We start from the raw sequence: 46,796 nt of genomic DNA, 5'->3' as shown, positions 1-46,796 counted from the left end.
ATTTGGTGAGGTGTCCGAGTGGCTGAAGGAGCACGCCTGGAAAGTGTGTATACGGCAACGTATCGAGGGTTCGAATCCCTCCCTCACCGCCAAATTGAAAAACCGACCTCAGGGTCGGTTTTTTTGCATCTGGTGACACAGCAAAAACTGATGCCCATGGAGGGAGGGTGAGAACCCTCGCCGGGTTCGAGCAGAGCAGCTTGCTGCGATGAACGGCCAACGGCCGCCCCGAAGGGGTGAGCCACGCGGTGGCGAATCATCCCTCCCCACCGCCAAATTATAAAAAACCGACCTCAGGGTCGGTTTTTTGCGTTTGAACTCCTGCGCCCCCAGAACCGAGGGGGGAAGACCGATCTCCACCACTCCTCGCCCATCACTCTCTTTTTATCACCGACCTGTCCGCACAATCTCTCTCCACTTTACCAAGGCGCCACGATACCCGGTTGCCCCTTGCTGCCATGCTGGCGCCCGCCAGCCCTCATGATCCCGCGACTCGGGCCGACACAGGAGGGGGGCCCGTGTCGGTTAGCTCCCGGATATTGCTCACCGATTGTATTTCGTTTTGAAAAACTGATAGTTAAATGGCTACACTAGCCACACACAACGCATAGGGATATGGACAAATGAGTCTTATTGGTTTGCTGCTGGCCCTGGCTGCCATCCTGGGTGGCAACATCATCGAGGGGGGGCACCCCAGCGCCCTGCTCGATCTCCCCGCCTTTCTCATCGTGATCGGGGGCACAGTGGGTGCCGCCCTGACCCAGTTCCCCTTCTCCGTGGTCGGCAAGACCTTCAAGCGTTTCAAGTGGCTCATCTCTCCCCTGCGCCTCGACATGCTGGAGCAGGCCCAGTTGCTGGAGACCCTGGCAGGCAACGCCCGGCGCAGCGGCATGCTGGCGCTGGAGGGGATGATCGATGACATCAAGGATCCCTTCCTGAAAAAAGGGGTGCAGATGATGGTGGATGGCTACGAGAAGACCAAGATCCACGAGGTGCTGGAAAACGAGATCGAATTCGAGCAGGAAGATCTCGAGCAGACCGTCAAATTCTACGAAGCCATGGGGGGCTACTGCCCGACCATGGGGATAGTCGGTGCCGTGTTTGGCCTGATCCATGCCATGGGACTGCTGGATGCGCCGGACAAACTCGGTGGCGCCATCGCGGTGGCCTTCATCGCCACCATCTACGGGGTCGGCGCCGCCAACCTGATCTTCCTGCCCTTTGGCAACCGCTACAAGGGCTTCGCCCACCAGATCCGCCACTACAAGGAGATGACCCTGACCGGCATCCTCTGCATAGTGGACGGCGAGTCACAACAGCGGCTGCAAGTGACCCTTGAACCCTACCTCGGAGGCCATGGTGGCGAAAAAGAAAAAGGCTGAAGCTCCGGAGAACCATGAGCGCTGGCTGGTCTCCTATGCCGACTTCATGACCCTGCTGTTTGCCCTTTTCGTGGTGCTCTACTCCTTCGCCATGGCCAAGCAGTCGGAGACCCGGGTACTGATCCAGGGCTTTATCGAGTCTCTTGGCAAGATAGGCCTCATCTCTCTGCCCGCCGGTTCTCCCGTGATGCAGGGGGGGACGGGCATACTGGAGCCGGAATCCAAGACCACGCCGGGTACCTCCCAGAAGGAGGAGCTGCTGGACACCCAGAGCCCGGCCGCCGCGGCCGACCCCTTCAACGAGACCATAGGCGCCTCGGAGAAGCCCAGCGCCACCGAGTCATGGCCCCACAAGACCAAGGAGCAGGATTGGGCCACCGTCACCAAGCAAAAACTGCAGCAGCAGCTCAAGAGCCAGATTGAATCCCAGGAGATCGAGGTGGAGCAGCTCGGCAGCCAGCTGGTGATCCGCATCGGCGAGAAGACCCTGTTCCCTGCCGACTCAGCCTTCCTGCAGCCCCAGTTCATCCCCCTGGTCAACAAGGTCTCCGATGTGCTGGCCGATATTCCGGGCATGGTGGTAGTCACCGGCCACACCGACAACTCCCAGGCGCCGGTGGAGCTCTATCGCAACAACTGGGAGCTGTCGGTGCTGCGGGCGGCCACCATAGTCCATACCCTGCTCACCAACCCCAAGCTGGATTCGCGGCGTGTCATCGCCCAGGGCGTGGCTGACACCCAGCCCCGCTTTGCCAACGACACCCCGGCCCATCGCCAGGCCAACCGCCGGGTGGAGATAGTGCTCTCCCAAGGCAAGGCGGCGGAGCAAGCCCTCCCCCTCCTCGCCCCCTGATGAAAAGACCCCGCCATGCGGGGTCTTTCGTTTTGTCGATTAGTTTATTTTTCAAGCGAACCAGCTGTTTTCCCCACCGCGTAAAAGCAATTGAAAATGATTCTCAAATGAGAAAATTGACCCCGCTAGCAAAACGCGATTTTCCTCCCGTTGATTAATAATTAATCCTTTGAAATGACATGTAAATCAGTATGGAACTGGCATAATACGTAGCATCCTTGTTAAGTCACATGATTAATTCGGTTAGGGAAAACTCCTATGTTTGCTGATATTGCTGTCCAGCATTGGGCCTTTGCTGTCTATGTCATTGGGGCCATCTGCATCTGCCTGACCATGATAGGCGTCGCGGCCTTGCTGGGGGGACGAGCCTATGGCCGTGCCAAAAACAGGCCCTTCGAATCCGGCATAGATTCCGTCGGCAATGCCCGTCTGCGTTTCTCCGCCAAGTTCTATCTGGTCGCCATGTTCTTCGTCATCTTCGACGTCGAGGCGCTCTATCTCTTCGCCTGGTCCGTCTCCGTTCGGGAAAGCGGCTGGGTCGGCTTTATCGAAGCCACCATCTTCATCACCCTGCTGCTGGTAGGCCTCATCTACCTGTGGCGCATCGGTGCCCTCGACTGGGCCCCGAAGAAACGCGTCCTGACTGACAAGAAGCCAGACTGATTTACCGATTATCCCTTTGAGGTTGCACCATGAAGTACACCCTGACCCGGATTGACCCGGATGCGCCCGTTGAGCGCTACCCCCAGGAACAGCGCCAGACCGTCGATGACCCACTGGCGCAGCAGGCGACCCGCGGCATCATGATCGGGCGCCTCGAAGAGGTGCTGCAAGACACCGTCAACTGGGGCCGCAAGAACTCCCTCTGGCCCTACAACTTCGGCATCTCCTGCTGCTATGTGGAGATGTGTACCGCCTTCACCTCCCCCCATGACGTGGCCCGCTTCGGCGCCGAAGTCATCCGGGCCTCGCCCCGTCAGGCGGATTTCATGGTGATCGCCGGCACTCCCTTCATCAAGATGGCGCCTGTCATCCAGCGCCTCTATGAGCAGTTGCTCGAACCCAAGTGGGTCATCTCCATGGGTGCCTGTGCCAACTCGGGCGGCATGTATGACATCTATTCAGTGGTGCAGGGGGTGGACAAGTTCCTGCCGGTAGACGTCTACATTCCAGGATGCCCGCCCCGCCCCGAGGCCTTCCTGCAGGCCCTGATGCTGCTGCAGGACTCCATCGGCAAGGAGCGCCGCCCCCTCTCCTGGGTGGTGGGTGATCAGGGGATCTACCGTCCCCAGATGCAGGCCGAGAAGGATCGCAAGCGGGAAGAGCGCATCCAAGTCACCAACCTGCGCACGCCGGATGAGATCTGACCATGAAACTGACTCGAGAATTCCCAAGCAACTACACCATGGCCCAGGGGCAGACGGCGGATCACGCCGATGCCCAGGTGGTCGGCGAACTCTTCGCCCACTTCGGTGCCGAGCGCTTCACGGTGCAGAGCACCCGTACCGGGGTGCCGGTGATCTGGCTCTCCCGTGATCTGCTGCTGGACGTGATGGGCTTCCTGCAAAAGCTCCCCTCCCCCTTCGTGATGCTGTTTGATCTCAGCGCCACCGACGAGCGGATGCGCAGCCATCGCCACGGCCTGCCGGGCAGCGACTTCACCGTCTTCTATCACCTCATCTCCATCGACCGTAACGCCGATGTGATGCTGAAGGTGCCGCTGATGGAGAGCGATCTGCACCTGCCCACCGTCAGCCGTCACTTCCCCAACGCCAACTGGTACGAGCGGGAAGTCTGGGATCTGATGGGCATCACCTTCGACGGTCACCCCCATCTCACCCGCATCATGATGCCAAAGAGCTGGCAGGGACACCCGCTGCGCAAGGACTACCCGGCCCGCGCCACCGAGTTCGATCCCTTCATGCTCGATGCGGTCAAGCAGGATCAGGAGCAGGACAACCTGCTGTTCAAGCCCGAAGAGTGGGGCATGGCCCGGGGCAACGAGAACGAGGACTACATGTTCCTGAACCTCGGTCCCAACCACCCCTCGGCCCACGGCGCCTTCCGCCTGGTGCTGCAGCTCGACGGGGAAGAGATCCGCGACTGCGTGCCTGACATCGGCTATCACCACCGCGGTGCCGAGAAGATGGGCGAGCGCCAGTCCTGGCACAGCTACATCCCCTACACAGACCGGGTCGAGTACTTAGGGGGGGTGATGAACAACCTGCCCTATGTGCTGGCGGTCGAGAAGCTGGCGGGGATCAAGGTACCCAACCGGGTCGATATGATCCGGGTGATGATGGCGGAGCTGTTCCGCATCCAGAGCCACTTGCTGTTCCTTGGCACCTACATCCAGGACGTGGGGGCCATGACCCCTGTCTTCTTCACCTTCACCGATCGGCAGAAGATCTACACCATCATCGAGGCCATCACGGGCGCCCGCATGCACCCGGCCTGGTTCCGCATCGGCGGTGTGGCCCACGACCTGCCCATCGGCTGGGCCCGTCTCATCCAGGACAACCTGCTGAGCTGGCTGCCCAAGCGCCTGATGGAGTATGAGAAGGCCGCCATGCGCAACAGCATACTGCGCGGTCGCACCATAGGCGTCGCCGCCTACAACACGGCGCAGGCGCTCGCCTGGGGCACCACGGGCGGCGGTCTGCGGGCCACCGGTCTCAACTTCGACGTGCGCAAATGGCGCCCTTATTCCGGCTACGATCAGTTCGAGTTCGAGGTGCCGGTGGGCAGCAATGGGGATGCTTATGACAGAGCCACGGTGCGCATCGAAGAGATCCGCCAGAGCATGCGCATCATAGAGCAGTGCATGAAGAACATGCCGGAGGGCCCCTTCAAGGCGGATCACCCGCTCACCACGCCGCCGCCCAAAGAGCGCACCCTGCAGGACATCGAGACCCTGATCACCCACTTCCTGCAAGTGTCATGGGGCCCGGTGATGCCGGCCGCCGAGTCCTTCCAGATGATAGAGGCGACCAAGGGGATCAACAGTTACTACCTGACCAGCGACGGCTCCACCATGAGCTACCGGACCCGGATCCGGACCCCGAGCTTCGCCCACCTGCAGCAGATCCCCTCGGTGATCCGTGGCCAGATGGTGTCGGATCTCATCGTCTACCTGGGCAGTATCGATTTCGTCATGTCGGATGTGGATCGTTAAGTCCCCGCCGCGCCCACACCAGGGCGCAACGGGACAAGAAGAATAAACGACAAAAGGTTAAGTTCATGAGCCAGCAATGTCAGTGCAAGAATACATCGTCCAACGCGGGACAGAGCGCATGCCAGAGCAAGGGGGACGACTTCGTCCTGAGCCAGGCCGAGCGCGATGCCATAGAGCATGAGACGCACCACTACGAAGATCCCCGCGCCGCCAGCATAGAAGCGCTCAAGATAGTGCAGCAGGCCCGCGGCTGGGTACCGGACGGTGCCATCCATGCCATCGCCGCCGTGCTCGGCATCCCTGCCAGCGATGTGGAAGGGGTCGCCACCTTCTACAGCCAGATCTTCCGCCAGCCGGTAGGCCGCCACATCATCCGTGTCTGTGACAGCATGGTCTGTTACATCAACGGCCATGAGCAACTGCTGGCCGGCCTGAAAGAGGTCATGGATCTGGCCCCCGGCCAGACCTCCCCTGACGGCCGCTTCACCCTGCTGCCGGTCTGCTGCCTCGGCAACTGCGACAAGGGGCCGGCGCTGATGATAGACGACGATACCTACGGCGGGCTCGATGCCGTCAGCCTGCTCAAGACCCTGGAGGCCTACCCATGAGCCTCTCCCGCAGATCAGATACAAGCGGCCAGTTCAAGACCCTGGAGGGCAATCTATGTCCATGAGCCTGCAACCAAACAAGACACTCGCCTCCCTCGGCACCGCCAACCGCATCGCCCGTTCAGCCGAGACCCATCCCCTCACCTGGCGGTTGCGGGATGACGGCCAGCCGGTCTGGCTGGACGAATACCAGAGCAAACAGGGGTACGAAGCGGCCCGCAAGGCACTGAGTCAGATGAGCCCTGACGAGATAGTCGGCACCGTCAAGGACGCCGGCCTCAAGGGGCGCGGCGGCGCCGGCTTCTCCACCGGGGTGAAGTGGGGCCTGATGCCCAAAGACGAGAGCATGAACATCCGTTACCTGCTCTGCAACGCCGACGAGATGGAGCCGAACACCTACAAAGACCGGCTGCTGATGGAGCAACTGCCCCACCTGCTGATCGAGGGGATGATCATCAGTGCCCGGGCCCTCAAGGCCTATCGCGGCTATATCTTCCTGCGCGGCGAGTACGTGGACGCCGCCATCCACCTGCGCCGCGCGGTGGAAGAGGCCAAGGCCGCCGGCCTGCTCGGCAAGAACATACTGGGGTCGGGCTTTGACTTCGAGCTGTTCGTCCACACCGGCGCAGGGCGTTACATCTGCGGCGAAGAGACGGCGCTCATCAACTCCCTGGAAGGACGCCGCGCCAACCCGCGGGCCAAACCCCCCTTCCCCGCCGTCTCCGGCGTCTGGGGCAAGCCCACCTGCGTCAACAACGTCGAGACCCTGTGCAACGTGCCCGCCATCATAGGCAACGGCGTCGAGTGGTATCAGGGGCTGGCCCTGCCAGGCTCGGAAGATCACGGCACCAAGCTGATGGGCTTCTCCGGCAAGGTCAACAACCCGGGCCTGTGGGAGCTGCCCTTTGGCATCACCGCCCGCGAACTGTTCGAGAACTATGCCGGCGGCATGAAACCCGGCTATCGCCTCAAGGCCTGGCAACCGGGCGGTGCCGGCACCGGCTTCCTGCTGCCCGAGCACCTGGATGCCCAGATGTATGCCGGAGGCATCGGCAAGGTCGGCACCCGCATGGGGACGGGCCTCGCCATGGCGGTGGATGACAGCATCAACATGGTCGGACTCTTGCGCAACATGGAGGAGTTCTTCGCCCGTGAATCCTGTGGCTGGTGCACCCCCTGCCGCGACGGCCTGCCCTGGAGCGTCAAGATCCTGCGGGCCCTGGAGCGAGGCGAAGGCCAACCCGAGGATCTCGCCACCCTGGAGCAGCTGGTCAGCTTCCTGGGGCCGGGCAAGACCTTCTGCGCCCATGCCCCTGGCGCCGTCGAGCCCCTTGGCAGTGCCATGAAGTACTTCCGGTCCGAGTTCGAGGCCGGGGTCAAGGCCCCCCATGACAATCACAAGCTGTTCAAGGGTATCCAGCCCAATCTGCTGGGCGAGCGCTGGTAATACGCCAGAACGCATCGGGCAATAGCCGATTTCACAAAACAGGTTTCAGGGAAGTTGTATGGCAACCATTCATGTAGACGGTAAAGAGTTCGAGGTAGACGGGGCAGATAACCTGCTGCAAGCCTGTCTGTCGCTGGGTCTGGACGTCCCCTATTTTTGCTGGCACCCGGCGCTCGGTAGCGTCGGCGCCTGCCGCCAGTGTGCGGTCAAACAGTATCAGAATGCCGACGACAAGCGCGGCCGCCTGGTCATGTCCTGCATGACCCCCTCCACCGATGGCACCTATATCTCCATCGAGGACGAAGAGGCGAAGGAGTTTCGCAAGACTGTGGTGGAGTGGCAGATGACCAACCACCCCCACGACTGCCCTGTGTGTGAAGAGGGTGGCGCCTGCCACCTGCAAGACATGACGGTGATGACGGGCCACAACAGCCGTCGCTATCGCTTCACCAAGCGCACCCACCAGAATCAGGATCTCGGCCCCTTCATCAACCACGAGATGAACCGCTGCATCGCCTGCTATCGCTGCGTGCGCTACTACAAGGATTACGCCGGCGGCGAGGATCTGGGTGTCTACGGCGCCCACGACAACGTCTACTTCGGCCGGGTCGAGGATGGCACCCTGGAGAGCGAGTTCTCCGGCAACCTGGTGGAGGTCTGCCCCACCGGCGTCTTCACCGACAAGACCCATTCCGAGCGCTACAACCGCAAGTGGGACATGCAGTTTGCCCCCAGCATCTGCCAGCAGTGCTCGGTCGGCTGCAACATCAGCCCGGGGGAGCGCTACGGCGAGCTGCGCCGCATCGAGAACCGCTTCCACGGCGCCCTGAACCACTACTTCCTCTGTGATCGTGGCCGCTTCGGTTACGGCTATGTCAACCAGGCCGATCGCCCGCGCCAACCCCTGCTTCAGGATGGCAATGACAAGCTGGCCATCACTGTCGATGGCGCCCTCAACCGCGCCGCCGATGCCCTGCGCACCGCAAGCGGCATCATCGGCATCGGCTCGCCACGAGCGTCGCTCGAGAGCAACTTCGCCCTGCGCGAGCTGGTGGGCGCCGCCAACTTCTACGCAGGGGTCGAGCAGAGCGAATGGGCCTGCCTGCAGAAGATGCTGCATGTCCTGCACCAGGGCGGGGTACGAACCCCCAGCCTGCGTGACATGGAAGAGGCCGACGCCGTACTGGTGCTGGGTGAAGATGTCACCCAGACGGCCGCCCGGATCAGCCTGGCACTGCGTCAGGCAGTCAAGGGCAAGGGACGTGAAATCGCCCGCAAGCTGAAGGTGGACCTGTGGCAGGTCGCCGCGGTGCAGACGCTCGCTCAGAATGAGCGTTATCCGCTGCTCATCACCAGCCTGGATCAGACCCGTCTGGACGACGTGGCCGCCGATACCCTGCATGCCCCTCACGCCGATCAGGCCCGCCTCGGCTTTGCCATCGCCCACCTGCTCGACGGTTCCGCCCCTGCCCCGCAGGATCTGGGCGCCGATCAGCTGGCTCAAGCGACCCGCTGGGCCGAGCTGCTTGGCAACGCCAAGAAACCGCTCATCATCGCGGGCTCCGGTGCCCGCAGCCAGGCGCTGATCGAGGCGGCCAGCAACATAGCCCACGCCCTCAAGGGTCGTGGTCAGACCGTCGAACTGGCACTGGTGGCCCAGGAGGCCAACAGCCTGGGGCTGGCCATGCTGGCCGGCAACGCCGCTCCCCTGGAAGCCGCCCTCGAGCGCATCGAAGGGAGCGAGTCCCTTGCGCTGATCACCCTGGAGAACGATCTCTATCGCCGTGCTCCCCGCAACCGGGTCGATGCCGCCATCAAGCGCCTGCAGCATCTGCTGGTGGTGGATCATCAGGACACCCGCACCGCCCAGCAGGCCCACCTGGTGCTGCCTGCCGCCAGCTTTGCGGAGGCCGATGGCACTGTGGTGAACATGGAAGGCCGTGCCCAGCGCTTCTTCCAGGTCTATGCCCCCGCCTTCTACGACGCCGACATCCAGGTGCGCGAAGGCTGGCGCTGGCTGGCCGCGCTGCAAGGCACGCTGGACGGCAAGCCCCCGCGCTGGAGCAGCTTCGACGAGGTGAGTGCGGCCTGCGCCGCCTCTGCCCCGCTGCTGGCCAGCATGGGCGAAGCCGCCCCCAATGCCGGGCTGCGTATCCGCGGCATGAAGCTCGCGCGCGAGCCACACCGCTACAGCGGCCGCACCTCCATGCTGGCGGATCAGAACGTGAGCGAGCCCCGGGTGGCGCAAGACCCCGACTCCCCCTTCAACTTCTCCATGGAAGGCTATGCCGGTGCCCGCCAACCCCTGCAACAGGTGCCGTTCGCCTGGGCACCGGGCTGGAACTCCCCCTCCGCCTGGAACAAGTTCCAGGACGAGGTGGGTGGCAACCTGCGAGCCGGGGATCCCGGTCGTCGCCTGCTGGAGCCGGGCAGCGAGTCCCTCGGCTGGTTCGACACCATTCCCGCCCCCTTCACCGCCCAGCACACGCTGCAAGTGGTGAGCTATGACCAGCTGTTCGGTGGCGACGAGCTCTCCGCGCGCAGCCCCGTCATCCAGGCCCGCATGGGGGACCCCGAGCTGGTGCTGAACCCGGTCGATGCCGCCCGTTTGGCCCTTCATGCCGGCAATCTGGTGGCCTTCTCCTGGGGTGGTCACCACTGGCGGCTGACCCTGCGGATCAGCGAACGGCTGGCACCGGGTCTGCTCGGCCTGCCCCTGGGCGCCCATGGTCTGCCGACCGCGCTGCACCAGGCCTATGTGACTGACTTGCAGGAGGCCATCGCATGAGCAATGAGCTGATCGATCTGTTGCTGGAGGTAGGCAAAGCCTTGATCGTGCTGGTGGGGATTGTGGGGGCTGGCGCCTTCATGAGCTTCATCGAGCGCCGTCTGCTGGCGCTCTGGCAAGACAGGTACGGCCCCAACCGGGTGGGCCCCTTCGGCCTGCTGCAACTGGCGGCCGACATGGTCAAGATGTTCTTCAAGGAGGACTGGATCCCGCCGTTCGCGGATCGCCGGATCTTCGTGCTGGCCCCCATCATCGCCTTTACCGCCTTCATCCTGGCGTTTGCTGTGGTGCCCATCACCCCCACCTGGGGCGTGGCGGATCTCAACGTGGGGCTGCTCTACATCCTGGCCATAGCAGGGCTGGCGGTCTACGCCGTGCTCTTTGCCGGCTGGTCGAGCAACAACAAGTACTCCCTGCTCGGCAGCCTGCGCGCCTCGGCCCAGACCCTCTCCTACGAGGTGTTCCTCGGCCTCTCCCTGATGGGGATCGTCATCCAGACCGGCAGCTTCAACCTGCGGGAGATCGTGGAGGCGCAAGCCGGATTGTGGAACGTGATCCCCCAGTTCCTGGGCTTCATCACCTTCCTGTTTGCCGGGGTTGCCGTCACCCACCGTCACCCGTTTGACCAGCCGGAGGCCGAGCAGGAGCTCGCCGACGGCTATCACATCGAATACGCGGGCATGAAGTGGGGTCTGTTCTTCGTGGGCGAGTACATCGGCATAGTGCTGATCTCCTCCCTCATCGTGACCCTCTTCTTCGGTGGCTGGCACGGCCCCTGGTTGCCGCCCTTCATCTGGTTTGCCCTGAAGACCGCCTGTTTCATGGTGTTCTTCATCCTGCTGCGGGCCTCCCTGCCCCGCCCGCGCTTTGACCAGGTGATGTCCTTTGGCTGGAAAGTCTGCTTACCGCTTACCTTGCTCAACATGCTGGTAACCGGCGCCGTCGTGCTTATGAACGTGCAGTGAGGCACCAATGAAAATTACGAGCATTATCAAGGGTGTTGGCACCCAACTGCGCAGTCTGGGGATGGTCTTCTCCCATGCCTGGCGCCCCCGCGAAACCCTGAGCTACCCGGAGCAGCAGGTCTATGCCGCGCCCCGTTTCCGTGGTCGCATCGTGCTGACCCGGGATCCGGACGGTGACGAGCGCTGCGTGGCGTGCAACCTGTGCGCCGTGGCCTGCCCGGTCGGCTGCATCTCGCTGCAAAAAGCGGAGCGGGACGACGGTCGCTGGTACCCGGAGTTCTTCCGCATCAACTTCTCCCGCTGCATCTTCTGCGGTCTGTGTGAAGAGGCCTGCCCCACCACCGCCATCCAGCTGACGCCGGATTTCGAGATGGGCGAGTATCGCCGCCAGGATCTGGTGTACGAGAAGGAAGATCTGCTGATCAGCGGCCCCGGCAAATACCCGGACTACAACTTCTACCGCATGAGCGGTATGGCCATCGACGGCAAGCCCAAAGGGGATGCCGAGAACGAAGCCAAGCCCATCGATGTCAAGAGCCTGCTGCCCTAGGAGTCAATCATGGAACTGGCATTTTATGCCGCGGCCCTGGTCGCCGTTTACAGCACGCTGCGGGTCATCAGCACCAGCAACCCCATGCATGCGTTGCTCAATCTCATCATCTCGCTCATCGCCGTGGCCATGATCTTCTTCTGCCTGGGAGCCTCCTTCGCAGGCGCCCTGCAGGTGATCGTCTACGCCGGCGCCATCATGGTGCTGTTCGTGTTCGTGGTGATGATGCTGAACCTGGGTTCATCCCAGGATCAGGAGCGCAACTGGCTCACCCCCATGACCTGGGGTGGGCCTGCCCTGCTCTCCCTCATCCTGCTCGGCTTCCTGGCCTACGGCATTCTCGGGGTCACCGGCGGTGAGCTCGGGCAGACCGACGTCAGTGCGAAAGAAGTCGGCATCGCCCTGTTCGGCCCCTATGTACTGGCGGTGGAGCTCGCCTCCATACTGCTGCTGGCGGGTCTGGTCACCGCCTATCACCTTGGCCGTGAAGACAAGAGCGGGGAAGTGCTTTCCGTCCCCAAACCCACCGCTCGCCCATCCCAGGAAGGAGGTCAGCAATGAGTGGTATCCCCATGGAGCACGGCTTGCTGCTCGCGGCAATTCTGTTCTGCATCGGTTTGTGCGGTCTGCTGATCCGCCGCAACCTGCTGTTTATCCTCATGAGTATCGAGATCATGATGAATGCGTCCGCGCTGGCGTTCGTGGTGGCGGGTAGCCGCTGGGCCCAGGCCGACGGCCAGATCATGTACATACTGGTGATTTCTCTGGCGGCAGCGGAGGCCAGTATCGGCCTAGCCCTGTTACTGCTGCTCTATCGTCGTTACCACACCCTGAACGTGGACACTGTGAGCGAGATGCGCGGATGAGCCTCCTATACCTGACTTTCCTGTTCCCCCTGCTGGGATGGCTGCTGCTGGCCTTCTCCATCGGCCGTCTCGGCGAGCGCAGCGCGGCACTCATCGGTGTCGGCAGCATAGGCCTTTCGGCCCTGACCACAATCTGGGTCGGGTTCGACTTCCTCAATCACACCCCCGAGGGCGGCGTCTATACCCAGATCCTGTGGCAGTGGATGTCGGTGGGTGAATTCCAGCCCACCTTCCGTCTGGCGCTGGATGGGCTGTCGCTGACCATGCTGGGGGTGGTGACCGGGGTGGGCTTCTTCATCCACCTGTTCGCCTCCTGGTACATGCGCGGAGAAGAGGGGTATTCCCGCTTCTTCACCTACACCAACCTCTTCATCGCCAGCATGGTGTTCCTGGTGCTGGCCGATGATCTGCTGTTCGTCTACCTGGGTTGGGAAGGGGTGGGGCTGTGCAGCTACCTGCTGATCGGCTTCTACTACCGCAACCCGGCCAATGGCGCCGCCGCCCTCAAGGCATTTGTGGTGACCCGGGTCGGTGACGTCTTCCTCGCCATCGGGCTCTTCGTGCTCTACCGCGAGCTCGGCACCCTCAACATCCACGAGCTGCTGGTGCGCGCCCCAGTGGTCTTTGCCGAGGGCTCCCCTGCCCTGTCGTTCGCCTGCCTGATGCTGCTCGGCGGCGCGGTCGGCAAATCCGCCCAGCTGCCCCTGCAGACCTGGCTGGCAGACGCCATGGCGGGCCCGACCCCGGTCTCGGCACTGATCCACGCGGCCACCATGGTGACCGCCGGTGTCTACCTCATCGCCCGCACCCACGGCCTCTTCCTGCTGGCCCCGGAGATCCTCCATCTGGTGGCCCTGGTCGGTGCCATCACACTAGTGCTGGCGGGCTTTGCCGCCCTGGTACAGACCGACATCAAGCGGATCCTGGCCTACTCCACCATGAGCCAGATAGGCTACATGTTCCTGGCCCTGGGGGTCGGCGCCTGGGAAGGGGCCATCTTCCACCTGATGACCCACGCCTTCTTCAAGGCGCTCTTGTTCCTCTCCGCCGGGGCCGTCATAGTCGCGACCCACCACGAGCAGAACATCTTCAAGATGGGGGGCCTGCGCAAGAGTCTGCCCCTGGTCTATGCCTGCTTCCTGGTGGGGGGCTCGGCCCTGGCCGCGCTGCCGCTGGTCACCGCCGGCTTCTACAGCAAGGACGCCATCCTCTGGCAGGTGCAGGCCAGTGGCCAGAGCGCCCTGCTGTGGGCCGGTCTGGGTGGGGCCTTCCTGACCTCCCTCTACACCTTCCGCCTCATCTTCATCGCCTTCCACGGCAAGGCGCAGACGCAGGCGCACAAAGGCCACGGTCTTGCCCACCAGCTGCCGCTGCTGGTGCTGCTGGTGCTCTCCACCGGTGTGGGTGCCCTGATAGTACCGCCGCTCGCCGGAGTGCTGCCGGCAGGCCCGGGGGATCATATCGAAGAGGGACGCCACAGCCTCGAGATCCTCTCCGGCGTCATCGCCGTGGCAGGCATTGCGCTTGCCGCCTTCCTCTTCCTCGGCGAACGTCGCCTGGCGAAGGGGATCGCCGAGAGTGCCGCCGGCCGCGCGCTCAGCACCCTCTGGTTCAATGCCTGGGGCTTTGACTGGCTCTATGACTGGATCTGGGTCAAGCCCTACCTGCTGGTGACCCGCTTGCTCGGCAAGGACCCGCTGGATCGGATGATGAACCTGCCCGCCGTGCTGGCCCAGGGTGGCCACCAGCTGCTGGCCTGGACTGTGTCCGGCAAGCTGCGCTGGTACGCCGCCTCCATGGGGATGGGCGCCGCCCTGATCCTGGCCCTGCTGCTGCTCGGCTGATCCATGAGCCCAATATGTGTGGCAGGCCCGGGGCCTGCCCGACTAGAACCTAGACGAGAGCTGATATCGTGACCTTACTCTGGATCTTGTTAATTCCTTTTATCGGCGGCTTGCTCTGCTGGCAGATGGAGCGGCTCGGCGGACAATTCGTTCGCTGGGTAGCCCTGCTCTCCATGAGCGCCTGCCTGGTGCTCTCCGGTGCCATCTGGCTGGGGGGTGACTTCTCCCTCGCCAGCCCCGGCCTCCCCGTCTGGGCGGCCGAGTGGCAGCAACCCTGGATCCCCCGCTTCGGCATCTCATTGCACCTGGCGGTAGACGGCTTGTCCCTCCTGATGGTGATGCTCACCAGCTTCATCGGTGTGCTGGCCATCCTCTGCTCCTGGAAGGAAATCGTGCAGCGCATCGGCTTCTTCCACCTGAATCTGCTGTGGATCCTGGGGGGCGTGCTCGGCGTCTTCATGGCGGTGGACCTGTTCCTCTTCTTCTTCTTCTGGGAGATGATGCTGGTTCCCATGTACTTCCTGATCGCACTCTGGGGCCACTCGGTCACCGACGGTAAATCCCGGATCAACGCGGCCACCAAGTTCTTCATCTACACCCAGGCGAGCGGCCTCATCATGCTGGTGGCCATCCTCGGGCTGGTGCTGACCCACCACGCCAGCACCGGGGTCTTCACCTTCAACTACCTCGACCTGCTCAACACCCCGATGAGCAAGGGCGTGCAGTGGCTGCTGATGCTGGGCTTCTTCATCGCCTTCGCGGTCAAGATGCCCCTGGTGCCGCTCCATGGCTGGTTGCCGGACGCCCATAGCCAGGCGCCGACCGCGGGTTCTGTGGACTTGGCGGGCATCCTGCTCAAAACCGCCGCCTACGGCCTGCTGCGCTTCACCCTGCCGCTGTTCCCGGAGGCCTCCGCCGAGTTCGCCCCCTACGCCATGGTGCTGGGGCTGATCGGCATCGTCTACGGTGCCCTGCTGGCCTTCGCCCAGACCGACATCAAGCGCCTGGTGGCCTACACCAGCATCTCCCACATGGGCTTCGTGATGATCGCCATCTACTCGGGCAGCGAGCTCGCGCTGCAAGGCGCCGTGGTGCAGATGATCGCCCACGGCCTCTCCGCCGCCGGCCTCTTCATCCTGTGCGGCCAACTCTACGAGCGTCTGCACACCCGGGATCTGCGCCTGATGGGCGGCCTCTGGGGTCGTCTGCGCTACCTGCCCGGGGTGATGCTGTTCTTCTCGGTCGCCTCCCTGGGGATGCCGGGCACCGGCAACTTCATCGGCGAGTTCCTGATCCTCATCGGCAGCTTCCAGGTGGCCCCAGTGCTCACCGTCATCGCCACCTTCGGCCTGGTGCTGGCCTCGGTCTACTCCCTCATCATGCTGCAACGGGCCTGCTTCGGTGCACCCAAGGATGAGAAGGTCCTCAACGGTCTGGACAAGCGGGAACTGGCCATGATGCTGACCATCGCCGGCCTGCTGGTGCTGCTCGGTCTCTACCCCCAGCCGGTGCTGGACACCGCCAGCAGCAGCCTGCTGAACGTGCTGCACTGGTATGCACTGCCGAGCACAGGAGCCCTGCAATGATCGCCCCTCGCTCTCACTCTCTCCTGGCCTTGCTGCCTTCCTTGTCCACGACAGGAGCACTGTCATGACGTTTACTGCCGCCCAACTACTGGCCCTGCTGCCGCTGTTGCTGACCACGGGGGCCATGGTGGCCCTGATGCTGGCCATCGCCTGGAAGCGCTGCGCCGACACCGCCTTCGTGGTAACCATCACCGGCCTGAACCTGGCCCTCTTCTCCCTGCCCATCGTCATGGCCCAGGGTGACCAGGGGGTCACTCCCCTGCTGCAGGTAGACGGCTACGCCGTCTTCTACATGGGGCTGGTGCTTATCGGCGCCTTGGCCACCTGTACCTTCGGCCGCTCCTGGCTCAAGGGCTACCCGGACAACCGGGAAGAGTTCTACCTGCTGCTGCTGATCGCCACCGCCGGTGGCCTGGTGCTGGCCGGCTCTCGCCACCTCGCCTCCCTGTTCATCGGGATCGAGATGCTGACCCTGCCGATGTTCGGCCTGGTGGGTTATGCCTACCGCGAGCGTCACTCCCTGGAAGCCAGCATCAAGTACATGGTGCTCTCCGCCGCCGCCACCGCCTTCCTGTTGTTCGGCATGGCGCTGCTCTACGCCCAGGCCGGCAGCCTGAGCTTCAGCGATCTGGGGCTGACCCTGGCCCAGAGCCCGGCCCACCATCCACTGCTGATGGGTGGTCTGGGTCTGATGCTGGTTGGCTTCGCCTTCAAGTTGTCGCTGGCCCCCTTCCACCTCTGGACCCCGGACGTGTACGAGGGTGCCCCGGCACCGGTGGCGACCTTCCTCGCCACCGTCAGCAAGATCGCGGTGTTCTGCGTGCTGCTGCGCTTCTACCTGGCGGTGCCGGCCACCGGTGATCCCATGTTCCATTGGCTGCTGGCGGCCATTGCCGTCGTCTCCATCGTCATCGGCAACCTGCTGGCGCTGATCCAGACCAACATCAAGCGGATGATGGGTTACTCCTCCATCTCCCACTTCGGCTACCTGCTGGCGGTGGTGGTGGCGAGCCGCCTCGGCCAGATGCCGGTGGAAGCGGCCGGCGTCTACCTGCTGATGTACCTGTTCACCAGCCTCGGGGCCTTCGGCGTCATCAGCATGATGTCCAGCCCCTATCGCGGCAAGGATGCGGACTCCCTGCACAGCTACCGCGGCCTGTTCTGGCACCGTCCTTACCTGACGGCCGTCATGACGGTGATGATGTTGTCCCTCGCGGGCATCCCCATGACGCTCGGCTTCATCGGCAAGTTCTACCTCATCGGCGTCACCGTCGATGCCAAGCTGTGGTGGCTCTCCGGCGCCATCGTGCTGGGCAGCGCCCTGGGTCTCTACTACTACCTGCGGGTCATGGTCACCCTCTACCTGCGCGAACCGGGCATGCAGCTGCGCGATGCCAAGGCCGACTGGGCCTTCTCCTCCGGGGGCCTGGTGGTGCTGCTCTCCGCCATCCTGGTGGTGGTGCTGGGGATCTACCCCCAGCCGGTCATCAGCCTGGTACAGGGCTTCCAGAACGTGGTGCTGCGCTAAGCATCCCCCGTCAACGCACGGAAAACCGGCCCCAGTGGCCGGTTTTTTTATGCTCCATCCGAGACGATATCGTTTCTGCATCCAGCTCCAGCCGGTAACGCGCGCCCCTCCCCTTTCCTCCCTCACCATCCCCTCCTGAACCAGGGTCAACGCGCCGGGGCTGCGACATGCTGAGTCCTGAATCCTGAACCCTGAACCCTGAACCCTGAATCCTGAGTCCTGAGCCCTGAGCCCTGAGCCCTGAGTCCTGAGTCCTGAGCCAGGATAATTCACGCAACGCTTGTGCCGCGCCCATAAAAAAACCGGCCTGCTGGCCGGTTTTCCATGGTTGCTGTGTACGCGGAGGGATTACCCCAGACGCACGCGAGCGTTGCGGAACATCCGCATCCAGGCGCCATCCTCGCCCCAGTTGTCCGGGTGCCAGGAGTTCGCCACGGTGCGGAACACCCGCTCCGGGTGCGGCATCATGATGGTGGCGCGACCGTCGGTGGTGGTCACGGCCGTGATGCCGTCCGGCGCGCCGTTCGGGTTGGCCGGGTAGCGCTCGGTCACCTGACCGCGGTTGTCCACGAAGCGCAGCCCCACGAGACCACTTTGCTGCAAGGCGTCGAGGTGGGCGGCGTCGCGCACCTCCACCCGCCCTTCCCCGTGGGAGACGGCGATGGGCATGACGGATCCGCTCATGCCGGCGAAGAAGGCGGACGGAGAGTCCTGCACCTGCACCAGGCTGAAGCGCGCCTCGAAGCGCTCGGAGCGGTTGCGCACGAAGCGCGGCCACAGCTCGGCACCCGGGATGAGGTCGCGCAGGTTGGACATCATCTGACAGCCGTTGCAGACGCCCAAGGAGAGGGTGTCTGCGCGCTCGAAGAAGCGCTGGAACTGCTCGCGGGCCCCGTCGTTGAACAGGATGGACTTGGCCCAGCCCTCCCCCGCTCCCAGCACGTCGCCGTAGGAGAAGCCGCCACAGGCCACCAGGGTCTGGAACTGCTCCAGCTTGATGCGGCCGGACAGGATGTCGCTCATATGCACGTCCACCGCGGTGAAGCCGGCGCGGTCGAACGCTGCCGCCATCTCCACGTGGGAGTTGACCCCCTGCTCGCGCAGCACCGCCAGACGGGGGGAGACCCCGCGGGCGATGTAGGGGGCGGCCACGTCTTCGCTCGGGTTGAAGCTCAGGGTGGCGTGCAGACCCGGGTCCATGGCGTCCTGACGGGCGGCATGCTCCTCGTCGGCACAGGCCGGGTTGTCACGCAGGCGCTGCATCTGCCAGCTGGTCTCGCCCCAGAGGGTGCGCAAGGCGGTACGGCTGGCGCGGTAGACCTCCTGGCCCTCCCGCTCGAAGGAGATCAGGTCGCCCTCGACCACGGTGCCGAGCACATGGGTGCAGGCCGCCAGGCCGTGGCCGGCCAGCAGGGTCAGCACGGCTTCCTTGTCGTCGCGGCGCACCTGGATGACGGCCCCCAGCTCCTCGTTGAACAGGGCAGGCAGCAGCTCGCCACCGATGCGATCGAGCTGGATGTCGAGGCCGCAGTGACCGGCGAAGGCCATCTCCACCAGGGTGACGAACAGGCCGCCGTCGGATCTGTCGTGGTAGGCGATGAGTTTTCTGTCCGCCACCAGCGCCTGGATGGCGTTGAAGAAGCCCTTGAGCTGCACCGGGTTGTCGAGATCCGGCGCGCTGTCACCGAGCTGGCGGTAGACCTGGGCCAGGGCCGAGGCGCCGAGGCGCTGCTTGCCGTTGCCAAGGTCGATGAGGATCAGGTCGGTCTCACCGAGATCGGTGCGCAGCTGCGGGGTGACGGTGTTGCGCACGTCCTCCACCCGGGCGAAGGCACTGATCAGCAGGGAGAGCGGCGAGGTGACGCTGCGCTCCTCCCCGTCCTGCTGCCAGCGGGTCTTCATGGACATGGAGTCCTTGCCGACCGGAATGGTGATGCCGAGGGCCGGGCAGAGCTCCTCCCCCACCGCCTTGACCGCCTGATACAGGCCGGCGTCCTCGCCCGGGTGACCGGCGGCGGCCATCCAGTTCGCGGAGAGCTTGACCCGCTTGAGGGAACCGATGTGAGCCGGCGCCAGGTTGGTCAGGGCCTCGGCCACCGCCATACGGGCCGATGCGGCATGAGAGAGCAGCGCCACCGGGGTGCGCTCGCCCATGGACATGGCCTCGCCGTGGTAGCTGTCGTAGGTGGCGGCGGTGACGGCGCAATCGGCCACCGGGATCTGCCAGGGGCCGACCATCTGGTCGCGGTTGACCAGACCGGTCACGCTGCGATCGCCGATGGTGATGAGGAAGGACTTCTCCGCCACTGTCGGCAGGCGCAGTACCCGCTCGGCCGCGTCACTCAGGGTGATGCCATCGAGCTGCAGGGCCTTGCCCTGGGCGGGCAGGCTCTGCACGTCGCGGTGCATCTTGGGCGCCTTGCCGAGCAGCACGTCCAGGGGCAGATCGATGGGCTGGTTGTCAAAGTGTGCATCCGAGAGAGTGAGGTGCTTCTCTTCGGTGGCGGTGCCGATGACCGCATAGGGGGCGCGCTCACGCTCGCACAGGGCCTTGAACAGGGGCAGCTTGTCCTGGGCGACCGCCAGCACGTAGCGCTCCTGGGATTCGTTGCACCAGATCTCCAGCGGGCTCATGCCCGGCTCGTCGCTGGCGATGGCACGCAGGTCGAAGCGACCGCCCCGATCGCCGTCGTTCACCAGCTCCGGCATGGCGTTGGAGAGGCCACCGGCGCCCACGTCGTGGATGAAGACGATGGGGTTGTCATCGCCGAGCTGCCAGCAGCGATCGATCACCTCCTGGCAACGGCGCTCCATCTCGGGGTTGTCCCGCTGCACAGAGGCGAAATCGAGGTCTTCGGCAGACTGGCCGGAGGCCATGCTCGATGCCGCGCCACCACCCAGACCTATGTTCATGGCCGGGCCGCCCAGCACGATCAGGGCTGCCCCCACCGGGATCTCCCCTTTCTGGACGTGTTCGCTGCGGATGTTGCCTATGCCGCCCGCCAGCATGATGGGCTTGTGGTAACCGCGCACTTCGACGCCGTTGTGGCTCGGCACCTGCTCTTCGAAGGTACGGAAGTAGCCGAGGATGGCCGGACGACCGAATTCGTTGTTGAAGGCGGCGCCGCCAAGGGGCCCCTCCTGCATGATGTCAAAAGCGCTGACGATGCGGCTCGGCTTGCCGAAATCCTGCTCCCAGGGCTGCTCGAAACCGGGGATGCGCAGGTTGGAGACGGAGAAGCCCACCAGGCCCGCCTTGGGCTTGGCGCCACGGCCTGTCGCCCCCTCGTCGCGAATTTCGCCGCCGGAGCCGGTGGCCGCCCCCGGGAAGGGAGAGATGGCGGTCGGGTGGTTGTGAGTCTCCACCTTCATCAGGATGTCGACGCGCTCCTGGTGATACTGGTACTCGCCACTGGCGGGGCTCGGGAAGAAGCGGCCACCCTGGCTGCCTTCCATCACGGCGGCGTTGTCTTTATAGGCAGACAGGACATGATCCGGCGTCTGCTCGAAGGTGTTCTTGATCATCTTGAACAGCGACTTGGGCTGCTGCTCACCGTCTATGGTCCAGTCGGCGTTGAAGATCTTGTGACGGCAGTGCTCGGAGTTCGCCTGGGCGAACATGTAGAGCTCGATGTCGTTGGGATTGCGACCAAGGCGGGTGAAGTTCTCCACCAGGTAGTCGATTTCGTCATCGGCGAGGGCCAGGCCCAGCTCGATGTTGGCCGAGGCCAGGGCGCTGCGGCCACCGCCCAGCACATCCACCTGGGTGAAGGGGCGCGGCTCGTGATGGGCAAACAGGGCGGCTGCCTGGCTCGGCTCATCGAACACCACCTCCATCATGCGATCGTGCAGCAAGGCTGCGACCTCGCCACGCTGGGCTGCGGTCAGCTCACCCTTGGCCTGCACGTAATAGGCAATGCCGCGCTCCAGCCGCTTGACCTGGTTCAGGCCGCAGTTGTGGGCGATGTCGGTTGCTTTGGAAGACCAGGGGGAGATAGTGCCGGGGCGGGGGGTAACGAGAAACAGCTGACCGCTGGGGGTGTGTTCCGGGATGGTCGGGCCGTAGCGCAGAAGCTGGCCCAAGGTCGCTCGCTCCGGGGGCGAGAGCGGGCTCGAAAGCTCGGCAAAGTGCACGTATTCGGCATAGACGTCTGCTATCTCTACTCCTCTCTGTGCGCAGCTCTGCAGCAGCTTGTGGACACGAAACTCAGACAGTGCTGGGGCACCACGCAAGATTTCCATATACCTTTCTCACCAAGTTTTAGAGTGTGGGGGGATTTGAGACGCGCGTATTATAGGGATCAGGCTCACCGCGAACAAACGTTTTTCTCATCTCCCACGATGTGACTCCCTCCACACTCTCTGGTATAAAGGTGCCTCTCTTTTGACAAATGCCGATTTTTTCAACAAGGGTACTCACCTACTTGCGCTGCATTTTTCGACTGTTTATCGGGATGTTGCTGACACTGGCCCTGGCCGGCTGTGACTTCTATTCCCCCTCCAGCCAGCTGGAGCAGATCCGCCAACGGGGCGAGATCCGTGTTGGCACCCTCTATGGTCCCACTTCCTATTACCAGCGTGACGACACCGCCCAGGGGTTCGATTACGAGCTGGCGCAGCACTATGCCGACTGGCTGGGGGTCAAGCTGACCATAGTCCCGGCCTACTCCACCGCCGAGCTGGTCGAACAGCTGCAGAAGGGGAGCCTGGATCTCGCCGCCGCCGCCATCGTGGTGACCCCGGAGCGACGCAAGCTGTTTCGCTTCGGCCCCGGCTTCTACCAGGTCTCCCCCAAGCTGGTCTATCGCAACGGCTCCCCCAGGCCCAAGGATCTCGGCGACATCAAGGGCACCATAGTGGTGCCTGCGGGCTCCACCGGTGAGGATCTGATGAAGGAGCTGGCCAGCCAGTACCCCAATCTGAGCTGGCGCATCAACCGGGACGCCGACGTGGAGGAGCTGCTCAAGCAGGTCGCCGACGGCGAGGTGGACTACACGGTGGTGCAGGACACTGTGCTGGCCCGCACCCAACGCTACTACCCCGAGCTCACCGAGGGGCTGACCCTGGCCAGCAAGCAGACAGTGGCCTGGGCCATGACCAAGCTGCCCGATGACAGCCTCTACGCCAGCATCATCGACTTCTTCGGCCAGCGCTTCATGGATGGCTCCATCGCCAAGCTCGACGAGAAGTACTTCGGCCACGTGCAGAACTTCGATTTCGTCGACACCCGCACCTTCCTCAAGCGGGCCAAGAGCCTGCTGCCCAAGTACCAGGCGCTGTTCCAGACCCACGCCAAGGACATAGACTGGCGGCTGCTGGCCGCCATCAGCTATCAGGAGTCCCACTGGGACCCCCAGGCCCGCTCCTATACCGGGGTGCGCGGCATGATGATGCTGACCGAGCCCACCGCCAAGGCGATGGGGGTGAACGATCGAACCCACCCGGAAGAGAGCATCAAGGGGGGCGCCCGCTACCTGCAGGAGATGATGGAGAAGGTGCCGGACTCGGTGCCGGCGGACGAGAAGGTGTGGTTTGCCCTCACCGCCTACAACATCGGCTATGGCCACATGATGGATGCCCGCCGCCTGACCAAGCAGCTCGGCAAGAATCCCGATGCCTGGAGCGACGTGAAAGAGGTGTTGCCCCTGCTGCAGCAGTCACGCTGGCATCGCAAGGTGCGCTATGGCTATGCCCGGGGTGGCGAGGCGCGCAACTACGTCAACAACGTGCGCCAGTACTACCAGAGCCTGCTCTGGCTCGACAACGAGCAGCAGAAGGCCCATCGCCGCGAAACCCTGGACGAAGACGACGGCAGCGAGCCGGCAGCCCCGGCACAGCGCCCCGCCATCATCGCCGAGGTAGTCAGCCAGATCATCACCCCCTGAGCCCTGCGGGGTGTGTCGCCTTGGGGAATTCTCTGTTACCATTGCCCCAGGCCAGAGCCTGTCAGAGAGAGGCTTATTGCAATATATTCATCAACTTGCGATACCGATGGCAGCCCATCTCAGGGGCTGTCAACGTCGCCGGGATGACCAGGGAGGAAAACCAGATGCGAACACGCAGAAGAGCCACGTTGACCAGAAAGACCAGATGCGCCTGGAGCCCCAGACGCAAGCTGAAACTGGCCGACATGAAACGCAAGATATGGCACCGAAACCGCTCCTATACCTTGCTGATTGCGGAGCACACAACAGCATAAACCCGGCCAAGGCCGGGTTTTTTTATTCCATCAGCTCGCCTCGGCCGGGATCGCCTCGAACCGCACGGCACGCTTGGAGACCAGGCTGTTGCAGTGGTTGCAGAAGTAATCCACGGCGCCGCAGGCCCGAAGCCGCTCCAGGCTCTGCTGACAGGTCGGGCACAGGGCCCGGATCCGATAGCGGGCATGGCACTGGTCGCAGCTCACCTCGGGGCTGCGGCTGTCCAGCTCGGCCTGGCAGGCCGGGCATGTCAAGAGACTCATGGTCATCTCCTCTCAAGGGCAGAGCACTGGGCTCATCCCTCGTTCGACAGATAGAAAAACGGCTGCCACCAGGGCAGCCGTCAGGGCTTATTTCTTGCTCTTGTTCTTCGCCTTGAGCAGGCGATCCCGTTGCCGCTCCTGGCTCAGGGTCAGGGTATTCTTCTTGCCCTCGAAGGGGTTGACCGACTCCTGGAACTCGACCCGGATCGGGGTACCCATGATCTTCAAGGATTTGCGGAAGTAGTTGATGAGATACCGCTTGTAGGAGTCAGGCAGATCGTTCAACTGGTTGCCGTGGATCACGATACGCGGCGGGTTGTAGCCACCGGCGTGGGCATACTTGAGCTTGACGCGGCGACCGTTGACCATGGGCGGCTGGTGATCTTCCTGCGCCATCTGCATGATGCGGGTCAGCATGGCGGTGCTGGTACGACGGGTGGCGGACTGGTAAGCCTCGTTGATGGACTCGAACAGATGGCCGACGCCGCTGCCGTGCAGGGCGGAGATGAAGTGGACGCGGGCGAAGTCGATGAAGCCCAGGCGTCTGTCCAGCTCGTTCTTGATGTCTTCCTTCACCTTCTGATCCAGACCGTCCCACTTGTTCACCACCAGCACCACGGAGCGGCCGCTGCTCAGCACGAAGCCGAGGATGCTCAAGTCCTGATCCGTGATGGTCTCGCGAGCGTCTATCACCAGCAGGCAGACGTTGGCATCCTCAATGGCTTTCAAGGTCTTGATGACGGAGAACTTCTCCACCGTTTCGTGCACCTTGCCGCGGCGACGCACGCCGGCGGTGTCGATGACCACGTACTTCTGCTCGTCACGCTCCATGGGGATGTAGACGGAGTCGCGGGTGGTGCCCGGCATGTCATAGACGATGACGCGGTCTTCACCCAGCATGCGGTTGGTCAGGGTGGACTTGCCGACGTTGGGGCGACCGACGATGGCGAACTTGATGGGCAAGTCGGCGAACGGGGTCTCCTTGGTGTCTTCCCGGGTGTCGAGATCACCGGCGGCCACCATGCGCAGCAGGGCTTCTTCGTCGAAGTCCTCCTCTTCCTGCGCCTCTTCTTCGGCGGCGGCCTCGACCAGGGTCTCAAGGTGGGGGGCCAGCGCCAGCTCCAGCAGGCTCAGCACGCCACGACCGTGGGCGGCGGCGATCTGGTAGACCTCCCCCAGCGCCAGGCCGTAGAACTCGGAGACCGCGGAGTCACCGTCGATGCCGTCGGTCTTGTTGGCGACCAGGAACACCTTCTTGTGGGTCTTGCGCAGGTGCTCGGCGATGGCCTGATCCGCGGCGGTCAAACCGGCACGGGCATCCACCATGAACAGCACCACATCCGCTTCCTCGATGGCCAGCAGGGACTGCTCGGCCATCTTCAGCTCGATCCCCTCCTCGGTACCATCGATACCGCCGGTATCGACCACGATAAATTCCAGCTCGCCCAACTTCGCCTGGCCGTATTTACGGTCCCGGGTCAGGCCGGGGAAATCGGCAACCAGGGCATCCCGGGTACGGGTCAGGCGGTTAAACAGGGTGGATTTCCCCACGTTGGGGCGGCCCACCAGGGCTACTACAGGAGTCATAAAAGCCTCATTCTCAAGACGACAAAGGCTCCGGGTCCGAAGACCAGGAGCCGGATATTCAGATTGACGGGCGATCAGGGACGCTTGATAGCGTACAACTTGCCGCCACGGCTCTGCACATACAGGGTGTCACCGTCCACCAGGGGCGCGGCATAGAGACCACTGCTGTCGAGCTGCTGCATGGCCTTGATGGACCCATCGGTCCGATCCAGCCAATACAGGTAACCTTCCACATCGCCGACCACCACGTAGTCACCCAGGACGACGGGAGCGGTCACGGTGCGGTTTTCCAGCTGGGTGTTGGACCACAGCTCAAGACCATTGCGACGGTCGACCGCAAACAGATGACTGCGGCTGTCGGTCAGCACTATGGCATTGCCGGTGACCGCCATGTCGCGGTAGCCGGAATACTTGCGCTTCCACACCTCGTCACCGGTCATCAGCTTGCGGGCCATCAGCTGGCCATTGTAAGCGATGGCATAGAGCTCATCACCGGCAATCAGCGGACGGGCGTCCACATCGACCATGCGATCCAGCTCGGTGGCACCGCGCGGGTCGGCCACCTTGGACTGGCGCACCGGCTGGCCGTTGCTCAGCAGGGCTATGCCCACCTTGCCATCGGCACGGCCATAGAGTACGGCGCCGTTGGTGATGACAGGGGTGCTGGCGCTGCGCAGGGTCAGGGGCGGCTGCTCTTCGGACAGGGTCCACTGCAGCTTGCCCTCATCGGTATCGAGCGCCATCAGACGGCCCGAGGTGGTCAGCACCACCACGCGACCATCCTCGACGGCGGGGCTCGCCACCACTTCACCGGGCACAGTGGTCTGCCACAGCACTTCCCCGTTCGCTTCGTTCAGGGCGTAGACCACCCCGTTCTCGGAGCCGAGGAACAGCTTGCCGTAGCGGGAGACCAGACCGCCGGAGAGGCGGGCGCTGCGCTTGTCGGCGTTGATGGGCAGGTCTGCCAGATCCACGCTCCACAGGGTCTCGCCACTGTTGCGATCGAAGGCGGTCACATCCCCGTCACGGGCGGCGGCATAGATGTGATCCTCTTCCACCACGGGTTGCAGCTGGGAGTAGAAATCACCTATGCCATCCCCGACGGAGGAGGACCACTGGGTATCGGCACTGAAGGCGGACTCCACCACGGGCAGAGGCGCCATCGGGGTCAGGTCTTCCTCTGAGCTGAACAGGGAGCAACCCTGCAGGGCCAGGGAGACTGCCACCCCCAGCGCCATTTTCTTGTACAGATTACGCATCCGGAGCCTCACCCGCAGTGACCGCTGGCAGTGCCAGATCGTCCATCTTCAGCTTGAGTTCGGCGCTGCTCTGCAGGCCGCCGGCATCGGCCGCCACCTGATAGGCATCGCGCGCCTCTTCGGGCTTGCCCTGCCCCAGCAGCACGTCACCACGCACTTCCGCTACCTGGGCCTTGAAGGCGTCGTTGTTGATCTTGCCAAGCTGGGCCAGGGCCTCGTCGGCCTTGCCCTGATCCTTGAGCACCCGGGCCAGGCGCAGAGCGGCGATGGGCTTGATGCTCTCGTCGCCGTTCGCGGCCACCTGGGTCAGCTGCTCGGCGGCCAGATCCAGCTTGCCCGCCTTGACCGCAGCCGCGGCCAGTTGCAGGGCAGCCAGCTCCGCATAGGCGTCGCCCTGATGGGCGCTGATGAAGCTCTTGGCCTGCTCAAGGGCGGCATCGCCACCCTTGGCGAGCTGGGCTGTCATGGCGTTATAAGCCTGGGAGGCGGCTTCCTGATTGGTCTGCTGCAGCTCGTTGTAGTAACGCCAGCCAAAGAGGCCGGCCAGACCGATCACAGTCCCGGCGAGTACCGAGGTGCCGTTCTCTTTCCACCAGCTCTTGATGACCTCAACCTGTTGTTCTTCAGTGGTATACACTTCCACAGCTTACTCTCCTTTAGCTGCCAGCAGGGCGATGGCGGCATCGACCGAGACGGTCTGTTGCTCGGCCTGGCCACGCAGATATTTGATGGTGATCTCCCCGCTTTGCACCTCGGTCTCGCCGAGGATCAGGGCAATGGCCGCGCCGCTCTTGTCGGCACGCTTGAGTTGTTTCTTGAAGTTGCCGCCACCGCAGTGGCTCATCAGGCGCAAGTCCGGCAGTGCATCGCGCAGGCGCTCGGCAAGCTGGAAGCCAGCCTGCTCGGTGCCCTCGCCCACCATGGCCAGATAGACATCCACCGCCGGGCGGATGTCGGCGTTGAGTTCCAGCGTTTCGAGCATCAGCACCAGACGCTCCATGCCCATGGCAAAGCCCACGGCCGGGGTCGCCTGACCGCCGAGTTGCTCCACCAGGCCGTCGTAACGGCCTCCGGCCAGGACTGTGCCCTGGGCGCCCAGGCTGCTCGTCACCCACTCGAACACGGTGAGGTTGTAGTAGTCGAGGCCGCGCACCAGACGCTCGTTCACCTCGTATTGGATGCCGGCAGACTCGAGCAGGCGCTTGAGCCCCTCGAAGTGGGCCAGGCTCTCTTCACCCAGGTGATCGAACAGACGGGGGGCACCCACCAGAATGGCCTGTACCTTCTCGTCCTTGGAGTCGAGCACTCGCAGCGGGTTGCTGTACATGCGGCGCTGGCTCTCTTCATCCAGCTCGCTCTTGTACTGCTCCAGGTAGGCCACCAGGGCATCGCGGTAAGCGGCGCGCTCGTCGCTCTGACCGAGCGTGTTGAGCTGCAGGGTGACGTGATCGCTGATGCCGAACAGACGCCACAGGCGGTGGGTCAGCATGATGAGCTCGGCGTCGATGTCAGGCCCGTTGATGCCAAACAGCTCGACCCCGAACTGGTGGAACTGACGATAACGGCCCTTCTGGGGACGCTCGTGACGGAACATGGGGCCCATGTACCACATCCGGCGTTCCTGGTTGTAGAGCAGGCCGTGCTCGATGCCGGCACGGACGCAGCTGGCGGTCCCTTCCGGACGCAGGCTCAGGCTGTCGCCGTTGCGGTCTTCAAAGGTGTACATCTCTTTTTCGACCACGTCGGTCACTTCACCGATGGCGCGCTTGAACAGATGTGTCTGTTCGACGATGGGCATGCGCACTTCGCTGTAGCCGTAGCTGGCGACGACCTGGCGCAGGATCTGTTCCACTTTCTGCCATACCGGGCTCTGCTCCGGCAGGCAATCATTCATACCGCGAATAGCTTGGATCTGTTTTGCCACGTTGATACTCGAGAAAAAGAGGTAAAATTTGGCCGCATTATAGGGATTTTCGGCCCCGAGGTAAAATCAGGGTGCCCGGATGCGGGATTTAAAATCAACAACCTAAAGCCGGGGCCACCCCAGGTGGCCCCTCAATGGTTCAACCTTTGTCCACCTGGATCTGGTTGGCCGGATCCAGCATGGCCGCCCGGGCGCGGATACGGCGCTCCAGGGTCGGGATGAGATCCTTGTTGTCGAGCCGGTCGACCCGCTGGCCCCCTTCGTAGAAGGCACTCTTGTTGGCGGCGCCCGCCAGCCCCAGATCCGAGACCAGGGCCTCGCCCGGGCCGTTCACCACGCAGCCGATGATGGAGACGTCCATCGGGGTGATGATGTCCTCGAGCCGCTCTTCCAGAGCGTTCACCGTTCCTATCACATCGAACTCCTGACGGGAGCAGGAGGGACAGGCGATAAAGTTGATGCCGCGGGAGCGAATGCGCAGGGACTTGAGAATATCGAAGCCCACCTTCACCTCTTCCACCGGATCTGCGGCCAGAGAGATACGGATGGTGTCGCCTATGCCATCGGCCAGCAGCATGCCGAGCCCGATGGCGGATTTCACCGCGCCGGCACGGAAGCCGCCCGCCTCGGTGATCCCCAGGTGCAGCGGCTGGTCGATCTGCTTGGCCAGCAGGCGATAGGCACCGACCGCCAGGAAGACGTCGGATGCCTTGACACTCACCTTGAAATTCTCAAAGTTGAGGCGATCCAGGTAATCCACGTGGCGCATGGCAGACTCGAGCAGGGCTTCCGGGGTCGGCTCGCCATACTTTTCCTGGATATCACGCTCCAGGGAGCCGCCGTTGACGCCGATGCGGATCGGAATGTTGTAATGACGGGCACAGTCGACCACGGCGCGCACCCGCTCTTCGTTGCCGATGTTGCCCGGGTTGATGCGCAGGCAGTCGGCACCGTATTCGGCCACTTTCAGGGCGATGCGGTAGTCGAAGTGGATGTCGGCGACGATGGGAATGCGGGTCTGCTGTTTGATGAGCTTGAAGGCTTCCGCCGCTTCCATGGTGGGTACCGAGACCCGGACTATGTCAGCACCGACCCGCTCGATCCGCTGGATCTGCTCGACGGTGGCGGCGACATCCGTGGTCTTGGTGTTGGTCATGGTTTGCACCGTGATGGGGGCATTGCCCCCAACCGGCACATTGCCGACCATGATCTGCCTGGATTGACGACGAATAATGGGGGATTCGTGAGCGGACATGGCGGACAGATTACTCCTGCGGCAGTGAGAAGCGAGCAGTCCGGCCGTTGTTGTAACGGCTCATGTCGAAGGACTTGCCCTGATATTCGAGATTGACCGCCATGGGCGCGCCAATGATGAATCTGAGTGGCTCGGGTCCTTCCAGCACAAGCTCGTCGTTCGCCTTCTTCAGACCGCTGAACAGGGTCTTGCCGTTGGCATCCTTGACATCCAGCCAGCAGTCGGCGGTGAAGCTCATCTTGAGCTGGGGCGCCTTGCCAGGTTTGGTGGCAGCCGTCTCTGCCGGTGACAGGGTCGCCTCAGCAGCCGAGGTCTCGGTAGACAGGGCGGCACTGGTCGCGGCAACGACGGCAGGCACAGTGGCGGCGGCGTCACTCACCACAATTTCCGTCGCCACGGCGTCGGAGGCCACGGGCAATACGGGGTCGGCGACATCCACAGCGGGCGTCACGCTGGCGACAGACATCGTCTGCTCCGTGCCCATTTCGCTCGCCGCCAGGGCTTCATCCCCGGCGGAACGACGTGCAGTGCTCTGCCACCACCATGCGATGGAGAGCGCGATCAGCACCAGGATCACCAGCCAGGTCACCACCTTGAGCCGACTATCGTTGGCTTGCTGGCGGGAGCGACGGGAGAAGCTCTGCATGTCGATGTTATCGGGCGGCGTCAGTCCCAGCTTGTCGTAGGCCGCGAGTATGGTCTCCTCGGGAATGCCGACCAGCTTGGCATAGGCGCGCAGATAGCCGCGAATGAAGGTGTGGGACGTATGCTTGTCGTAGGTATCCGCCTCGATGGCGGCGATCAGAGTCAGACGAAGGTGAATGCGGGACGCAACCTGCTCTCGTGTCCAGCCAAGCTGTTCACGGGCGTTGCGCAGCAGCTGGCCTGGGCCCACTGCCTGGGAGTCGTCTTGAAAATCGTGTGGCTGTTCAGTAGTCATTGGCTAAGTAACGCTTGGCTTGTTGCGAAGTGGGATATTGCCTTACCAGCTCAGTCCCGAATTGGTGAAGTAATGCCGGTTTGTCCATGGCCTGGGCCAGCCGCAGCCGGAGCCAGAGGCTCTCCTCGTTTTCGTCTGCCACTTCGGCAAAACGCACGAGGTAAGACTGCACATCAGGCAGCTTGCCATCTTTCATGGAAAGCTCGGCCATGTCCAGCAATAACCTTGGATTGCGGGGATTATACCCCAAGGCCAGACGATAGTACTCGTTGGCCTTGTCATTTCTGTTATTTTGCACCGAGCAGAGCGCCGCATTCTCGTAGGTATCGGCGATCTTGACGTAATCTGGCTGGCTGACCGCCTGCAGGAATGCCTTCTCCGCCTCCTCGAAACGCCCACGGTTGCACAGGAAGGCACCGTAGTTGTTCATCGCGTCAGCATTGGTCGGATCCATGGCCAGTGCCTTCTTGTAGTTCTCCTCGGCCGCCTTGAAATCGGATACCTGCTGGTAGAAATAGGCGAAGCCGATATAGACCTGAGGGTTGCTGGGATCGTACTGGAGGGCGCGGTCAAGGTTGAATTTGGCCTGTTCGGCATTGCCCTGACGCAGGTATTGAATACCCAGATCGAGACGGGTCTGGGCAGCCGCCTTGAAGTCGGGACCCACTTCACGCTGGGTCGAATTCTGGCCAGCGTAAGTGGTCTCGGTGACACAGCCAGGCAGCGCGCAGAGCGCTGCCACTACGATCAATGTACGGATATCCATTTCCTGTCTATACAATGGCTTAGCGAGTTAAACCATTTTGACGGAAATCCCATCCTGTTGCATCCGATTTTTCATGGTGCGCTTGGTGCGGTCGATCACCTCCCCCACCAGCTGGCCACAGGCGGCGTCTATGTCATCCCCGCGGGTCTTGCGGACGATGACGGTCAGGCCGTACTCCATCAGCACCTTGGAGAAACGGTCGATGCGGCTGTTGCTCGGCTTGCCAAACGGATTGCCCGGGAAGGGGTTGAAGGGGATCAGGTTGATCTTGCAAGGGGTCTCTTTGAGCACCTGCGCCAACTCGTGGGCATGCTGCATATCGTCATTGATATGATCGAGCAGCACATACTCCACCGTCACCCGGCCGCCATTGGCGTTGGATTTGGCCAGATAACGGCGCACACCCGCCAGGAAAGCCTCGATGTTGTACTTGTCGTTGATCGGCATGATCTCGGAGCGCAGCTTGTCGTTCGGCGCATGCAGGGAGATGGCCAGGGCCACGTCGATCTGGTCCCCCAGCATGTCCAGTGCCGGTACCACACCGGAGGTGGAGAGGGTGACGCGGCGCTTGGAGATGCCAAAACCAAAATCATCCATCATCAGGCTCATGGCCGGCACCACGTTGGCGAGGTTCAGCAACGGCTCGCCCATGCCCATCATCACCACGTTGGTGATGGGGCGCTTGCCACCGACTATCTTGGCGGCGCGCCAGACCTGGCCGATGATCTCGGAAACCTTCAGGTTGCGGTTGAAACCTTGCTGGGCGGTGGAGCAGAAGGTGCACGCCAGGGCGCAGCCGACCTGGGAGGAGACACAGAGGGTCGCACGATCCGCCTCCGGGATGTAGACGGTCTCGACTTCCTGATCCCCGACCTGCAGGGCCCACTTGATGGTGCCATCTGCGGAGCGTTGCTCGCGGCTCACCTCGGGGGCGCGGATCTCGGCAATGGCCTTGAGACGCTCACGCAACGCCTTGTTGACGTTGCTCATCTGATCGAAGTCATCACAACCGGAGTGGTAGATCCACTTCATTATCTGATCTGCCCGGAACGGCTTCTCGCCCAGCTCGACGAAGAAGGCACGCATGGCATCCCGATCGAGATCCAGCAGGTTGGTTTTTGTTTCGCTCATCAAGGGCCTCAGCTCACACACTTCATAAATTATCGGCTGACCTACGTCAGGGGGCGGCATTGTACAAATAATGGGTCTGCCTTTCCACCTGGAGAATAAGGGGATATTGACCGAATGACCAAAAAACAAAAGGGAGCCGAGGCTCCCTTGTTGATCTTCTGACGAAAATCAGCCGCGCGGGCAGATCTCTGCGTCGGAGAAGAAGTAGGCGATTTCACGGGCGGCAGAGGCCGGGGCATCGGAACCGTGCACGGCGTTGCGATCTATGCTCTCGGCGTAGCAGGAACGCAGGGTACCGGCCAGGGCCTCTTTCGGGTTGGTGGCGCCCATGATTTCGCGGTGACGGCGAATGGCGTCTTCCCCTTCCAGCACCTGTACCATGACGGGACCCGAGGTCATGAAAGCGACCAGGCCATCATAGAAAGGCTTGCCCTGGTGTTCGGCGTAGAAACCGGCGGCCTGCTCGCTGCTCAGGTGCAGCATCTTGGCGGCGACCACTTTCAGGCCGGCGCTTTCGAAGCGGCTGTAGATGGCACCGATCAGGTTCTTGCTGACCGCGTCCGGCTTGACGATAGAGAAGGTACGTTCGATAGCCATTGAGTTCTTTCCTTAACTACAGAGTTTTATTGTAGGAATCCATGTTCGGCGGCGATTATACGTAAACAAAAAACGAAATAACACACAAAAAAGCAACTTTTTATTAAACAAATAATTCCTTGAAACAACATGGTGACTCATCTTGTGCCATGGCACTGAGAAAAAATGTGCGCTTGTGCACGATAGTCACGCTAACCCGCTAAAACCTTATCTATTGCTCATATAACCAGCACCACTGAAAAGGGCACCCCGAGGTGCCCTTTCGCCTTGTCATGCCCCTCGGCGCGTCTCCGCCAGCAGGGTGTGCGCTATGGTGCGCATCCCCAGGGTGTTGGCCCCAGGGGCCCAGAGGTTGTCACCGTTCTCGCTGAAACAGGCGGCCAGATCCACGTGCAGCCAGCCCCGTCCTTCATTGCCGACGAAGCGGGAGAGGAAGCCCGCCGCGTTGGAGGCGCCGCCCGGGCCACCGCCCGGCACCGGACGGCTGTTGGCCGTATCGGCATAGTGGGACGGGCACTGCTGGCGGTGCCAGGGCTCGAGCGGCAGCGGCCAGGCCGGCTCCTGCTCCGCATCCGAGTAGGCCATGGCGCGGCTCACCAGCCCCTTGTCCAGACCAAACAGGGCGTTGTAGCGTCCCCCCAGCGCCATTACCGCGGCCCCCGTCAGGGTGGCGGCGTCAATGATGAGGGGCGCGCCGGATTCACCGGCGAGCTGCAGGCCGTCCGCCAGCACCAGGCGCCCCTCTGCGTCTGTGTTGACGATTTCGACCGTGGTGCCGTTCTTGTAGGTGAGGATGTCACCCAGCTTGTAGGCATGGCCGGAGACCAGGTTCTCGGCGCAGCAGAGGATGAGCTTCACCCGCTTGTCGAGGCCGCGCAGTATGGCCAGCGCCAGAGCGCCGGTGACAATGGCCGCCCCCCCCATGTCATGCTTCATGGTGAGCATGCCCTGGGAGGTTTTCATGGAGTAGCCGCCGGAGTCGAAGGTGATCCCCTTGCCCACCAGGGCCGCCGCCACGGGGGCATTGCGATCCCCGGTGGGGTTGTAGTCCAGCTCCAGCATCACGGGCTCGCGATCGCTGCCGCGGCCAACCTGATAGAGACCGACCCAACCCGCCTGTTGCAGCGCCTCCCCCTTGAGGATGCGATGACTGATCCTGTCCGGCGCCAGCTCGGTGATGAAGGCCGCCGCCTCCACCGCCAGCTCCAGCGGGCCCAGCTGCTCCGGGGTCGCATTGGTCATCTCGCGCACCCAGCGCCCGCACAGCCAGCGTGCCTCCAGCTCCTCCCTGTCCTCTTCGGACGAGGTCGCCCACTGCAGCTCCACCTCTGCCTTGGGGGTCTGCAACCCCTGGGCGAAGGCCCACTGTTGCTCGCGCTCCCAGTGACCGCACAGGGCCACCTTCTGGATCCCCTGACCACAGAGGCGGCGGGCCGCCTGCTGGATGTCCAGCAAGGGCGACGCCGTCACCAGGTGGATCACCATGCCGTCGGGGCGATGGGAAAGCAGTGCCCCCTCTCCCCACTCGGGGGCGGCAAACTCACGGCTCAGCCAGATGTTCATTGAGTCACCTCCTGCAACCCACCAGCTACCGATAATGCACAGGCCGTGACCCCTTGCGCAGGGTGTCCCAAACCATCCCCAAGTTCTTGATTCAGCCAGACACTCATTCAGCCACCTCCTGCAGCCAGCGAGCGATAGTGCGCAGACCGTGGCCCTTGGCGCCGGTCGCCCACAGCTCGTTGCCGGATTTTTGATAGGAGGCGGCGAGATCCAGGTGCACCCAGCCCTTGCCCTCGTCACGCACGAAGCGCGACAAAAACGCGGCCGCCGTGGTGGCACCGGCTGTGCCCTCGGCGGAGGCGACGTTGCCCAGCTCGGCGAAGGCCGAGGTGAGCTGACCCACATGCCAGGGTTCCAGCGGCAGGGGCCACGCCTTCTCGTTCTCGGCTTTGGCGGCGGCCAGGGCGCGCGCTTGCTCGGCCTCATCCAGCGCAAACACCGCGTTGTAGTCGCGGCCCAGCGCCGTCTTGGCGGCGCCGGTCAGGGTGGCGGCATCGAGAATGTGGGCCGCGCCGCTGTCGGAAGCCGCCAGCAGGCCATCGGCCAGCACCAGGCGACCTTCGGCGTCAGTGTTCTGGATCTCCACCGAGACACCGTTCTTGTAGGTGAGGATGTCACCGAGCTTGAAGGCGTGGCCGGAGACCAGGTTCTCGGCGCAGCAGAGAATGAGCTTCACCCGCTTGTCGAGGCCGCGGCTGATGGCGAGCGCCAGGGCACCGGTCACCATGGCGGCACCGCCCATGTCGGACTTCATCGGCAGCATGTTGTCAGAGGACTTCATGGAGTAGCCGCCGGAGTCGAAGGTGATGCCCTTGCCCACCAGTGCCGCCACCACGGGGGCGTTGCGATCCCCGGTCGGGTTGTAGTCCAGCTCCAGCAGCACGGGCTCGCGCTCGCTGCCGCGGCCCACCGACCAGATCCCGATATGACCGGCCTCCCGCAGGGCTTCTCCTGCGGTGATGCGGGCGGTAACCTGATCGCCACCCAGGCCGCGGATCAGCAGCAGGGCGGACTCCGCCAGGCTCATGGGGTAGATCTCTTCCGGGCAACCGTTAGTCACCTCGCGCACCCAGCGGGTCGCCTTGATCAGCGCCTCCAGCTCGCGGGCCTGCGCCGCGCTCTGCTCGCCGAAGTCCAGTTCACGCTGCCCCTTGGCGGCATAGAACCCCTGGGCGAAGGCGTAACGACGCTCCAGATCCCAGCCCTCACCGGCCAGGCTCACCCGCTTGATGCCACTCGATTCGAGGCGGCGGGCTGCCCGCTGAATGGTGCGCAAGGCATCCTGCTGCTGGGCGGTGGCGCCCAGGTGGATCAGGGTCTCCTCACCGCTGAAACTGAGCAGGGCGCCTTCACCCCAGACGGCGGCAGCGGCCTGGGCGGATAACAGTACCTTCATCATGTCAGCCATCTTCTCTTGCTTCCTTTTTTCTTGGCACGATTCATTAACAACGCGGGGTAACGGAGACAAAAAAGGCCGTTCCCCCGAGGGGTACGGCCTTCACCATATCATCACTGCACCATGGGATGCTGCACGCGCAATTCACTCATGTGTAATTAGCGGGTCAATCAATGACGCTCGGAGGCGAGGTTGATGGTGTACTTGGGCAGCTCCACCACCAGATCCTCGTCCGCCAGACGGGCCTGGCAACTCAGACGGGATTCCGGCTCCAGTCCCCATGCCTTGTCCAGCATGTCATCTTCCAGCTCATCGCTCGGCTCGAGGGAGTCAAACCCCTCCCGCACCACGCAGTGGCAGGTGGTACAGGCACAGGACTTCTCGCAGGCATGCTCGATCTCGATGCCGTTGCGCAGGGCGATGTCCAGTATGGTCTCACCGGTCGCACCCTCGAGGGCAGCGCCGTCCGGACAGAGTTCGGGGTGAGGCAGAATGATCAGTTTTGGCATATTACACCTTGTTGACGTTTTGGCCGGTCAGCACCTTGCGAATGGAGGCATCCATGCGACGGGCCGCAAACTCGCCACTGACGGCATCCGCCGCCTCGATGGCATCTTTGATTTGATTGGTTGTGCCTGTGGCACGCATGGCCAGCAGATGAGTGATCGCGGCATCGATCTCGGCACGTTCGGCGGCGCTCAGCAGCGCCTCGCCATCGGCGGCCAGCGCCGCATTGAGGCTCTCCACCACCCGATCGGCTTCGACCTGTTGCTCCGCCAGCATGCGGGCATCCATGTCCTGCTGGGCATTGGCGATGGAGGCGCTCAGCATGCTGAGGATGTCCTCTTCCGCCAAGCCATAGGAGGGCTTGACCTGGATCTCCGCCTGCACGCCGGAGGACTTCTCCATGGCGCTGACCGACAGCAGCCCGTCCGCATCCACCTGGAAGGTGACGCGAATGTGGGCGGCGCCGGCCGCCATGGGCGGAATGCCGGTCAGGGTGAAGCGGGCCAGGGAGCGGCAATCCGCCACCAGCTCGCGCTCTCCCTGCACTACGTGGATGGCCATGGCAGTCTGGCCATCCTTGAAGGTGGTGAACTCCTGGGCGCGGGCCACCGGTATGGTGGTGTTGCGCGGTATCACCTTCTCGGCGAGCCCCCCCATGGTTTCAAGACCCAGAGAGAGCGGGATGACGTCCAGCAGCAGCATCTCGGCATCGGGCTTGTTGCCCACCAGGATGTCGGCCTGGATGGCGGCGCCGATGGCGACCACCTTGTCCGGATCTATGCTGGTCAGCGGCGTACGCTGGAAGAACTCCCCCACCTGCTCGCGCACCAGCGGCACCCGGGTGGAGCCCCCCACCATCACCACTTCCAGCACTTCCACCTGCTCGAGCCCCGCATCGCGCAAGGCGCGGCGGCAGGCCAGCAGGGTGCGCTTGACCAGCGGCATGATGAGCTCGTCGAACTGGCTGCGGCTCACCTCCCCCTGCCAGCCGGCAAAGGTGCAGGAAACGCGGTCGGCATCGGTCAGGCCGTGCTTGACCGCCGCCGCCACGTCCAGCAGCTCGCGCTGGGTACGGGCATCGAGCTGGCCGCTCAGGCCGGCTTGCGCCTTGATCCAGTCCGCAAGCAGGTGATCGAAGTCATCGCCCCCCAGCGCCGAGTCGCCGCCGGTGGCCATCACCTCGAATACCCCGCGATGCAGGCGCAGGATGGAGATGTCAAAGGTGCCACCACCGAGGTCATAGACGGCGATCACCCCTTCCTGACCGGAGTCGAGGCCGTAGGCGATGGCGGCGGCAGTGGGTTCATTGAGCAGCCGCAGCACGTGCAGGCCGGCCAGACGAGCCGCATCCTTGGTGCCCTGGCGCTGGGCGTCGTCGAAATAGGCGGGCACAGTGATGACCACGCCATCGAGGTCGCCGCCGAGGGAGGCTGCGCCGCGCTCGGCCAATTTTTTCAGGATCTCGGCCGAAACCTGCACCGGATTGACCAGCCCCTGGCGGGTCTGGATCTGGGGCATGCCGTTGTCGGCGGCCACGAACTCGTAAGGCTGCTGACGGGTATCCATGTCGGCCAGCGCCTTGCCCATCATCCGTTTGACCGAGACTATGGTGTTGTGGGGATCGAGGGAGGCTTCGCGCTTGGCATCAAAGCCCACCCGGATGGCGTCGGCCTGGCTCCCGGCAGCTTGATAGTGCACCACAGAGGGCAGCAGATCGCGCCCTTGCTCGTCACACAGGGTATCGGCCTGGCCGCTGCGGACGGCGGCGACCAGGGAGTTGGTGGTGCCGAGATCGATGCCAACGGCACGTTTGTGCTGATGAGGCGCGGCGCTCTGGCCGGGCTCGGCGATTTGCAGTAATGCCATGGGTAATCACAATTCCAGCGTTAGAGGGTCAAGACTCGAACAGCGAGTCTTCGAATCGTTCCAGCTCCTCGAGGAGCTTGTCGACAAACTTGAGTTTGCGCACGCAATCGGCCGCCGTCAGATCTTCACCCGCGGTGAGGGCGTCGGTCAGCCGTTGCATCAGAGACTGGTGATCATGCCTGATCTCGCGACGAAAATCTTCGATGGCACGCTCAGGACTCGCATTCCCTTTCAGGTCAGCCAGACGCTCGCGCCACTCCAGCTGTTGCATCAGGAAGGCGGTGTCTTGCAGAGTCTGTTGCTCGCCTCGAATGTCGGTGCCGCGCAGGGAGAGCAGGTATTCGGCTCGGCGCAGGGGGGACTTGAGGGTAGTGAAGGCATCGTTGATCTGGGCGGCACGCTGCACCGCGGCCAACTGCTCCCGCTCGGGGGCGGTGGCAAAACGATCGGGGTGGAACCGGGTTTGCAACTGGCGGTAGGTGTCTGCCAGCTGGCGGGTATCGAGCTCGAAGCCCTCTGCCAGCCCGAACAGCTCGAAATGATTCATTCTGTGTCCTCAGACTCGAAGGCTAGTGCCTTGCTCAACATCCATCTTGAACGGCAAAGCCGGCAGCAGGCTGCCGGCTTCATCGATTAGACGCTGAAGCTCTCGCCACAACCGCACTCGCCCTTGGCGTTCGGGTTGTTGAACTGGAAGCCCTCGTTGAGGCCCTCCTTGACGAAGTCCAGCTCGGTGCCATCCAGATGGATCAGGCTCTTGGCATCGACGATGATCTTGACACCGTTCTGCTCGAACACCTGATCCTCAGCGGCCAGCTCATCCACAAACTCGAGCACATAGGCAAGGCCAGAACAGCCGGTGGTCTTAACGCCGAGGCGCAGGCCTATGCCCTTGCCCCGGTTGGTTATAAAAGAGGAAACCCGTGCCGCTGCGGCATCTGTCATGGTAATGGCCATACTGCTCTCCGAACCTTAGAGACCTTTCTTCTGCTTGTAATCGGCGATGGCGGCCTTGATGGCATCCTCCGCCAGAATGGAGCAGTGGATCTTCACCGGTGGCAGGGCCAGCTCTTCGGCGATGTCGGTATTCTTGATACCGGCGGCTTCGTCCAGGGTCTTGCCCTTGACCCACTCGGTCACCAGGGAGCTGGAGGCGATGGCGGAACCACAGCCGTAGGTCTTGAACTTGGCATCTTCGATGATGCCGTCGTCGCTGATCTTCAGTTGCAGCTTCATCACGTCGCCACAGGCCGGGGCGCCGACCATGCCGGTCGCGATGCTGGGATCGTTCTTGTCAAAACCACCGACGTTGCGGGGATTCTCGTAGTGGTCGATTACTTTTTCACTGTAAGCCATATCTAACTCCTGCTAATTCCGTTGTTCACCAAACACTTGCCACGCTGGCAAGGATCAGTGATGTGCCCATTCGACCGTGTTCAGATCGACGCCGTCCTTGAACATCTCCCACAGGGGAGACATCTCGCGCAGACGACCGATGGAGTCGCAGATGAGCTTGATTGCGTAGTCGATCTCTTCCTCTGTGGTGAAGCGACCGATGCTGAAACGGATGGAGCTGTGCGCCAGCTCGTCGTTCAGGCCCAGGGCGCGCAACACGTAGGAAGGCTCCAGGCTGGCCGAGGTACAGGCCGAACCGGAAGAGACAGCCAGATCCTTCAGCGCCATGATGAGGGATTCCCCTTCCACATAGGCGAAGCTGACGTTCAGGTTACCCGGGACACGATGGTCCAGATCGCCGTTGATATAGACTTCTTCGATGTTCTTGATGCCGTTCCACAGACGCTGACGCAGGGCCATGATGTGCTGGCTCTCGCTCGCCATCTCTTCCTTGGCGATGCGGAAGGCCTCGCCCATGCCGACGATCTGGTGGGTCGCCAGGGTGCCGGAGCGCATGCCGCGCTCATGACCACCACCGTGCATCTGGGCTTCCAGACGGACCCGCGGCTTGCGGCGCACGTACAGGGCACCTATGCCCTTAGGGCCGTATACCTTGTGGGCGGACATGGAGAGCAGATCCACTTTCAGCGCTTCCACGTCGACCGGGATCTTGCCCACGCTCTGGACTGCGTCCACGTGCAGCAGGATCTTGCGGGAGCGGCACAGCTCGCCGATGGCGGCGATATCTTGCACCACACCGATCTCGTTGTTGACGTGCATGATGCTGACCAGAATGGTGTCATCGCGCAGGGCGCCTTCGATCTGCTCCAGAGTAAACAGGCCGCTGGGCATCGGCTCGAGGTAGGTCACCTCGTAGCCTTCACGCTCCAGCTGACGGCAGGTGTCGAGCACCGCCTTGTGTTCGGTCTTGGAGGTGATGATGTGCTTGCCCTTGCCAGCATAGAAGTGGGCTATGCCCTTGATGGCCAGGTTGTTGGATTCGGTCGCGCCGGAGGTGAAGACGATCTCGCGAGGATCTGCACCAATCAGCTCTGCCACTTGATTACGGGCCAGGTCCACCGCCTCTTCGGCCTGCCAGCCGAAACGGTGAGAGCGGGAGGCAGGATTGCCAAACAGGCCGTCCATGGTGAGGCACTGCATCATTTTTTCTGCGACACGCGGGTCCACCGGACAGGTTGCCGAATAATCAAGGTAAATAGGCAGTTTCATGTTTTTCTCCGTTACGACGGAGTCACACAGCGACTCGTCGTGGAAAGCACGTTTATAGTTGGACTTTCAAGCTCACATCACCGCGTTCTGCCCGGTCAACCAGGGACAACACGGTCTTCATTTGTTCATCTTGCTTGCCGGCGATGCGGCGCACATCGGCCTGGCCGACCAGCTCCGCCAGGGTGATGTCACCCAGGAAACTGGAAATGCGCTCGCTCAAGTCACGCCACAGGGAGTGGGTCAGACACTGGGTACCGCCATGGCAGCCACCCTTGCCGAGACACTTGGTCGCATCGACCGACTCATCGACCGCGGTGATCACCTGACCTACCGAGATCTCGCCAGGGGCCAGGCCGAGGCGATAACCGCCGCCCGGGCCGCGCACGCTGCTCACCAGTCCATGCTTGCGCAGACGGGCAAACAGTTGTTCCAGATAGGACAAGGAGATGCCCTGGCGCTCTGAAATATCAGCCAGGGGAACGGGCCCCTGCTCTGCATGCAACGCCACGTCTAGCATGGCTGTCACAGCGTAACGTCCTTTTGAGGTCAGTCTCATATGCCTTACCGTCTTGCGAACAAATCAATATGGGCACATGGTCACATACCCGACTAAAACAGTCAAGTATATGGTTGAGTAAATCAGTCGGGATTAATCCTGCGGCCGGGCTTTCTGCACCGAGGTGAGAATGCCCCGCAATATATTCAATTCAACCACTTCCGGCCGGGCGCGATTGAACAGACGACGCAGCTTGCTCATCACATGACCGGGGTGATCATCGGCGATGAAACCTGTCTTCTGCAGAGTCTGCTCCAGGTGTTGATAGAAGCCTTCCAACTGCTGCGCGCTGGGGTAATCGACCCGCTCCACCTCTGCCGCAGTGTCAGTCTCCTGAGTCGCCAGCCAGTGCATGCGCACCTCGTAGCAGAGGGTCTGCACCGCCATGGCCAGATTGAGGGAGCTGTATTCGGGATTGGCCGGGATGGCCACGTGATAGTGGCACTTTTGCAGCTCATCGTTGGTGAGGCCGGTGCGTTCACGGCCAAACACCAGGGCGACCGGGTGCTTCACCCCTTCCGTCACCAGTTTCCCGCCCGCTTCGCGGGGATCCAGCATGGGCCAGCTCAGGGTGCGGGATCGGGCACTGGTGCCGATGACCAGGCCGCAATCGGCGATGGCGTCATCCAGCGTCGGGACTATGCGGGCATTGGCCAGCACATCGCTGGCCCCTGCCGCCAGGGCGATGGCATCGTCATCTGGCAAGGCTTGCGGATCAACCAACACCAGCTGCGTCAGCCCCATGGTCTTCATGGCTCTCGCCGCAGACCCCATGTTACCGGTGTGAGAGGTGTTTACCAACACGATACGAATCTGATCCAACATGCCCAGTCAATCTTCAGTCAAAAATGGCGCGCAATTGTAACATAACCAATCGCTATTTTGGCACCGCTTCTGACCCTGCATTTCAGAACAAAAGTGGTGGCTCGTATAACCAACCGGCCTGAAGGCGGGAAAAGGGAGGGCTAACCTTAGAGGGTCAAGCTGCATTATCCGGAGTCACCCTCTCATGCTTCCCCCCTGGATCTACGAACAACTGCCGCTGCTTTACCTGCTGCTCTCCGCCGCGCTGTGGTCCTTTGCCCACTCCCCGCTGCTCTGGCTAGCGGCGACCCTGCTGTTTGCCGTGGGCGCCCTCATCTGGATGATGCGCTCCAACTACAGGCGCACCGATCTGGTCATCTATCCCGCCAAGCGCTGGCTGCAACCGGAGTGGTACTACGAGGCCCTGCCTTTCCTGTGGCTGGCGCTCGGGCTGGTGCTGCTGCGCCTGCCTGACACCACGGCCCTGCTCGCCCTGCTCCCCTGCCTCTGGGGTGGCCGCTGCCTGTGGGCCCGGCGGCGTCACCGCCACCATACCCGGGGGCTGGCCCTGCAGCTGAGACGCGGCTCAGGCCATAGACGCGGGCAGCGGATCCTGCGCTGATCTCACCCGCTCTATCAGGGTGGCCAGATCCATCAGGGGATATCTCATCAGCCCGGGCAGCCCATCGAGATCCAGGCTGTCCATCAGGTTCTTCACCTCAAGGCCCAGCTCGGTATCCCCTTCTATCTTCAGCCTGCGCTGGAAGAAGAGGGAGTCCGGATCCTCCTTGCGACCGGCAATCAGGATGAGGTCCTGGCTGCTGCCGCTGAAGCAGACATCGACTCGCTCGCATTCACGGGCCACCACCAGTTTTCCCTCTCGCTCGCTGACAAACCAGCAGAGCTCGAGATCCGACACCTCGACCTTGAGCCACTTGCCCGCCAGGAAGGCGAAGTCCCCATCCTGGATGGCCTCCTTGAACGCCTGCGCCAGCAAGGCCTCCATCAGGTTTTGCTGCAGGGTGAAGGGCACCAGCTTGAGGGGATGGCGCAAGAGACGAGGGGCCTGTTCGACCAGGCGGCGTTGCAGTTGATGAAACACGATAAACTCCCAGTTTTTTGCCCATTCAAACACAGTGCAATTATCAGGATCCTGTTGAAAATCAAACTTGTGCCGACTTACCTCAAGAAGGGTAAAGCCACCTAAAGCTGCCTCAGGTCAAAAAGCGGGGGCCCAAGCCTGCATACAATCGGGCCACTTTTTGCATTTTTGCCCTCTCGGAGCGTACCCGATGGAATTACTCTGCCCGGCAGGCAGCCTGCCGGCACTGAAGACAGCCGTGGATAACGGGGCCGATGCCGTCTATATCGGCTTCAAGGACGACACCAATGCCCGCCACTTCGCCGGGCTCAACTTCACCGACAGCAAGCTGGAAAGGGCGGTGGACTATGTGCACCAGCACGGTCGCAAGCTGCACATCGCCATCAACACCTTCGCCCACCCGGGCTCGGATGCCAGATGGAAGCAGGCGGTGGACAGAGGGGTGGCACTCGGTGCCGATGCCCTGATCATCGCCGATCTCGCCGTGCTGGATTACGCCAGCCGCCATCATCCCGACATGGAGCTCCATGTCTCTGTCCAGGCCAGCGCCACCAACGCCGCCGCCATTCGCTTCTACCAGCAGCACTTCAACGTCGGCCGGGTGGTCTTGCCACGGGTGCTCTCCATGCATCAGGTCAGGCAACTGGCCCGCGAGACCGACGTCGGCCTCGAGGTGTTCGCCTTCGGCAGCCTCTGCATCATGGCGGAGGGGCGCTGCTACCTCTCCTCCTACATGACCGGCGAGAGCCCCAATACTGTAGGCGCCTGCTCCCCCGCCAAGTTCGTGCGCTGGGAAGAGACCCCCCGCGGTCTCGAATCACGTCTCAATGAGGTGCTGATCGATCGCTACGGCCCCGGGGAAAACGCCGGTTACCCGACCCTGTGCAAGGGGCGTTTCGAGGTGGATGGCCAGACCTATCACGCCCTGGAAGAGCCCACCAGTCTCAACACGCTAGGCTTGTTGCCCGAGCTGTTCCAGACCGGGATCCAGTCGGTCAAAATAGAGGGCCGCCAGCGCAGCCCTGCCTATGTCGAGCAGGTGACCCGGGTCTGGCGCACCGCCATCGACGCCTATCAGGCCAACCCCGACGCCTACAGCGTCAAGAGCGAGTGGGATGCCCAGCTTGCCCGCGTCTCCGAGGGAAGCCAGACCACCCTCGGCGCCTATCATCGCCAGTGGCAATAAAAGGAGCACATCATGCAATTTTCTCTCGGGCCCCTGCTCTTCTACTGGCCCAAGGCCGATACCCAGGCCTTCTATGAGGCGGCGGCGCAGAGCCAGGCCGACATCATCTATCTGGGCGAGACGGTGTGCAGCAAGCGCCGTGAACTGAAAGGGGATGACTGGATTGCCCTGGCCCGCCAAGTGGCAAGCTCGGGCAAGCAGGCCGTGCTCTCCACCCTGGCGCTGATCTCGGCGCCGTCGGAACTCAAGGAGGTCAAGCGGCTGGTCGACAACGGCGATCTCATGGTCGAAGCCAACGATCTCGGCACAGTCCAGCTCGCCCGGGAGGCGGGGCTGCCCTTCGTGTGCGGCCCGGCTATCAATGCCTACAACGCCGAGGTGCTGCGTATGCTGCTTAAAAATGGGATGCGGCGCTGGGTGATGCCGGTGGAGCTCTCCCGCGACTGGCTGGTGCAGCTCAATGAGGATCTGGGCAGCGCCCGCCAGCAGTTCGAGGTGGAGGTGTTCGCCTACGGCCACCTGCCGCTCGCCTATTCGGCGCGCTGCTTCACCGCCCGCTCCCTCGACAAACCCAAGGACAACTGCGATCTCGCCTGCATCCACTACCCCACTGGGCGACTGGCCAGCAGCCGCGAGGGGCAGAAGGTATTCAATCTCAACGGCATCCAGACCCAGTCCGGCTACTGCTACAACCTCGGCAACGAGCTCGAAGGCATGGCGGGACTGGTGGACGTGGTGCGCCTCTCCCCCGAAGGGATGGAGACACTCGACATGCTGGCCCGTTTCAAGGCCAACCAGCAGGGTCAGGCACCGCTGCCCCTGCAGCAGGAGCGGGACTGCAACGGTTACTGGCGGCAGATCCCCGGCATGAGCCTGGTGGAGTGATCAGGCGGGGACGGCCGCCACGGCTACCGGCACCAGAGGTCCCCGCATGAGCCTGGTGGAATGACAGTGGAATGACACCCCGCATCCCCCAGCAACAGACAGCAAAAAGGCCTCATCAAGAGGCCTTTTTCACTGAGGGCTGATGCCCTTCTCACGCTTTGCTATTTTTGCCCTGGGCACCCGGCGGCAAGGGCTTGCGCGCCATCAGCTCCAGCTCGAGCAGGGCATAGCGATGCTCGATGAAGTCATAGACGTTGTTGGCCAGCGCCAGCTTGAAGTAGCTGATGGCTTCCTTGCGGTTGCCCTTGGCCAGCTCGAACTTGCCGAGGTAGAAGTAGGTCTCGCACAGGCGCTCGGCGAGCTCCCGGTTGTCCTTCACTCCTTTCACCACGTTGCCCATCAGCTGGGTGGCGTTGATCTCGCCGGTATAGAGGCGGACCAGATCCCAGTTCCAGGCGTCGTCGTCATACTTGTTCAGCCGCTCGCGCATCCGGCTCATGGCCGCCGGCCCGTTGAGCTTCTGCTCGGCCAGATAGAGCCAGATCACCCGGTAGGGATCTTCCGGCTGCGCCTCGTAGAAACGCTTCATGTCGGCGGTGGCAAGCTCGGGCCTGTTGCCGTAATAGAGCGCTATGCCACGGTTGAGGTAGGCGTAATCGTAATCCGGGGCGAGCTCGAGTGCCGAATCGAATGCCTCATAGGCCTCGTCATAGTTCTGTTGCTGAACCAGATAGACACCGATGAAGTTGTAAGCCTCGGCAAAGTCGGGCTTCTCCCGCAGGGCGCGGTTGA

At 62.8% G+C, this 46,796-nt stretch carries 42 protein-coding genes, 1 tRNA gene and 1 other RNA gene (1 of these 44 only partly in view); 21 read left to right on the top strand and 23 right to left on the bottom strand.

Annotated elements, in window-relative coordinates; translation table 11 throughout:
* Positions 1–4 precede the first annotated feature (4 nt).
* The 17 genes from AB5Y91_RS00710 to nuoN all read left to right on the top strand — a co-directional run bounded on the left by AB5Y91_RS00710 (position 5) and on the right by nuoN (position 17,592).
* Positions 5–92, top strand: a tRNA-Ser gene (locus AB5Y91_RS00710).
* Between the two features lie 55 nt (positions 93–147).
* A non-coding RNA gene (locus AB5Y91_RS00705) (RtT sRNA) lies at positions 148–276 on the top strand.
* Between the two features lie 347 nt (positions 277–623).
* A complete protein-coding gene (locus tag AB5Y91_RS00700; RefSeq protein WP_025327212.1) occupies positions 624–1,382 on the top strand; it encodes a flagellar motor protein in 759 nt (252 codons plus the stop codon).
* Positions 1,357–2,235, top strand: coding sequence for a MotB family protein (locus AB5Y91_RS00695; RefSeq protein WP_041204280.1), 879 nt, complete (start codon positions 1,357–1,359; stop codon positions 2,233–2,235). The genes AB5Y91_RS00700 and AB5Y91_RS00695 overlap by 26 nt, the downstream gene beginning before the upstream one ends.
* Positions 2,236–2,493: 258 nt before the next feature.
* Positions 2,494–2,898, top strand: coding sequence for an NADH-quinone oxidoreductase subunit A (locus tag AB5Y91_RS00690; protein WP_025327214.1), 405 nt, complete (start codon positions 2,494–2,496; stop codon positions 2,896–2,898).
* Positions 2,899–2,927: 29 nt separating this feature from the next.
* Positions 2,928–3,602 carry an NADH-quinone oxidoreductase subunit B family protein gene (locus AB5Y91_RS00685; protein WP_025327215.1) on the top strand — a complete coding sequence of 225 codons (675 nt, stop codon included), beginning with the start codon at positions 2,928–2,930 and terminating at the stop codon, positions 3,600–3,602.
* Positions 3,603–3,640: 38 nt separating this feature from the next.
* On the top strand, positions 3,641–5,410 hold the full coding sequence (gene nuoC / locus AB5Y91_RS00680; RefSeq protein ID WP_005324230.1) for an NADH-quinone oxidoreductase subunit C/D: 1,770 nt from the start codon (positions 3,641–3,643) through the stop codon (positions 5,408–5,410).
* A gap of 65 nt (positions 5,411–5,475) precedes the next feature.
* Positions 5,476–6,018 (top strand): NADH-quinone oxidoreductase subunit NuoE, encoded by a 543-nt coding sequence (gene nuoE, locus AB5Y91_RS00675; RefSeq protein ID WP_246866556.1) that lies wholly within the window; start codon positions 5,476–5,478, stop codon positions 6,016–6,018.
* Positions 6,019–6,079: 61 nt separating this feature from the next.
* Entirely contained in the window at positions 6,080–7,465 is a 1,386-nt protein-coding gene (nuoF, locus tag AB5Y91_RS00670) for an NADH-quinone oxidoreductase subunit NuoF (RefSeq protein WP_368168842.1), read from the top strand.
* 58 nt (positions 7,466–7,523) lie between these two features.
* Positions 7,524–10,253, top strand: coding sequence for an NADH-quinone oxidoreductase subunit NuoG (gene nuoG / locus AB5Y91_RS00665; RefSeq protein WP_368168841.1), 2,730 nt, complete (start codon positions 7,524–7,526; stop codon positions 10,251–10,253).
* Positions 10,250–11,218 carry an NADH-quinone oxidoreductase subunit NuoH gene (gene nuoH / locus AB5Y91_RS00660; protein WP_005324240.1) on the top strand — a complete coding sequence of 323 codons (969 nt, stop codon included), beginning with the start codon at positions 10,250–10,252 and terminating at the stop codon, positions 11,216–11,218. Before nuoG ends, nuoH begins: the two co-directional genes overlap by 4 nt.
* A 7-nt stretch (positions 11,219–11,225) precedes the next feature.
* Positions 11,226–11,768 (top strand): NADH-quinone oxidoreductase subunit NuoI, encoded by a 543-nt coding sequence (gene nuoI, locus AB5Y91_RS00655; RefSeq protein WP_005324242.1) that lies wholly within the window; start codon positions 11,226–11,228, stop codon positions 11,766–11,768.
* A gap of 9 nt (positions 11,769–11,777) precedes the next feature.
* Positions 11,778–12,329 carry an NADH-quinone oxidoreductase subunit J gene (nuoJ, locus tag AB5Y91_RS00650; RefSeq protein WP_163137819.1) on the top strand — a complete coding sequence of 184 codons (552 nt, stop codon included), beginning with the start codon at positions 11,778–11,780 and terminating at the stop codon, positions 12,327–12,329.
* On the top strand, positions 12,326–12,634 hold the full coding sequence (nuoK, locus tag AB5Y91_RS00645; RefSeq protein WP_041205926.1) for an NADH-quinone oxidoreductase subunit NuoK: 309 nt from the start codon (positions 12,326–12,328) through the stop codon (positions 12,632–12,634). Before nuoJ ends, nuoK begins: the two co-directional genes overlap by 4 nt.
* Positions 12,631–14,478, top strand: a complete 1,848-nt coding sequence (gene nuoL / locus AB5Y91_RS00640; protein ID WP_289985728.1) for an NADH-quinone oxidoreductase subunit L — start codon at positions 12,631–12,633, stop codon at positions 14,476–14,478. Before nuoK ends, nuoL begins: the two co-directional genes overlap by 4 nt.
* 68 nt (positions 14,479–14,546) lie before the next feature.
* The gene (gene nuoM, locus AB5Y91_RS00635; RefSeq protein WP_368168840.1) at positions 14,547–16,064 is read left to right on the top strand and encodes an NADH-quinone oxidoreductase subunit M; all 1,518 of its coding nucleotides are present in this window, start codon (positions 14,547–14,549) and stop codon (positions 16,062–16,064) included.
* Between the two features lie 64 nt (positions 16,065–16,128).
* Positions 16,129–17,592, top strand: coding sequence for an NADH-quinone oxidoreductase subunit NuoN (gene nuoN, locus AB5Y91_RS00630; RefSeq protein ID WP_368168839.1), 1,464 nt, complete (start codon positions 16,129–16,131; stop codon positions 17,590–17,592).
* 348 nt (positions 17,593–17,940) lie between these two features.
* On the opposite strand, the gene purL is transcribed toward nuoN, so the two are convergent.
* Positions 17,941–21,834 carry a phosphoribosylformylglycinamidine synthase gene (gene purL, locus AB5Y91_RS00625; RefSeq protein WP_368168838.1) on the bottom strand — a complete coding sequence of 1,298 codons (3,894 nt, stop codon included), beginning with the start codon at positions 21,832–21,834 and terminating at the stop codon, positions 17,941–17,943.
* Between the two features lie 149 nt (positions 21,835–21,983).
* Here purL and mltF point away from each other — a divergent pair, with 149 nt between their 5' ends.
* Positions 21,984–23,477 (top strand): membrane-bound lytic murein transglycosylase MltF, encoded by a 1,494-nt coding sequence (gene mltF, locus AB5Y91_RS00620; protein WP_111912205.1) that lies wholly within the window; start codon positions 21,984–21,986, stop codon positions 23,475–23,477.
* A gap of 344 nt (positions 23,478–23,821) precedes the next feature.
* Here the strand turns inward: mltF and AB5Y91_RS00615 are convergent, their stop codons facing one another.
* The 20 genes from AB5Y91_RS00615 to trmJ form a co-directional block, all read right to left on the bottom strand.
* Complete coding sequence (locus AB5Y91_RS00615) at positions 23,822–24,055, bottom strand: zinc ribbon domain-containing protein (RefSeq protein ID WP_111912231.1); 234 nt, start codon at positions 24,053–24,055, stop codon at positions 23,822–23,824.
* Between the two features lie 87 nt (positions 24,056–24,142).
* Positions 24,143–25,642 (bottom strand): ribosome biogenesis GTPase Der, encoded by a 1,500-nt coding sequence (der, locus tag AB5Y91_RS00610; protein ID WP_106886585.1) that lies wholly within the window; start codon positions 25,640–25,642, stop codon positions 24,143–24,145.
* 74 nt (positions 25,643–25,716) lie between these two features.
* Complete coding sequence (gene bamB / locus AB5Y91_RS00605) at positions 25,717–26,901, bottom strand: outer membrane protein assembly factor BamB (protein ID WP_106886584.1); 1,185 nt, start codon at positions 26,899–26,901, stop codon at positions 25,717–25,719.
* On the bottom strand, positions 26,894–27,544 hold the full coding sequence (locus AB5Y91_RS00600) for a YfgM family protein (protein ID WP_368168837.1): 651 nt from the start codon (positions 27,542–27,544) through the stop codon (positions 26,894–26,896). The genes bamB and AB5Y91_RS00600 overlap by 8 nt, the downstream gene beginning before the upstream one ends.
* 3 nt (positions 27,545–27,547) lie before the next feature.
* Positions 27,548–28,825 carry a histidine--tRNA ligase gene (hisS, locus tag AB5Y91_RS00595; protein WP_106886583.1) on the bottom strand — a complete coding sequence of 426 codons (1,278 nt, stop codon included), beginning with the start codon at positions 28,823–28,825 and terminating at the stop codon, positions 27,548–27,550.
* 139 nt (positions 28,826–28,964) lie between these two features.
* Positions 28,965–30,080: a flavodoxin-dependent (E)-4-hydroxy-3-methylbut-2-enyl-diphosphate synthase gene (ispG, locus tag AB5Y91_RS00590; protein ID WP_025327232.1), complete on the bottom strand. Its 1,116-nt coding sequence runs from the start codon at positions 30,078–30,080 to the stop codon at positions 28,965–28,967.
* A gap of 10 nt (positions 30,081–30,090) precedes the next feature.
* Complete coding sequence (locus AB5Y91_RS00585) at positions 30,091–31,020, bottom strand: RodZ domain-containing protein (protein ID WP_368168836.1); 930 nt, start codon at positions 31,018–31,020, stop codon at positions 30,091–30,093.
* Positions 31,010–31,801, bottom strand: a complete 792-nt coding sequence (tapF, locus tag AB5Y91_RS00580) for a PilW family type IVa pilus biogenesis/stability lipoprotein TapF (RefSeq protein ID WP_106886581.1) — start codon at positions 31,799–31,801, stop codon at positions 31,010–31,012. The genes AB5Y91_RS00585 and tapF overlap by 11 nt, the downstream gene beginning before the upstream one ends.
* Positions 31,802–31,813: 12 nt before the next feature.
* Positions 31,814–32,917 (bottom strand): bifunctional tRNA (adenosine(37)-C2)-methyltransferase TrmG/ribosomal RNA large subunit methyltransferase RlmN, encoded by a 1,104-nt coding sequence (locus AB5Y91_RS00575; protein ID WP_025327235.1) that lies wholly within the window; start codon positions 32,915–32,917, stop codon positions 31,814–31,816.
* 168 nt (positions 32,918–33,085) lie between these two features.
* On the bottom strand, positions 33,086–33,514 hold the full coding sequence (gene ndk / locus AB5Y91_RS00570; protein ID WP_005324280.1) for a nucleoside-diphosphate kinase: 429 nt from the start codon (positions 33,512–33,514) through the stop codon (positions 33,086–33,088).
* Positions 33,515–33,784: 270 nt separating this feature from the next.
* On the bottom strand, positions 33,785–35,077 hold the full coding sequence (pepB, locus tag AB5Y91_RS00565) for an aminopeptidase PepB (protein ID WP_368168835.1): 1,293 nt from the start codon (positions 35,075–35,077) through the stop codon (positions 33,785–33,787).
* A gap of 103 nt (positions 35,078–35,180) precedes the next feature.
* A complete protein-coding gene (pepB, locus tag AB5Y91_RS00560; RefSeq protein WP_368168834.1) occupies positions 35,181–36,485 on the bottom strand; it encodes an aminopeptidase PepB in 1,305 nt (434 codons plus the stop codon).
* A gap of 158 nt (positions 36,486–36,643) precedes the next feature.
* Positions 36,644–36,982 (bottom strand): ISC system 2Fe-2S type ferredoxin, encoded by a 339-nt coding sequence (gene fdx, locus AB5Y91_RS00555; protein WP_005324284.1) that lies wholly within the window; start codon positions 36,980–36,982, stop codon positions 36,644–36,646.
* Between the two features lies 1 nt (position 36,983).
* A complete protein-coding gene (gene hscA / locus AB5Y91_RS00550; RefSeq protein ID WP_368168833.1) occupies positions 36,984–38,846 on the bottom strand; it encodes a Fe-S protein assembly chaperone HscA in 1,863 nt (620 codons plus the stop codon).
* A gap of 28 nt (positions 38,847–38,874) precedes the next feature.
* Positions 38,875–39,393, bottom strand: coding sequence for a co-chaperone HscB (gene hscB / locus AB5Y91_RS00545; RefSeq protein ID WP_163147502.1), 519 nt, complete (start codon positions 39,391–39,393; stop codon positions 38,875–38,877).
* A gap of 86 nt (positions 39,394–39,479) precedes the next feature.
* Positions 39,480–39,803 carry an iron-sulfur cluster assembly protein IscA gene (gene iscA, locus AB5Y91_RS00540; protein ID WP_005324290.1) on the bottom strand — a complete coding sequence of 108 codons (324 nt, stop codon included), beginning with the start codon at positions 39,801–39,803 and terminating at the stop codon, positions 39,480–39,482.
* Positions 39,804–39,818: 15 nt separating this feature from the next.
* Complete coding sequence (iscU, locus tag AB5Y91_RS00535) at positions 39,819–40,202, bottom strand: Fe-S cluster assembly scaffold IscU (protein ID WP_005299770.1); 384 nt, start codon at positions 40,200–40,202, stop codon at positions 39,819–39,821.
* Positions 40,203–40,256: 54 nt separating this feature from the next.
* On the bottom strand, positions 40,257–41,471 hold the full coding sequence (locus AB5Y91_RS00530) for an IscS subfamily cysteine desulfurase (RefSeq protein WP_163147500.1): 1,215 nt from the start codon (positions 41,469–41,471) through the stop codon (positions 40,257–40,259).
* Between the two features lie 52 nt (positions 41,472–41,523).
* Complete coding sequence (iscR, locus tag AB5Y91_RS00525) at positions 41,524–42,027, bottom strand: Fe-S cluster assembly transcriptional regulator IscR (RefSeq protein WP_025327241.1); 504 nt, start codon at positions 42,025–42,027, stop codon at positions 41,524–41,526.
* A gap of 93 nt (positions 42,028–42,120) precedes the next feature.
* A complete protein-coding gene (trmJ, locus tag AB5Y91_RS00520; RefSeq protein WP_368168832.1) occupies positions 42,121–42,852 on the bottom strand; it encodes a tRNA (cytosine(32)/uridine(32)-2'-O)-methyltransferase TrmJ in 732 nt (243 codons plus the stop codon).
* 184 nt (positions 42,853–43,036) lie between these two features.
* Here trmJ and AB5Y91_RS00515 point away from each other — a divergent pair, with 184 nt between their 5' ends.
* Positions 43,037–43,453 carry a hypothetical protein gene (locus tag AB5Y91_RS00515; protein WP_163147499.1) on the top strand — a complete coding sequence of 139 codons (417 nt, stop codon included), beginning with the start codon at positions 43,037–43,039 and terminating at the stop codon, positions 43,451–43,453.
* Here AB5Y91_RS00515 and AB5Y91_RS00510 read toward each other — a convergent pair.
* Positions 43,418–43,933, bottom strand: a complete 516-nt coding sequence (locus tag AB5Y91_RS00510; protein ID WP_368168831.1) for an SCP2 domain-containing protein — start codon at positions 43,931–43,933, stop codon at positions 43,418–43,420. The genes AB5Y91_RS00515 and AB5Y91_RS00510 overlap by 36 nt on opposite strands.
* A 190-nt stretch (positions 43,934–44,123) precedes the next feature.
* On the opposite strand from AB5Y91_RS00510, the gene AB5Y91_RS00505 reads away from it, so the two are divergent.
* Both AB5Y91_RS00505 and AB5Y91_RS00500 read left to right on the top strand, forming a co-directional pair.
* Positions 44,124–45,119 carry a peptidase U32 family protein gene (locus AB5Y91_RS00505; RefSeq protein WP_368168830.1) on the top strand — a complete coding sequence of 332 codons (996 nt, stop codon included), beginning with the start codon at positions 44,124–44,126 and terminating at the stop codon, positions 45,117–45,119.
* 12 nt (positions 45,120–45,131) lie between these two features.
* Positions 45,132–46,004 carry a U32 family peptidase gene (locus AB5Y91_RS00500; RefSeq protein WP_368168829.1) on the top strand — a complete coding sequence of 291 codons (873 nt, stop codon included), beginning with the start codon at positions 45,132–45,134 and terminating at the stop codon, positions 46,002–46,004.
* A 151-nt stretch (positions 46,005–46,155) separates the two neighbouring features.
* Here the strand turns inward: AB5Y91_RS00500 and nlpI are convergent, their stop codons facing one another.
* On the bottom strand, positions 46,156–46,796 hold the 3' portion of the coding sequence (gene nlpI, locus AB5Y91_RS00495; protein ID WP_282101192.1) for a lipoprotein NlpI. The gene runs 247 nt beyond the window's last position; 641 of the gene's 888 nt are visible here — the last part of the coding sequence; the start codon falls outside the window, past its right edge; the stop codon is at positions 46,156–46,158.

This window comes from Aeromonas sp. R4-3 (assembly GCF_040908275.1).
GTDB classification, from domain to species: domain Bacteria; phylum Pseudomonadota; class Gammaproteobacteria; order Enterobacterales; family Aeromonadaceae; genus Aeromonas; species Aeromonas rivipollensis.
This window is presented reverse-complemented; position numbering and strand designations above follow the sequence as displayed.

Coding starts and splice junctions, on each gene's coding strand:
- AB5Y91_RS00515 (WP_163147499.1), top strand. CDS start 43,037: ATGCTTCCCCCCTGGATCTACGAACAACTGCCGCTGCTTTACCTGCTG.
- ispG (WP_025327232.1), bottom strand. CDS start 30,080: ATGTCCGCTCACGAATCCCCCATTATTCGTCGTCAATCCAGGCAGATC.
- hscB (WP_163147502.1), bottom strand. CDS start 39,393: ATGAATCATTTCGAGCTGTTCGGGCTGGCAGAGGGCTTCGAGCTCGAT.
- AB5Y91_RS00615 (WP_111912231.1), bottom strand. CDS start 24,055: ATGAGTCTCTTGACATGCCCGGCCTGCCAGGCCGAGCTGGACAGCCGC.
- pepB (WP_368168835.1), bottom strand. CDS start 35,077: ATGAACATCTGGCTGAGCCGTGAGTTTGCCGCCCCCGAGTGGGGAGAG.
- nuoI (WP_005324242.1), top strand. CDS start 11,226: ATGAAAATTACGAGCATTATCAAGGGTGTTGGCACCCAACTGCGCAGT.
- iscR (WP_025327241.1), bottom strand. CDS start 42,027: ATGAGACTGACCTCAAAAGGACGTTACGCTGTGACAGCCATGCTAGAC.
- iscA (WP_005324290.1), bottom strand. CDS start 39,803: ATGGCCATTACCATGACAGATGCCGCAGCGGCACGGGTTTCCTCTTTT.
- AB5Y91_RS00585 (WP_368168836.1), bottom strand. CDS start 31,020: ATGACTACTGAACAGCCACACGATTTTCAAGACGACTCCCAGGCAGTG.
- mltF (WP_111912205.1), top strand. CDS start 21,984: ATGCCGATTTTTTCAACAAGGGTACTCACCTACTTGCGCTGCATTTTT.
- pepB (WP_368168834.1), bottom strand. CDS start 36,485: ATGGCTGACATGATGAAGGTACTGTTATCCGCCCAGGCCGCTGCCGCC.
- AB5Y91_RS00505 (WP_368168830.1), top strand. CDS start 44,124: ATGGAATTACTCTGCCCGGCAGGCAGCCTGCCGGCACTGAAGACAGCC.
- AB5Y91_RS00575 (WP_025327235.1), bottom strand. CDS start 32,917: ATGAGCGAAACAAAAACCAACCTGCTGGATCTCGATCGGGATGCCATG.
- der (WP_106886585.1), bottom strand. CDS start 25,642: ATGACTCCTGTAGTAGCCCTGGTGGGCCGCCCCAACGTGGGGAAATCC.
- bamB (WP_106886584.1), bottom strand. CDS start 26,901: ATGCGTAATCTGTACAAGAAAATGGCGCTGGGGGTGGCAGTCTCCCTG.
- AB5Y91_RS00690 (WP_025327214.1), top strand. CDS start 2,494: ATGTTTGCTGATATTGCTGTCCAGCATTGGGCCTTTGCTGTCTATGTC.
- nuoK (WP_041205926.1), top strand. CDS start 12,326: ATGAGTGGTATCCCCATGGAGCACGGCTTGCTGCTCGCGGCAATTCTG.
- AB5Y91_RS00530 (WP_163147500.1), bottom strand. CDS start 41,471: ATGAAACTGCCTATTTACCTTGATTATTCGGCAACCTGTCCGGTGGAC.
- ndk (WP_005324280.1), bottom strand. CDS start 33,514: ATGGCTATCGAACGTACCTTCTCTATCGTCAAGCCGGACGCGGTCAGC.
- nuoJ (WP_163137819.1), top strand. CDS start 11,778: ATGGAACTGGCATTTTATGCCGCGGCCCTGGTCGCCGTTTACAGCACG.
- nuoF (WP_368168842.1), top strand. CDS start 6,080: ATGAGCCTGCAACCAAACAAGACACTCGCCTCCCTCGGCACCGCCAAC.
- nuoC (WP_005324230.1), top strand. CDS start 3,641: ATGGCCCAGGGGCAGACGGCGGATCACGCCGATGCCCAGGTGGTCGGC.
- nuoH (WP_005324240.1), top strand. CDS start 10,250: ATGAGCAATGAGCTGATCGATCTGTTGCTGGAGGTAGGCAAAGCCTTG.
- iscU (WP_005299770.1), bottom strand. CDS start 40,202: ATGGCTTACAGTGAAAAAGTAATCGACCACTACGAGAATCCCCGCAAC.
- fdx (WP_005324284.1), bottom strand. CDS start 36,982: ATGCCAAAACTGATCATTCTGCCTCACCCCGAACTCTGTCCGGACGGC.
- AB5Y91_RS00695 (WP_041204280.1), top strand. CDS start 1,357: ATGGTGGCGAAAAAGAAAAAGGCTGAAGCTCCGGAGAACCATGAGCGC.
- nuoN (WP_368168839.1), top strand. CDS start 16,129: ATGACGTTTACTGCCGCCCAACTACTGGCCCTGCTGCCGCTGTTGCTG.
- AB5Y91_RS00685 (WP_025327215.1), top strand. CDS start 2,928: ATGAAGTACACCCTGACCCGGATTGACCCGGATGCGCCCGTTGAGCGC.
- hscA (WP_368168833.1), bottom strand. CDS start 38,846: ATGGCATTACTGCAAATCGCCGAGCCCGGCCAGAGCGCCGCGCCTCAT.
- purL (WP_368168838.1), bottom strand. CDS start 21,834: ATGGAAATCTTGCGTGGTGCCCCAGCACTGTCTGAGTTTCGTGTCCAC.
- trmJ (WP_368168832.1), bottom strand. CDS start 42,852: ATGTTGGATCAGATTCGTATCGTGTTGGTAAACACCTCTCACACCGGT.
- nuoL (WP_289985728.1), top strand. CDS start 12,631: ATGAGCCTCCTATACCTGACTTTCCTGTTCCCCCTGCTGGGATGGCTG.
- nuoG (WP_368168841.1), top strand. CDS start 7,524: ATGGCAACCATTCATGTAGACGGTAAAGAGTTCGAGGTAGACGGGGCA.
- AB5Y91_RS00700 (WP_025327212.1), top strand. CDS start 624: ATGAGTCTTATTGGTTTGCTGCTGGCCCTGGCTGCCATCCTGGGTGGC.
- AB5Y91_RS00500 (WP_368168829.1), top strand. CDS start 45,132: ATGCAATTTTCTCTCGGGCCCCTGCTCTTCTACTGGCCCAAGGCCGAT.
- nuoE (WP_246866556.1), top strand. CDS start 5,476: ATGAGCCAGCAATGTCAGTGCAAGAATACATCGTCCAACGCGGGACAG.